This is a genomic window from Duganella hordei, assembly GCF_040369125.1.
Lineage (GTDB): Bacteria > Pseudomonadota > Gammaproteobacteria > Burkholderiales > Burkholderiaceae_D > Rugamonas > Rugamonas hordei.
This window is the reverse complement of record NZ_BPWI01000009.1, coordinates 171,650-227,369: the sequence shown is the minus strand read 5'-3', so window position 1 is coordinate 227,369 and position 55,720 is coordinate 171,650. Positions and strand designations below refer to the sequence as shown.

The 55,720-nt window shown below is 65.3% G+C and carries 55 protein-coding genes (2 of these 55 cut by a window edge); 33 read left to right on the top strand and 22 right to left on the bottom strand.

Annotation, left to right across the window (positions count from 1 at the left end; all coding sequences use genetic code 11):
• Positions 1–366 carry the beginning of a TatD family hydrolase gene (locus tag ABWW33_RS21195; protein WP_353403615.1) on the bottom strand. Its footprint begins 414 nt before the window's first position, so 366 of the gene's 780 nt are visible here — the first part of the coding sequence; its start codon is at positions 364–366; its stop codon lies beyond the left edge, outside the window.
• Positions 367–432: 66 nt separating this feature from the next.
• On the opposite strand from ABWW33_RS21195, the gene ABWW33_RS21190 reads away from it, so the two are divergent.
• A complete protein-coding gene (locus ABWW33_RS21190) occupies positions 433–1,449 on the top strand; it encodes an alpha/beta fold hydrolase (protein WP_353403613.1) in 1,017 nt (338 codons plus the stop codon).
• A gap of 64 nt (positions 1,450–1,513) precedes the next feature.
• Complete coding sequence (locus ABWW33_RS21185; RefSeq protein WP_176650656.1) at positions 1,514–2,104, top strand: DNA-binding protein; 591 nt, start codon at positions 1,514–1,516, stop codon at positions 2,102–2,104.
• On the opposite strand, the gene ABWW33_RS21180 is transcribed toward ABWW33_RS21185, so the two are convergent.
• Genes ABWW33_RS21180 through mltG form a run of 5 tightly spaced genes read right to left on the bottom strand, consistent with a single transcriptional unit; the run spans position 2,079 to position 5,693 of the window.
• Positions 2,079–2,594 carry a GNAT family N-acetyltransferase gene (locus ABWW33_RS21180; RefSeq protein WP_176650655.1) on the bottom strand — a complete coding sequence of 172 codons (516 nt, stop codon included), beginning with the start codon at positions 2,592–2,594 and terminating at the stop codon, positions 2,079–2,081. The genes ABWW33_RS21185 and ABWW33_RS21180 overlap by 26 nt on opposite strands.
• Positions 2,595–2,609: 15 nt before the next feature.
• Positions 2,610–2,990 (bottom strand): PilZ domain-containing protein, encoded by a 381-nt coding sequence (locus ABWW33_RS21175; protein ID WP_176650654.1) that lies wholly within the window; start codon positions 2,988–2,990, stop codon positions 2,610–2,612.
• Positions 2,991–2,993: 3 nt separating this feature from the next.
• Positions 2,994–4,034, bottom strand: coding sequence for a DNA polymerase III subunit delta' (locus tag ABWW33_RS21170; protein ID WP_176650653.1), 1,041 nt, complete (start codon positions 4,032–4,034; stop codon positions 2,994–2,996).
• A 47-nt stretch (positions 4,035–4,081) separates the two neighbouring features.
• On the bottom strand, positions 4,082–4,699 hold the full coding sequence (gene tmk / locus ABWW33_RS21165; RefSeq protein ID WP_176650652.1) for a dTMP kinase: 618 nt from the start codon (positions 4,697–4,699) through the stop codon (positions 4,082–4,084).
• Positions 4,700–4,703: 4 nt separating this feature from the next.
• Positions 4,704–5,693: an endolytic transglycosylase MltG gene (gene mltG, locus ABWW33_RS21160; RefSeq protein WP_176650651.1), complete on the bottom strand. Its 990-nt coding sequence runs from the start codon at positions 5,691–5,693 to the stop codon at positions 4,704–4,706.
• A gap of 168 nt (positions 5,694–5,861) precedes the next feature.
• On the opposite strand from mltG, the gene ygfZ reads away from it, so the two are divergent.
• The 7 genes from ygfZ (at position 5,862) to ABWW33_RS21125 (ending at position 11,296) form a co-directional block, all read left to right on the top strand.
• Positions 5,862–6,872: a CAF17-like 4Fe-4S cluster assembly/insertion protein YgfZ gene (ygfZ, locus tag ABWW33_RS21155; RefSeq protein ID WP_353403612.1), complete on the top strand. Its 1,011-nt coding sequence runs from the start codon at positions 5,862–5,864 to the stop codon at positions 6,870–6,872.
• A gap of 1 nt (position 6,873) precedes the next feature.
• Positions 6,874–7,161 (top strand): DUF4936 family protein, encoded by a 288-nt coding sequence (locus ABWW33_RS21150; protein WP_176650649.1) that lies wholly within the window; start codon positions 6,874–6,876, stop codon positions 7,159–7,161.
• Positions 7,152–7,895 (top strand): NRDE family protein, encoded by a 744-nt coding sequence (locus ABWW33_RS21145; protein ID WP_353403611.1) that lies wholly within the window; start codon positions 7,152–7,154, stop codon positions 7,893–7,895. The genes ABWW33_RS21150 and ABWW33_RS21145 overlap by 10 nt, the downstream gene beginning before the upstream one ends.
• A 73-nt stretch (positions 7,896–7,968) precedes the next feature.
• Complete coding sequence (locus ABWW33_RS21140; protein ID WP_353403610.1) at positions 7,969–9,567, top strand: inorganic phosphate transporter; 1,599 nt, start codon at positions 7,969–7,971, stop codon at positions 9,565–9,567.
• A 14-nt stretch (positions 9,568–9,581) separates the two neighbouring features.
• The gene (gene ppk2, locus ABWW33_RS21135) at positions 9,582–10,502 is read left to right on the top strand and encodes a polyphosphate kinase 2 (protein WP_176650962.1); all 921 of its coding nucleotides are present in this window, start codon (positions 9,582–9,584) and stop codon (positions 10,500–10,502) included.
• Positions 10,503–10,552: 50 nt separating this feature from the next.
• Positions 10,553–10,924 carry a VOC family protein gene (locus ABWW33_RS21130; RefSeq protein WP_353403609.1) on the top strand — a complete coding sequence of 124 codons (372 nt, stop codon included), beginning with the start codon at positions 10,553–10,555 and terminating at the stop codon, positions 10,922–10,924.
• 6 nt (positions 10,925–10,930) lie between these two features.
• Entirely contained in the window at positions 10,931–11,296 is a 366-nt protein-coding gene (locus ABWW33_RS21125; protein WP_353403608.1) for a glyoxalase superfamily protein, read from the top strand.
• A gap of 51 nt (positions 11,297–11,347) precedes the next feature.
• On the opposite strand, the gene ABWW33_RS21120 is transcribed toward ABWW33_RS21125, so the two are convergent.
• From ABWW33_RS21120 to ABWW33_RS21100, 5 genes are all read right to left on the bottom strand, one after another.
• Complete coding sequence (locus tag ABWW33_RS21120; protein ID WP_353403607.1) at positions 11,348–13,675, bottom strand: GH92 family glycosyl hydrolase; 2,328 nt, start codon at positions 13,673–13,675, stop codon at positions 11,348–11,350.
• A gap of 113 nt (positions 13,676–13,788) precedes the next feature.
• Positions 13,789–14,691, bottom strand: coding sequence for a type II secretion system minor pseudopilin GspK (gene gspK, locus ABWW33_RS21115; protein ID WP_353403606.1), 903 nt, complete (start codon positions 14,689–14,691; stop codon positions 13,789–13,791).
• Complete coding sequence (locus ABWW33_RS21110) at positions 14,691–15,818, bottom strand: polysaccharide lyase family 7 protein (RefSeq protein WP_353403605.1); 1,128 nt, start codon at positions 15,816–15,818, stop codon at positions 14,691–14,693. Before ABWW33_RS21110 ends, gspK begins: the two co-directional genes overlap by 1 nt.
• Positions 15,819–15,950: 132 nt before the next feature.
• Positions 15,951–17,114, bottom strand: coding sequence for a cyanophycinase (locus tag ABWW33_RS21105; protein ID WP_353403684.1), 1,164 nt, complete (start codon positions 17,112–17,114; stop codon positions 15,951–15,953).
• A gap of 44 nt (positions 17,115–17,158) precedes the next feature.
• Positions 17,159–18,112: a MurR/RpiR family transcriptional regulator gene (locus tag ABWW33_RS21100; protein WP_353403604.1), complete on the bottom strand. Its 954-nt coding sequence runs from the start codon at positions 18,110–18,112 to the stop codon at positions 17,159–17,161.
• 119 nt (positions 18,113–18,231) lie between these two features.
• Here ABWW33_RS21100 and ABWW33_RS21095 point away from each other — a divergent pair, with 119 nt between their 5' ends.
• Positions 18,232–18,549 carry a FlxA-like family protein gene (locus ABWW33_RS21095; RefSeq protein WP_353403603.1) on the top strand — a complete coding sequence of 106 codons (318 nt, stop codon included), beginning with the start codon at positions 18,232–18,234 and terminating at the stop codon, positions 18,547–18,549.
• Between the two features lie 87 nt (positions 18,550–18,636).
• On the opposite strand, the gene ABWW33_RS21090 is transcribed toward ABWW33_RS21095, so the two are convergent.
• Together ABWW33_RS21090 and ABWW33_RS21085 are read right to left on the bottom strand one after the other, a co-directional pair.
• Entirely contained in the window at positions 18,637–19,638 is a 1,002-nt protein-coding gene (locus tag ABWW33_RS21090) for an NADP-dependent oxidoreductase (RefSeq protein ID WP_353403602.1), read from the bottom strand.
• 134 nt (positions 19,639–19,772) lie between these two features.
• Positions 19,773–20,372, bottom strand: coding sequence for a TetR/AcrR family transcriptional regulator (locus ABWW33_RS21085; protein WP_353403601.1), 600 nt, complete (start codon positions 20,370–20,372; stop codon positions 19,773–19,775).
• A gap of 39 nt (positions 20,373–20,411) precedes the next feature.
• On the opposite strand from ABWW33_RS21085, the gene ABWW33_RS21080 reads away from it, so the two are divergent.
• The 6 genes from ABWW33_RS21080 (at position 20,412) to ABWW33_RS21055 (ending at position 29,863) form a co-directional block, all read left to right on the top strand.
• Entirely contained in the window at positions 20,412–21,347 is a 936-nt protein-coding gene (locus ABWW33_RS21080; RefSeq protein WP_353403600.1) for a hypothetical protein, read from the top strand.
• Positions 21,335–23,791 (top strand): hypothetical protein, encoded by a 2,457-nt coding sequence (locus ABWW33_RS21075; protein WP_353403599.1) that lies wholly within the window; start codon positions 21,335–21,337, stop codon positions 23,789–23,791. The genes ABWW33_RS21080 and ABWW33_RS21075 overlap by 13 nt, the downstream gene beginning before the upstream one ends.
• A gap of 194 nt (positions 23,792–23,985) precedes the next feature.
• A complete protein-coding gene (locus ABWW33_RS21070; RefSeq protein ID WP_353403598.1) occupies positions 23,986–24,603 on the top strand; it encodes a hypothetical protein in 618 nt (205 codons plus the stop codon).
• Positions 24,604–24,707: 104 nt separating this feature from the next.
• On the top strand, positions 24,708–25,352 hold the full coding sequence (locus ABWW33_RS21065) for a glutathione S-transferase family protein (protein ID WP_353403597.1): 645 nt from the start codon (positions 24,708–24,710) through the stop codon (positions 25,350–25,352).
• Positions 25,353–25,445: 93 nt separating this feature from the next.
• Positions 25,446–26,810 carry an amino acid permease gene (locus tag ABWW33_RS21060; RefSeq protein WP_353403596.1) on the top strand — a complete coding sequence of 455 codons (1,365 nt, stop codon included), beginning with the start codon at positions 25,446–25,448 and terminating at the stop codon, positions 26,808–26,810.
• Complete coding sequence (locus tag ABWW33_RS21055; RefSeq protein WP_353403594.1) at positions 26,807–29,863, top strand: sensor histidine kinase; 3,057 nt, start codon at positions 26,807–26,809, stop codon at positions 29,861–29,863. Before ABWW33_RS21060 ends, ABWW33_RS21055 begins: the two co-directional genes overlap by 4 nt.
• Here the strand turns inward: ABWW33_RS21055 and ABWW33_RS21050 are convergent.
• Positions 29,860–30,129 (bottom strand): GlsB/YeaQ/YmgE family stress response membrane protein, encoded by a 270-nt coding sequence (locus tag ABWW33_RS21050; RefSeq protein ID WP_176650975.1) that lies wholly within the window; start codon positions 30,127–30,129, stop codon positions 29,860–29,862. The two genes, ABWW33_RS21055 and ABWW33_RS21050, sit on opposite strands and share 4 nt — an antisense overlap.
• Before the next feature lie 166 nt (positions 30,130–30,295).
• Between ABWW33_RS21050 and ABWW33_RS21045 the strand changes: the two genes are divergently transcribed.
• Positions 30,296–31,618: an amino acid deaminase gene (locus tag ABWW33_RS21045; RefSeq protein WP_353403593.1), complete on the top strand. Its 1,323-nt coding sequence runs from the start codon at positions 30,296–30,298 to the stop codon at positions 31,616–31,618.
• On the opposite strand, the gene ABWW33_RS21040 is transcribed toward ABWW33_RS21045, so the two are convergent.
• Together ABWW33_RS21040 and ABWW33_RS21035 are read right to left on the bottom strand one after the other, a co-directional pair.
• Positions 31,615–34,689 carry a response regulator gene (locus ABWW33_RS21040; protein ID WP_353403591.1) on the bottom strand — a complete coding sequence of 1,025 codons (3,075 nt, stop codon included), beginning with the start codon at positions 34,687–34,689 and terminating at the stop codon, positions 31,615–31,617. The genes ABWW33_RS21045 and ABWW33_RS21040 overlap by 4 nt on opposite strands.
• On the bottom strand, positions 34,690–35,838 hold the full coding sequence (locus ABWW33_RS21035; protein WP_353403590.1) for a glycerate kinase: 1,149 nt from the start codon (positions 35,836–35,838) through the stop codon (positions 34,690–34,692).
• Between the two features lie 200 nt (positions 35,839–36,038).
• On the opposite strand from ABWW33_RS21035, the gene bcaP reads away from it, so the two are divergent.
• The gene (gene bcaP, locus ABWW33_RS21030; RefSeq protein WP_353403589.1) at positions 36,039–37,427 is read left to right on the top strand and encodes a branched-chain amino acid transporter BcaP; all 1,389 of its coding nucleotides are present in this window, start codon (positions 36,039–36,041) and stop codon (positions 37,425–37,427) included.
• A 47-nt stretch (positions 37,428–37,474) separates the two neighbouring features.
• Here the strand turns inward: bcaP and ABWW33_RS21025 are convergent, their stop codons facing one another.
• Positions 37,475–38,161, bottom strand: a complete 687-nt coding sequence (locus tag ABWW33_RS21025; protein WP_353403588.1) for a pentapeptide repeat-containing protein — start codon at positions 38,159–38,161, stop codon at positions 37,475–37,477.
• Positions 38,158–38,607, bottom strand: coding sequence for a nuclear transport factor 2 family protein (locus ABWW33_RS21020; RefSeq protein WP_353403587.1), 450 nt, complete (start codon positions 38,605–38,607; stop codon positions 38,158–38,160). The genes ABWW33_RS21025 and ABWW33_RS21020 overlap by 4 nt, the downstream gene beginning before the upstream one ends.
• 14 nt (positions 38,608–38,621) lie before the next feature.
• Between ABWW33_RS21020 and ABWW33_RS21015 the strand changes: the two genes are divergently transcribed.
• From ABWW33_RS21015 to ABWW33_RS20985, 7 genes are all read left to right on the top strand, one after another.
• Complete coding sequence (locus ABWW33_RS21015) at positions 38,622–39,542, top strand: ROK family protein (RefSeq protein WP_353403585.1); 921 nt, start codon at positions 38,622–38,624, stop codon at positions 39,540–39,542.
• Entirely contained in the window at positions 39,535–40,260 is a 726-nt protein-coding gene (locus ABWW33_RS21010) for a copper homeostasis protein CutC (protein ID WP_353403584.1), read from the top strand. The genes ABWW33_RS21015 and ABWW33_RS21010 overlap by 8 nt, the downstream gene beginning before the upstream one ends.
• Positions 40,261–40,359: 99 nt before the next feature.
• Positions 40,360–41,028, top strand: coding sequence for an amino acid ABC transporter permease (locus tag ABWW33_RS21005; RefSeq protein WP_176650983.1), 669 nt, complete (start codon positions 40,360–40,362; stop codon positions 41,026–41,028).
• Positions 41,028–41,699 (top strand): amino acid ABC transporter permease, encoded by a 672-nt coding sequence (locus tag ABWW33_RS21000; RefSeq protein WP_176650984.1) that lies wholly within the window; start codon positions 41,028–41,030, stop codon positions 41,697–41,699. Before ABWW33_RS21005 ends, ABWW33_RS21000 begins: the two co-directional genes overlap by 1 nt.
• Position 41,700: 1 nt before the next feature.
• Positions 41,701–42,435 carry an amino acid ABC transporter ATP-binding protein gene (locus ABWW33_RS20995; RefSeq protein WP_353403583.1) on the top strand — a complete coding sequence of 245 codons (735 nt, stop codon included), beginning with the start codon at positions 41,701–41,703 and terminating at the stop codon, positions 42,433–42,435.
• Positions 42,432–43,352, top strand: a complete 921-nt coding sequence (locus ABWW33_RS20990) for an isoaspartyl peptidase/L-asparaginase (RefSeq protein WP_353403582.1) — start codon at positions 42,432–42,434, stop codon at positions 43,350–43,352. Before ABWW33_RS20995 ends, ABWW33_RS20990 begins: the two co-directional genes overlap by 4 nt.
• Positions 43,353–43,364: 12 nt before the next feature.
• Positions 43,365–44,150 (top strand): transporter substrate-binding domain-containing protein, encoded by a 786-nt coding sequence (locus ABWW33_RS20985; protein ID WP_353403581.1) that lies wholly within the window; start codon positions 43,365–43,367, stop codon positions 44,148–44,150.
• Here the strand turns inward: ABWW33_RS20985 and ABWW33_RS20980 are convergent.
• On the bottom strand, positions 44,140–45,138 hold the full coding sequence (locus tag ABWW33_RS20980; protein ID WP_353403580.1) for a LacI family DNA-binding transcriptional regulator: 999 nt from the start codon (positions 45,136–45,138) through the stop codon (positions 44,140–44,142). The genes ABWW33_RS20985 and ABWW33_RS20980 overlap by 11 nt on opposite strands.
• A 110-nt stretch (positions 45,139–45,248) precedes the next feature.
• On the opposite strand from ABWW33_RS20980, the gene ABWW33_RS20975 reads away from it, so the two are divergent.
• From ABWW33_RS20975 to ABWW33_RS20945, 7 genes are all read left to right on the top strand, one after another.
• On the top strand, positions 45,249–46,547 hold the full coding sequence (locus tag ABWW33_RS20975) for a cation:proton antiporter (RefSeq protein WP_353403579.1): 1,299 nt from the start codon (positions 45,249–45,251) through the stop codon (positions 46,545–46,547).
• Positions 46,548–46,601: 54 nt separating this feature from the next.
• On the top strand, positions 46,602–47,714 hold the full coding sequence (locus ABWW33_RS20970; RefSeq protein ID WP_353403578.1) for a GNAT family N-acetyltransferase: 1,113 nt from the start codon (positions 46,602–46,604) through the stop codon (positions 47,712–47,714).
• A 98-nt stretch (positions 47,715–47,812) separates the two neighbouring features.
• Positions 47,813–48,187 carry a nuclear transport factor 2 family protein gene (locus ABWW33_RS20965; RefSeq protein ID WP_353403577.1) on the top strand — a complete coding sequence of 125 codons (375 nt, stop codon included), beginning with the start codon at positions 47,813–47,815 and terminating at the stop codon, positions 48,185–48,187.
• A 128-nt stretch (positions 48,188–48,315) separates the two neighbouring features.
• A complete protein-coding gene (locus ABWW33_RS20960) occupies positions 48,316–48,555 on the top strand; it encodes a hypothetical protein (RefSeq protein ID WP_353403576.1) in 240 nt (79 codons plus the stop codon).
• 155 nt (positions 48,556–48,710) lie between these two features.
• On the top strand, positions 48,711–51,200 hold the full coding sequence (locus tag ABWW33_RS20955; protein ID WP_353403575.1) for a GGDEF/EAL domain-containing response regulator: 2,490 nt from the start codon (positions 48,711–48,713) through the stop codon (positions 51,198–51,200).
• A gap of 38 nt (positions 51,201–51,238) precedes the next feature.
• Positions 51,239–51,766: a flavodoxin family protein gene (locus ABWW33_RS20950; protein WP_353403574.1), complete on the top strand. Its 528-nt coding sequence runs from the start codon at positions 51,239–51,241 to the stop codon at positions 51,764–51,766.
• A 14-nt stretch (positions 51,767–51,780) separates the two neighbouring features.
• On the top strand, positions 51,781–52,257 hold the full coding sequence (locus tag ABWW33_RS20945) for a pyridoxamine 5'-phosphate oxidase family protein (protein WP_353403573.1): 477 nt from the start codon (positions 51,781–51,783) through the stop codon (positions 52,255–52,257).
• Here ABWW33_RS20945 and lhpI read toward each other — a convergent pair.
• Genes lhpI through ABWW33_RS20930 form a run of 3 tightly spaced genes read right to left on the bottom strand, consistent with a single transcriptional unit; the run spans position 52,254 to position 55,162 of the window.
• Entirely contained in the window at positions 52,254–53,204 is a 951-nt protein-coding gene (gene lhpI, locus ABWW33_RS20940) for a bifunctional Delta(1)-pyrroline-2-carboxylate/Delta(1)-piperideine-2-carboxylate reductase (RefSeq protein WP_353403571.1), read from the bottom strand. The genes ABWW33_RS20945 and lhpI overlap by 4 nt on opposite strands.
• Entirely contained in the window at positions 53,191–54,597 is a 1,407-nt protein-coding gene (locus ABWW33_RS20935; protein WP_353403570.1) for a nitrilase-related carbon-nitrogen hydrolase, read from the bottom strand. The genes lhpI and ABWW33_RS20935 overlap by 14 nt, the downstream gene beginning before the upstream one ends.
• Positions 54,581–55,162 (bottom strand): TetR/AcrR family transcriptional regulator, encoded by a 582-nt coding sequence (locus tag ABWW33_RS20930; RefSeq protein WP_353403569.1) that lies wholly within the window; start codon positions 55,160–55,162, stop codon positions 54,581–54,583. Before ABWW33_RS20930 ends, ABWW33_RS20935 begins: the two co-directional genes overlap by 17 nt.
• Before the next feature lie 94 nt (positions 55,163–55,256).
• Between ABWW33_RS20930 and ABWW33_RS20925 the strand changes: the two genes are divergently transcribed.
• Positions 55,257–55,720, top strand: partial view of an acyl-CoA dehydrogenase family protein gene (locus ABWW33_RS20925; protein WP_353403568.1) — the start only. The gene runs 637 nt beyond the window's last position; only the first 464 of its 1,101 coding nucleotides appear in the window; its start codon is at positions 55,257–55,259; its stop codon lies off the right edge, out of view.

The window sequence follows — 55,720 nt, the reverse complement described above, 5'->3', positions numbered from 1 at the left end:
CTTACGCGTGATTCTTGATGCTTTGATGTGAGTGCGGAAGCGCTCGCGCTGCCATTCCAGGTCGCCTTGCAGGCGGAAATAATCCAGCCCGGTCTCGCCGATGGCGATGATCTTCGGATCGTTGGACAGCTCCACCAGCTGTTCGACGCTCGGTTCGGGCGTGTCTTCATAATCCGGATGCACGCCGACCGAGGCGTAGATATGCGGATACTCGTGGGCCAGCGCCAGCACCTGGGGGAAATCCGGCAAGTCCACCGACACGCACAGCGCGTGGGTGACCTTGTTGTCGGCCATCTTGGCCAGGATTTCGGGCATGCGAGCAGCCAGCTCGGGGAAATTGATGTGGCAATGGGAATCGATAAACATGCCGTGATTGTAACCTATGCGTAGCTGGCCTAGAATCGGCGATCCCAATCCAAGAGGAGTCCCCGCATGCCCCGCCGCATCCTTCCCGCCCTCGCACTCGCTCTCCCCCTGTCAACAGGCCTGGCCGCCGAAGCGCCGCCCCAACAGTTTGCCGACCTCGGCGACGTGCGCCTGGAAAGCGGCGCCGTCATCAAGGATTGCAAGCTGGGTTACCGGACCCTGGGCACCTTGAACGCGGCGGGCTCCAACGCCGTGGTGTTCCTGCCCTGGCATACCGGCAAGAGCGCCGAGGCGCTGGGTTTGCTCGGAGCCAAGGGCTTGTTCAACACAGCCGGGCATTACGTAATAGTCATCGATGCGATCGGCAACGGCGTGGGCTGTTCGCCGTCCAACAGCGCCAGCCAGCATCGCACGGCGTTCCCGGTTTTCAACATCCGCGACATGGTGGAATCCGAATACCGGCTGCTGACCGAGAAGCTGGGCCTGAAGCAAGTCCATGCCATCGTCGGCTACTCGATGGGGGCGACGCAGACCTTCCAGTGGATGGTCAGCCATCCCGATTTCATGAAGGTGGCCGTACCCATCGCCGGCACGCCGCGCCAGACCAGCTACGACCTGCTGTTCTGGCGTACCGAGGAAGCGGCCATGCTGGCCGACCCGGAATACGCCAACGGCGGCTACAAGCAAAACCCCAGGCTGCCGCTCTACCACCAGATTTTTTCGCTGAATTTCGATACGCCGGCCTACCGCGTGGCCAAGACCAGGCCTGCCGAGGTTGAAAAGTTCATCGCGGAGACGGTGGAATACGATCCGGACGCGGCCGACGCCAACGACACGCGCTGGCAGATGCGCGCCTTCCTGGCCCAGGATATCGGCGACGACGCGGCGAAAAAAATCAAGGCCAAGGTCCACATCATCAACCCGCGCACCGACCTGATCGTCAATCCGGCCCCTGCCCTGGCCCTGGCCCGGCAGATCCGCGCCACCACCACCGTGCTCGAGGGCGATTGCGGCCATTCGGCCGTATTCTGCGCGGCGGACCAGATCCGCCCCGCCGTCGACCGCGCGCTCAAGCAGCCTTAGACTGTCGTGAGACATCTATCGACGCCAGGCTGTTACAATCCTCAACTACGAACTTGAACCACGGATGACGAGACCAATGGCGCGTACAGGATTAAGCAAGTCCCAAGTCAGGGCAAGCCGCGATCAGCTGCTGGCGGAAGGACGCTACCCGTCCGTCGACGCGGTGCGCCTCATGCTGGGCACCGGCTCCAAGTCGACTATCCACAAGTATTTGAAGGAACTCGGCAGCGAGGACGCCGGCGCCGGCATGACGCGGGAGGACACCGCCCGCACCCTGCTCGGCGTGGTCGAACAGCTGGCGGACAAGCTGCACGGCGACGCCGAACGCCGCCTGGATGCGCTGCGCGCCGAGCACGAGCAGGCGCTGCGGCAGAAGGAAGAGGAACTGGCCGAGCTGCGCCGCACGGTAGCCAGGCTGGCCGCCCGGGTGGAAGAGCTGGGCGGCGACCCCGTCCCCGGCGGCTACACCAACCCGCCGCCGCTGGCCGACGGCTTCGGCAATTTCAGCAATCTGCAATCGTCCTCGCGCGACGGCCGCAGCGAAATCTCGCCGTTCGGCATGAGCCTTGCCGGCGGCCGCTCCGCGGTATTCGATTTCGACGGCCTGCGCCCGGCAGGCCAGATCCAGCTTACGCCACGCGTTTTCCCAGGATAATCAGGTCGCGCTCGACGCCGTCGAGGTTGGCCACCTTGGGCAGGTTGGCCCAGGTTTCAAAGCCGTACTTGGCGAACAGGCCCAGGCTGGGCTTGTTGTGGCCGAAGATGAAACCCAGCAAGGTGTGCACCTTGATAGCCGGCGCATACGCGATGGCCTGCTCGATGCAGTAGCCGCCTATGCCCTTGCCGCGCCATGCCTCGGCGATATAAATCGAGATTTCCGACGTGCCCGAATAGGCCGGACGGCCGTAGAAGTTGGAATACGACATCCAGCCCAGCGTTTCCGGCCGCTCCGACGCGTCGTCGGCCTTTTCAATGATCCACAGCGGACGCTTCTCCGGCGTATGGTCGTGGAACCACGGCAGGCGCGATTCGACCGACACCGGTTCGGTATCGGCGGTCACTTCGCGCGAGGCGATGGTGGTGTTGTAGATGGCTACGACGGTTGGCAAGTCTTCAAGCGTGGCGAGGCGATGGCGGAAAGTCATGGCATAAAAGCAAGGTTACAGGGTATGGGTGGCGCGCGATGAACGCAACGCTGCGCCGAGGATCTCTTCGATGCGCAGGCGGGCGCGCTGGCCGCTTTCGTCTTCGGGGAAATGCACGCCTATGCCCTGCGCCTTGTTGTTGTGCGCGCCGGCCGGCGTGATCCAGGCGACTTTGCCGGCGATCGGGTATTTGTTCGGGTCGTCCATCAGCGCCAGGATCAGGTAGATCTCGTCGCCGATCTTGTACGGTTTCTGGGTCGGCACGAAGACGCCGCCGTTCTTCAGGAAAGGCATGTAGGCGGCGTACAGGGCCGCTTTTTCCTTGATGGCCAGCGACAGCACCGTCGGCCGTGCCAGCGGCACGGTGTTCGGGTCGATAGGGCTGGCAGCAGACATGGGTTACCTTTCAGCGCAGCAGGCGGCGTAGTCCAGCAACATATCCTCCAGGAACAGCTTGGGCGACAGGGGATGGTCGGCCGTCGCGCGGCGTTCGTTGGCTCCCTTGATCGCGGCCAGCAGGCGGCTGACGTGAATCTTGTCGGCCAGACTCGCCAGTTCCTTCTGGTAACGAGGATAGTACCGGATGTTACCTGCCAGTTTGTAGGAAAACACATCATAAAGCCAGCGCTGCAACCAGGAAACTTGTGCACTCAGCGGCACTTTTTGCAGTTTGTCGGCAACTTTCAACGCGCCTTCGACGCTGGGACGGGCCAGCAGCTGCAGCAGTACCTCCAGATCGTCGCGGTTGCCCACTTCGGCCTGCGCCATCGCGGCCAGCGGCGCGCCGCCCTGCTCGCGCAGCCAGCTGTCGGCGTCGGCCACGCCTTGCGCCTTGAGCCAGGCCAGCGCTTCGGCATGGCTGGGCATGGGCAGCGCGAACTTGCGGCAGCGCGACAGGATGGTCGGCAACAGGCGGTCCAGGCTGTTCGACGCCAGCAGGAACACGGTGCCCGGCGGCGGCTCTTCCAGCGTCTTCAGCAAGGCGTTGGAGGCGGGCATGTTCAGCGCCTCGGCCGGGTACAGCACCACCACCCGCAGCCCCTGGCGGTGGGTGGAAATGTTCATGAAATCCGCCAATGCGCGGATCTGCTCGATCTTGATTTCCTTGGACGGCGCCTTGGTCGACTTGGCGGTCTTCTTGCTCTCGCCCTCGCCTTCTTCGCCTTCGGCGGCAGGCTCGTCTTCCAGCGCCTCCGGCCGCACGCGGCGGTAGTCAGGATGGTTTTGCTGGGAGAACCAGCCGCAGGAGGAACACTGGCCGCAGGCATGACCGTCGGGCAATACCGCCTCGCACAGCAAGCCTTGGGCGAAGCGTTCGATGAAATCGGACTTGCCTATGCCGGCCGCTCCATGGAACAGGATCGCGTGCGGCATGCGCTGGCGCAGCAGTTGCAGCTGCTGCCAGGACGCTTCCTGCCACGGGTAGATGGAATTGCTCATTATTAGTATTCTGTTTTAAAACAAGCGCTTATGCAATGCTTTTAAAGTTAAAGTAACTCGTCGAGGATGGCGCCGATCTGGGTTTGAATCTCGGCGATGGTCTGGGTCGAGTCGATGACGCGGAAACGCTCGGGGAATTGCGCGGCGCGGCGCAGGTATTCATTGCGGGTGGCGGCGAAGAAATCGGCTTTTTCCTGCTCGAACTTGTCCAGCGAGCGGGTGGCGTCCAGCCGCGCGCGCGCCACTTCCAGCGGCACGTCGAACAGCAAGGTCAGGTCCGGCTGCAGGTGCGGGTGCACCCACTGCTCCAGCGCTTCCAGCTTGGCCAGGTCCATGCCGCGGCCGCCGCCCTGGTAGGCGAAGCTGGCGTCGGTGAAGCGGTCGGAAATGACCCAGGCGCCGCTGTGCAGCGCCGGCGCGATCACCTGCGCGATGTGCTCGCGGCGGCTGGCGAACATCAGCAGGGCTTCGGTTTCCAGGTGCATCTTTTCGTGCAGCACCAGGTCGCGCAGCTTTTCGCCCAGCGGCGTGCCGCCCGGCTCGCGCGAGCTGACCAGTGCTATGCCGCGCGCCTTGATGTAGTCGCCGACGAAGGCGATGTGGGTGGATTTTCCGGCGCCGTCTATGCCTTCGAAGGTGATGAATTTACCGCTGTGTTGAGTCATGTGCTTATCGTTGATACTTGTTTACTGCCCGATTGTGGTCGGTCAAATTGTCCGAGAACTGGCTGGTGCCGTTGCCCTTGGAGACGAAATACAGGGCCGGCGTCTTGGCCGGGGCCAGCGCGGCCGACAACGATTGCACGCCCGGCAGGGCGATCGGCGTCGGCGGCAGGCCGGTGCGGGTATAGGTATTGTAAGGGGTGTCGGCCTCCAGATCCGATTTGTGGATCTTGCCGTCGTATTTGTTGCCCATGCCGTAGATCACGGTCGGGTCGGTCTGCAGCAGCATGCCGATCTTCAGGCGGTTGACGAACACGCCGGCGATCATGCCGCGCTCGGACTTTTGCCCGGTTTCCTTTTCGACGATGGAGGCCATGGTCAGCGCCTCGTACGGCGTCTTGTACGGCAGCGAAGGATCGCGCTTGTCCCAGGCCTCGGCCAGGTGGCTGAGCATCATCGCGTGCGACTGCTTGTAGATCTGCAGGTCGCTGGCGCCCTTGGCGAACAAATAAGTATCCGGGAAGAACAGGCCTTCCGGCAACTTGTACTCCGAGGCGATCGCGCTCATCACTTCCTTGTCGGACAGCGCCACGGTGTCGTGCTTCAAGCCCTTGTGGGCGGCGATGGCGGCCCGCATCTGGCGGAAGGTCCAGCCTTCGATGATGGTCAGCTGCTCTTGCGCGAACTCGCCGCGCACCAGCTGGTCGATCAGGCGCAGCGGCGTGGTGCCCGGCTTCAGCTCGTAGGCGCCGGCCTTCAGCTTGCCGCTCTTATTGGTCACGCGCGCCAGCAGGTTGAACAGCAGCGGCTCGATCGGCACGCCGGCCTCGGCGATCTGCTGGCCGGCCGCATGGGCGCCGCTGCCCGGGGTGATATTGAATTCGATAGGCTCGATCTCGTCGCCGATGATCGGGTGCTGCGACCAGTACATGAAATAGCCGCCGCCGGCGATCGCCAGCATGATGCAAAGAGTGATGATTTTTTTTATAAAAGCCATTGTTAAAGCCGTTGGGTTGGATCAAGTGTTGGATCAAGTCGCACAGCTTGCCACTTCTTGGCACAGTCCGCCAGTGCCGCGTTTTGCGCAGCATCCGACGCGATCCGTCCGACATCACTATAATGAGCCCGTAATGATAATGCTTTAATCGTCAAATTATTGGAAATTATGTCTTCTTGGAATGAACTTTCAGCATCGCAGGTGCTGACGACCACCCAGCTGGCCGTGGGTTTCGCCGCGCCGATCGCCGACCAGGGCCTGATCGCGCTGGACGGCGAGGAATCGGCCGCCTTCCTGCACAACCAGCTGACCAACGATGTCGAGCACCTGGGCACGGGCGAAGCGCGCCTGGCCGGGTATTGCTCGCCTAAAGGCCGCCTGCTGGCCTCGTTCCTGATGTGGCGTAGCGAAACCACCATCTTCCTGCAGCTGCCGCGCGAGATTCAGGCCCCGGTGCAGAAGCGGCTGGGCATGTTCGTGCTGCGCGCCAAGACCAAGCTCAGCGACGCCACCGAGGCGCCGGCCAACCAGGTCGTCATCGGCCTCGGCGGCGGCCTGGCCGAAGCGGCGCTGCAAACCTGGTTCGACACCCTGCCCGCGCAACCGTTCGCCAAGCTGGACCATCCGCTGGGCACGCTGATCCGCGTCGCCGACGCGTTTGGCGCGCCGCGCTACCAGTGGCTGATGTCGGCCGAGACCGCCCACACGGTGGCGCCGGTGCTGGCCGACAAGCTGGCCGTGGGCCGCACGGACGCCTGGCACCTGTCCGAAATCCACGCCGGTGTGCCGCAGATCACCAAGGCCACGCAGGAACAGTTCGTCCCGCAGATGATCAATTTCGAGCTGCTGGGCGGCGTCAATTTCAAGAAAGGCTGCTACCCGGGACAGGAAATCGTCGCCCGTAGCCAGTATCTGGGCAAGCTCAAGCGGCGCACCACCCTGGTGACCATCGCCGACGCGGCCGCCGCGGCCGGTGTTGAAGTGTTCGCCACGGCCGACCCCGAGCAGCCTTGCGGCATGATCGTCAACGCCGCGCCGAACGGCCACGGCGGCATCGACGCACTGGTCGAAATGAAGCTGGCCGCCATCGAAGCGGCCTCGGTCCGCCTCGGCTCGGCCGACGGCGCGCCGCTGATCTTCCTCGACATGCCATATCTGCTGGACCCGCTCGATCTCTAGCATGGATCTCTATATTTACTACCAGGTCAAGGACGCCGACGCGGCGCCCTTGCAGGCGGCGGTCGTCTCGATGCAGGCGGAGCTTGCCGCGCAGCATGGCGTGACCGGCCAGCTCAAGCGCCGTCCGGAAGCGAAGGACGGCATGCAGACGTGGATGGAAGTGTATGCCGCCACGCCTGACGGATTTGCGGCGGCGCTCGGCGCCGCGGCAGAACAAGCCGGCTTGTCCGCATGGATAGCCGGCGCGCGCCACACCGAAGTTTTTACGGATTTAGCCCCATGTGCCTGATCGTTTTTGCCTGGCGGGTCATACCGGGAGTACCGCTGGTGGCCGCGGCCAACCGTGACGAGTTTTACCAGCGCGCCACCGCGCCGGCCGGCGTGTGGCCGGAGCATCCGCACATCTACGCCGGCCGCGACCTCAAGGCCGGCGGCAGCTGGATGGGCATCACCCAGCCGTCCGGCGACAACGGCCCGTCGCGCTTTGCCGCCATAACCAACATCCGCGCGCCGGCCGAGCACCGGGACGACGCGCCCTCGCGCGGGCACCTGGTGTCCGACTTCCTGGCCGGCAGCATGACGCCGCAGGAATACGTCGACGCGATCCGCCCCGGCGCCGGCGCCTACAATGGTTTCAACCTGGTGCTGGGCGACCGCGACACGCTGATCTGGTTCTCCAACCGGGGCGACAACGACCCGCGCAACGGCAAGCCGCTGGAACCGGGCGTGTACGGCCTGTCGAACGCGCTGCTGGACGCGCCATGGCCGAAGGTGCTGAAGACCAAGGCCCAGTTCGCCAGCCTGCTGTGCCTGGGCGCGCCGGACGACGCCTTCTTCGAAATGCTGGCCGACACCACGCCGGCCCCCGACCAGCGCCTGCCGGAAACCGGCGTGCCACTGGACCTGGAGCGGACGCTGTCGGCGGTGCGCATCGAAAGCCCGAGCTACGGCACCCGTACCTCCACCGTGGTCAAGCTGTACGCCAACGCCCCCGCGACCTTGCAGGAGATGCTGATCCACTAACGGAAAGTCGTCATACCTCTGTCACATTCGGCAAGTACATTCAGTTACCAAATTTATACCGGAGCTGAATGGCATGAATACGATAGTCCAAGCTGCGCGCGTCAGCCCCGCTGACAGCAAAAACACTCCCCTCACCGCCGCCATCTTCGTGGTGCTGCTGGTCGCCGGCCTGCTGTTCAGCGCCTACAGCCTGAGCGCCGACGTCACCGAGGCCGGCCCGGTCGCCACCAGCTGGCTGCCGTACATCCTGCTCGGCGTCGCGCTGCTGATCGCGCTCGGTTTCGAATTCGTCAACGGCTTTCACGACACCGCCAACGCCGTCGCCACCGTCATCTACACCAACTCGATGCCGGCCAACGTCGCCGTCGTGTGGTCCGGCTGCTTCAACTTTCTCGGCGTGCTGATGTCCAGCGGCGCGGTCGCCTTCGGCATCATTTCGCTGCTGCCGGTCGAGCTGATACTGCAGGTAGGCACCAGCTCCGGCTTCGCCATGGTGTTCGCGCTGCTGATCGCCGCCATCATCTGGAACCTCGGCACCTGGGCGCTCGGCCTGCCTGCATCGTCGTCGCACACGATGATCGGTTCCATTCTCGGCGTCGGCATCGCCAACGCGCTGATGCACGGCCACGACGGCACCGCCGGCGTCGACTGGGCGCAGGCGGCCAAGGTCGGCTACTCGCTGCTGCTGTCGCCGATGGTCGGTTTCGGCTGCGCCGCCTTGCTGCTGCTGACCTTGCGCGCACTGGTCAAGAGCCGCGAGCTGTACGAGGCCCCGGTGGGCAACGCCCCGCCGCCCTGGTACATCCGCGGCCTGCTGATCCTCACCTGCACCGGCGTCTCCTTCGCGCACGGTTCCAACGACGGCCAGAAGGGCATGGGCCTGATCATGCTGATCCTGGTCGGCACCGTGCCGATGGCCTATGCGCTGAACCGCGCCATGCCGGCCGACCAGGTGACGCAGTTCGTCGCCGTCACGCAGGCCACCCAGCAGTCGCTGCGAAAATACGCGGTGCCGGACGCGCTGGCGGCGGCCGAGCCGCGCACCGTGCTGTCGAGCTACCTCCGCGGCAAGGAAATGACCCCGGCCGTGGTGCCCGCGCTGGCGGCGCTGACCGGCGAGATCGGCCAGGCCGTCAAGCTGCATGGCTCGCTGGCCAAGGTGCCGGCCGAAACCGTCGGCAACGTCCGCAACGACATGTATCTCGCCGCCGAGGCCATGCGCCTGCTGGACAAGTCCAAGGCACTGCCCTTCGACCACGATACCGCAGCCAACCTGAAGGCCTTCCGCAAGCAGCTGGATGACGCCACCAAGTTCATTCCACTGTGGGTCAAGGTGGCCGTCGCCATCGCGCTGGGCCTGGGCACGATGGTAGGCTGGAAGCGCATCGTCGTCACCGTCGGCGAGAAGATCGGCAAGTCGCACCTGACTTATGCGCAGGGAGCGTCGGCCGAGCTGGTGGCCATGCTGACCATCGGCGCCGCCGACGTCTACGGCCTGCCGGTATCGACCACGCACGTGCTGTCGTCCGGCGTGGCCGGCACGATGGCGGCCAACCGCTCCGGCCTGCAATGGTCCACCGTCCGCAACCTGGCCATGGCCTGGGTGCTGACGCTGCCGGTGGCGATCCTGTTATCGGGATCGCTGTTCTGGCTGTTCTCCCATATTTTCTGAACCAAGGAATGACCATGCAATTGAATGAGCAGGATTTGATGGAACGCGTACAGCGCGAACTGACCGACAGCTACGACGAAGAGCTGGAAATGGAACTGGAAGACCGCGAGATCGATCCGGTCACGCGCGAAGTGGTGGTCACCGAACGCAGCGCCGAGGCCAAGGAAGCACGGCGCCAGTACTTCCGCGAGCTGTTCCGCCTGCAGGCGGAACTGGTCAAGCTGCAGGACTGGGTGGTCCACACCGGCCACAAGGTGGTGATCCTGTTCGAGGGCCGCGACGCCGCCGGCAAAGGCGGCGTGATCAAGCGCATCGTGCAGCGGCTGAACCCGCGCGTCTGCCGCGTCGCCGCGCTGCCGGCGCCGAACAACCGCGAACGCACGCAGTGGTACTTCCAGCGCTACGTGTCGCACCTGCCGGCGGCCGGCGAGATCGTGCTGTTCGACCGCAGCTGGTACAACCGCGCCGGCGTCGAGCGCGTGATGGGTTTCTGCACCGACGACCAGTATGAGGAATTCTTCCAGACCGTGCCGGAGTTCGAGCGCATGCTGGCCCGCTCGGGCATCCAGCTGATCAAGTACTGGTTCTCGATTTCCGACGAGGAACAGAACGCGCGCTTCCTGGGACGCATCCACGATCCGCTGAAGCAGTGGAAACTGAGCCCGATGGACCTGGAATCGCGCCGCCGTTGGGAGGAATACACCCGCGCCAAGGAGATCATGCTGGAGCGTACCCATATTCCGGAGGCGCCGTGGTGGGTGGTGCAGGGCGTCGACAAGAAGAAGGCGCGGCTGAACTGCATCCACCATTTGCTGCAGCAGATGCCGTACGAGGAAGTCGAGCATCCGGTGATCCAGTTGCCCGAGCGCGAGTACCACGACGACTATGTGCGCCGTCCGGTGCCGACCGAGATCATCGTGCCCGAGGTGTACTGAGCGAGGCAAGTGTGCTAGAGTTGTTAGATCAGCCACGTTAGGAGATCGACATGCAACTCGGCGCATTTTCCATCAGCCTGGCGGTCAAGGACCTTGCCGCCTCGCGGGCTTTCTACGAAAAGCTGGGGTTCAAGGAGTTTGGCGGCAATGCGTCGCAGAACTGGCTGATCATGAAGAACGGCGACCACGTCGTCGGCCTGTTCCAGGGCATGTTCGAGAAGAATATGCTGACCTTCAATCCCGGCTGGGACCAGGACGCCAAGCCGCTCGATGGCTTTACCGACGTGCGCGAGATCCAGCGCCAGCTCAAGGAGCAAGGCGTCACCCTCGCCTCGGAGGCCGACGGGACCACCATCGGCCCGGCCAGCATCATCGTCATCGATCCCGACGGCAATCCAGTGCTGATCGACCAACACCTATAGGCCGCCATGATCCTCGGACAAGTCACCCCCATCCTGCGCAGCTTCGACGAAGCGAAGACGCGCGAATTCTACGTGGACTTCCTCGGCTTCAAGGTCGATTGGGAGCACCGTTTCGAAGACAATCTCCCGCTTTACATGCAGGTCTCCAAAGGCGACTGCGTGCTGCACCTCACCGAGCATTTCGGCGATTGCAGTCCCGGCGGCGCGCTGCGCATCCAGACCGACCGCCTGGTGGAGTACCATGCCGAGCTCAATTCCAAGCAGTTCAGACACGCCCGTCCAGGCATCGAGAATCCGCCCTGGGGCGGCAGCGAGATGTCGATCAAAGACCCATCCGGCAACCGCCTCACCTTCGTGCAGAACGGCGAGTAGCACTCGGCCTGCCGCCTGTAATGCGGAGCGGGGCGCACCTACCCCGCTGAATCAATACGCCGTTTGCGTGTAGGGACGCGCGGCGGTGCCTTTGCCCCAATCCATATTCGGCTTGCCGGACATCGTGAATACCAGCTCTCCGCCCGCCGTGATCTGCTCATGGCGCAGGAAGGTCTGCGCCAGCGGCTTGCCGTTCAGGGTCACACCGGCCACGTACACGTTCTCCGCGCTCAAGCCGACGGCGCGGATGGTGAAGGTCTTCCCGTTCGGCAGATTCATGACCGCCTTGTCCAGGAACGGCCGGCCGATCACGTACTCGTTGCTGCCCGGCGCCACCGGATAGAAGCCCAGCGCCGTAAAGGCCAGCCATGCCGACATCTGCCCCAGGTCGTCGTTGCCCGACAGGCCGTCCGGCTTGGCGCTGTACTGCGACGCCACCACCTGGGTCAAGCGCTTCTGCGTCTTCCACGGCGCGCCGGCATAGTTGTACAGGTAGGCCACGTGATGCGATGGCTCGTTGCCATGCGCGTAGTGGCCGATCAGGCCGGAGATATCCTCCATGTGCGCATACACCTTCTCGTCCACCTTGGCGTCGAACATCATGTCGATCTTGTTCTGCAGGCCCGCGTCGCCGCCCAGCATCTTGATCAGGCCCGCGTTATCGTGCGGCATATACCAGGAATACTGCCACGCGCTGCCCTCGGTGTAATCGCTGCCGAAATTGGACAGCACCGGATCGAACGGTTCGCGGAACGTGCCGTCCGATTTCTTCGCCCGCAGGAAGCCGGTCTTCACGTCGAACGAGTTGCGATAGTTTTGCGCCCGCTTGTAGTAGCGCGCCGCGATATCCTTCTTGCCCATCTTCTCGGCCATGCGCGCGATGGTCCAGTCGTCGAACGCGTACTCCACTGTCTTCGACGCCGCTTCCGGCTCCAGGTCGATCGGCACGTAGCCCAGCTTCATGTAGTACTGCAAGCCACCGTACGGACCATATTCGGCGCTGCTGGTCATGGCCTTCAGCGCCTCCTCGGCGTCAAAGCCCTTCAGTCCCTTCATGTAGGCATCGGCGATGACCGGCACCGCGTGATAGCCGATCATGCACCACGTCTCCAGGCCGTGGAACTGCCATACCGGCAGGATGCCGTACGGGCTGGCCTTCTGCGATTCGATCAGCGAGCGCACGAAATCGACGTTGCGCTGTTCGGGCTGGATCAGCGTCAGCAGCGGATGCAGCGCGCGATAGGTGTCCCACAGCGAGAAGGTCGAATGGAAGCGGAAGCCCTGCGCCTGATGCACCTCGTTGTCCGGGCCGCGATAGCGTCCGTCGCGGTCCATGAACAGGCTCGGTGCCAGCATGCTGTGATACAGCGCCGTGTAGACCATCTTGCGCATGTCCGGCGCGGCTTCGATCGCCACCGCGCCCAGCGCCTCGTTCCACGCCGCCGACGCTTTCGCACGCTCGGCATTAAAGTCCCAGCCCGGCATCTCGCTCAGGTTGGCGATGGCGCCCTCCTCGCTGACGGCGGAAATCGCCACCTTCACTTCGAGCTGGCCATCCGGCGGCACGCCGAACTCCAGCGCGCCGACCAGCGCCTTGCCCTCCACCACGGCCTTGTCGCCCGGACCGCTGCCCGGACCGGCGAAGCCCTTGTACTCGACATCGAGCTCCATGTTGCGCAATGCGCGCGAGGTCAGCGGATGCGAGAACGATATCGCGAAATACAGCTGGCGGCCGGCCGCCCAGCCGCGCGTTTCGCGCATGCCGGTGATCAGCGTGTTGTCGCGCACGCGCAGCCGCGACCACAGGTTCTTGGCCTTGTAGTCGTAGATGCTGCTGCGCAGGTCCAGTATCACCTTGGCCTCCGCGCCCTTGGCATACCGGTAGCGGTGCAGGCCGACACGCTCGCTGGCGGTCAGTTCGACATCGACGTCGTTGTCCATCAGCTTGACGGCGTAGTAGCCCGGCTCCGCATGCTCGTCCTGGTGCTTGAAGCGCGAGCGGTAGCCGCTGAACGGACGCTCCGGATAACCCGGCTCCAGCTTGGTCTCGCCGCTGTACGGCATCAGCAGCACGTCGCCCAGGTCGGAATGGCCGGTGCCGGAGAAGTGCGTGTGCGAGAAGCCGAGTATGCTGTCGTCCTCGTAGCGGTAGCCCGACGCCCATGGATAACTCTGGCGGAACGGCCGCACCTGCGTATCGGGACTCAGCTGGATCATGCCAAATGGCCGCGCCGCGCCGGGGAATGTATGGCCGTCGCCGCCGGTGCCGATGAAAACATCGACCGCAGCAGCTGGCGTGGTCTGGCCGGTCGCGATCGACGGCAGTGCAAGGACCAGCGACAGCGCGGCGGCGGTTGAAAAGAGTTTAGTCGCGTTCATTCGGATTCCTGTACAGGGACGATCCGACTTTATAGCCCCGGACAGGGCACCGGTCAATCACTTCCCCGCCGCGATGGGCATTGTTTAGTAAATCCGCTAAACAATGCCCCCGTCTAGTCCTCGCGCGACCATAGCAGTGCGGCGCCGGCCTTCCCTGCTCCGCGCTGTATCAGCCCCTGCATGCGCAGCGTGGCGCGCGCCAGCGTCAGCGTGCTGTCGACCAGGAAGTAGCTGCTCGAGACCTCGTAGCTGACGCCCTCCAGCGTCTCTTTGTCGTTCAGCCGGAACGCGAAGTCGCTGGGTCCAGTGAAATAAGCCTGCCGGCGGCGGCCGATCAGCTCCCGCGCATCCTGCAGCGAAAAGTTGACCACCGTCGTCAGCACCTCCGGCGAAGCCGTGTTCACGTTGACCGGCGTCGCCTCCGGCAGCACGACGGCGAACTCCCGCAAGCGTCCCAGTGCCGCCGGACTGAAACCGGCGATGGTGCGCAGGTCGTCGAGCCGCTGGATATCCATGCCCTTCTGCGCGCCGGCGACGGCTTCCGCCACCCGGTAAGCCAGCCCGGTATCGAGCCGCAGCACCGCCAGCAGCCGCGAAAACGCCGTCACCTGGAACAGGTCGATCTTGCCGCCGGGCGCCAGGTTGCGCAGATTGAAGCGCGACTGCGCGTCGACGATGCGCTGCGCCAACCGGCCGCCGGAGCCCATCCCGCCCGGCCCGGCATCCTGCCCGAGGTAGCGGTCCAGCCTATCCTCCAGCAGCGGCGCGGTCCAGGCGCCGTCCAGCGTGGTGACGTTGGCCTGCGCCGCCGCGTCGAGCAGCGCCAGGCGCGCGGCATCCTGCGCCGCCCGCACTATCAGTTTGCCCTGCAGTTGCAAACGCTGCCCCTCCATGCCGCGCACCAGTACCTGCTGCTGCCAGAAGATACCGGTGACCAGCGTGACGGACAGCGCCGTCAGCAGCAAGGCCGTCACCACGGCCACGCCGCGTTGACGTCCCCTCCGCCGCGCGGGCATTACTGCAGCGCCGTTACCGCGACCTTGGCATGCGTGCCGTCGGCCGACGAATCCTGCGAGTACGCGCCGATCTTGAAGTACAGGTCGATCGCGCTCCACGACGCCGTGTCGTAGGTATAGGACTTGGAAGTGCCGTTCACCGTTACCGTCACCGTCGATCCAACCAGCTTGATGGTGTAGTCGATGTTGTCACCCAGCGCCAGGCCGCTCTTGATGAGGATCTGCTGCTCCGGATCGGCGAAGTGCTGCTTCACGCCCATCAGCACATCGCCATTGGTCCAGCGGATTTTCAGCAGCTCGGAACCGCCGGTCTGCTCGCCATGGATCTGGCCGATGATGATCTTGCCGGTGGCCGGCTGCTGCAGCACCTTCATCGATGCCGACAGCGTATGCGTGCCGCCCATGTTCCAGGTGGCGTTGCCGCGCATTTCGGAGCGGGGATACTCCGAATTGGCGGTCGAGCCGGCGCCGGAAGGCACGTAGAACGTCATCGCGCCGGTGGAGCCGTCGGTGTAGAAATACGGATCGGTGTAGCTGCCGATCGGGCTGACCTGCTTGAGCTGCAGCGAACCGTCCAGCGTCTGCAGCTTATAGCCGGACAGGTCGAAGTTCTGGCCTGGCGCCTTGCCGGTATCGAGGCCGGTGCAACTGCCCGCGCCGTTGGTCCATATCTCCATCTCCGACAGGCTGACCCACTTGTTCACATCGCTGCCCGTGCTCTGCACCCGCACGTACTTGGCCGACTTGTCGCCGAAGGTGTAGGGTTTGAGCTGCGCCGTGGTGCCGCTGTTGGTGCCGTTGAATACGTCGCTCCAGCTGTTGCCGTCGTTCGACGTCTTCAGCGACAGGCTGTATTTGCGCGTATCGCCGTTGTACCACGCCAGGTTGGCGTAAGCGACCTTGTAGCAGCCGCCGAGGTTATATTGCAGCCACTGCGCGCCGGCGGTGGCGTCGGCCGACCAGCGCGTGGCCAGCGAACCGTCGTTGGCGTTGACCGGCAGGTTGGTGTCGCTGCCGCTGGCAGTGATGTTGGAATTGGCGATCGTCAGTTTGGTCTGTGCCGAGGCCGGGGCGAGCGCCGCCAGCAGCACAGCAGCGATCGCCGCCTGAGCTGAAATTTTTTGCATGTCGAGTGTCCCCTGTAGTTTATTTTCGGGTGAATTGCCAATTCATCATACTCAACACACAATTCAAGGTAAACGTTTTTCTAATAATGCGTTGTTTTAACGGAACCAGCGAGTATTTTCAAAGTAAAACGTTTACTTATACCAAGGCCGCGTGATCTGCAGCGGACGCACATCGAGCCGTACATTGAGGATCGTATAGGCGTCGGTGGTGGCGGACGCATAACCGATGCTGTCGGCCGTGCGGGTGAATTTGAACTCGAACCCCAGCTCCTGGAACGGCTCGCCCGGGCCCGCGGTGGCGATACCGATCGCCTCGGTCTGCACGTTGTCGATCAGCTTTTCCAGCATCACCAGCACCGTGTTGTGGCCGAGGACGTCGGTCGAGTAGACCGGATCCTTCTCCTCCGGTTTGAGCGGATCCAGCAGCCCATCGGCCTTGTCCGCCGATGGCGTGTAGCGGCGCGTGGCCAGGTTATAGCGGTCGCCGTGATCGAGATAGCTGATGCGCGCATTCGACAGGTTGAATTCCTTGGCGCCGCTGGTCTTGGCTTGCGACAGGTCGAGCAACAGCGCGCCCTGGTAGCCGATCACCTCCACTTCGTGCTGCGGGCCGATGATCAGCGCCGAATTCTCGTCGATGCCCAGCCCGAGCTTGTAGCCCCTCTTCAGCATCGCGGGCAGCATGCGCGCAAAGCGTCCGCGCGCCAGCAGGTGCTGGTCGACGAAGACGTCGTTGCCGATGAAGCCCAGTCCCGGCGCCAGTTCCACGCCATCGTTGACGCCCTGGCTCAGGGTGCCGAATACGGTCTTGGCGTTGTAGTACATGGTGGCGCTCATGATGGCGGCGCCGGCGCTGCTGCCGGCGATCACGCCGCCGCGCCGGTACACATCCCATATCGCTTCCAGCGCCGCAGTGCGGCTGCCGTCCGCGCGCACCAGCGCCTGCGTGATCAGCGCCTGGTCGCCGCCGGCGAAGTAGACGCCGCCGGCCTGGCGGATCGATGCGGCCAGCGCCGCGTCTTCGGCGTCGCGGCGATAGTCATGATCCTTCAGGCGCACCGCCAACGGCACCACGAACGCCGAGGCGCCGTAGTGGTTCAGGTATCCGGCCAGGTTGGCGCCCGAGCGCACCGGATTGGCCGCGGCAGCCGGAATGACGGCGATACGCGCACCGGCGCCGCCGGCCAGCTTCACGACCCGCTGCCAGATTTCGGCGTTATCGGCACGCAGCGCGCCGCCGACGATGACCAGTGCCCCCTGAGACGCCTGCTCCGCCGCCTGCACGGCCGGCAGCATCACGCAAAGCAAAGCGCAGACCCGGATCACACGAAGAAGATAGCTCACGCCTTGCCCTTTCCCTTGCCGTTCTTGCCGGCCGTCGGGCCGTACAGGTAGGCGGATATCGCCTCCGTCAGTCGCGCGGCCTTCTCCACATTATCCTTGTTCGACACCATCAACGACACCGCCAGCGCTTCAATGATCGCCACGGCGGCCGTCGAGCTGCTCGGCAGGACCGGATGGGTGCTGTTCGCATACAGCACGTGCTGCGACATTTCCACCAGCGGCGAGGCCGGAGCGTCGGTCAGCGCGATGACGCAGGCCTGGTGGTCGCGCGCATACTGCGCCAGGCGGACCACGTCGAGCGCATAGCGTGGGAACGAGATCACCACCAGCACGTCCTCCGCGCCGATAGTGGCCAGATGGCCGGCCGCGACCTCGGTGCCGCCCGCGGCCGCCACCTCCACCACACGATGGCAGAACGGCTGCAGGTGCAGCGACAGCAGGCCGGCCAGATAGTAGGACAATCCAAAACCCAGCACGTACACGGTACGCGCCGCGCCCAGCTTTTGCACCACCTGGTCCATGTCCGCCTGCGATAAGGCGTTGCGGGCGGCGCCGATATTGGCCAGTGCGTACTCCACGCTCTCGCCGCCGGGCCACATCGAACCCTCGCGGTTCTCTATCGAGTGGCGCAGCTTGTCGACCGGCTGCATTTCCGAATGCAGCGTCTCGGCCACGGCGCTGCGCATCGCGGCGTAATTGGCGAAACCGATATCGCGTGCGAAGCGGCTGATGGTCGCGGTGGACACCTGGCAGCCTTCGGCCATTTCATCGATCTTCAGCGCGGTCACCCGCATCGGGTTGCGCAACAGGTAATTCGCGATACTGCGATTCGATGCCGAGCCCTGGGCCAGGACCCCGGACAGCACGTGGCCCAGCGACGACTGCGCAAACGCGACACCCGCCGACGACGATCGAACCGCAGGCGCCGAAACTGGTTTGCTGGTTTTCATGCAGTCCTCGATTTTCGAAAGAACGTAAGGATACTGATATTTCTGGAAATTTCGAGTCGTATTTACACTTATACACAGTTAGTTGACTTACAATGTCAAAAAACCAACCAGGAGTCACAATGGTATCCAGCATTACTTCAGGCGGCGCGCGCAGCGCGGGCGTCGGCTCCGACGCCCAGGCTCAGATTAATGGGCTGCTCGGGAATATCAAGAAGCTGCGCAAACAGATCGCCGCGCTGCAGAAGCAGCTGATGGAAACCAGCGATCCCCAAGCGCGCCTGCAGCTGATCAAGGAGATCGAGGATCTGAACCGCACCGTGCAACTGTTGGAGCGGCAGATCGCGCAAATCGAGGAAAACGAACGGCGCAAGGCGGAGACGCACCGCCAGGCGCAAGCGGACATGAAAAAGGAAGAGGAAGCGCGGCGGCAGCGATAAGATGTAATAGCTCAGTAGCCCGACTCTTGCCCTCCCCGCCATAGGTCCCGGCGTGTGAAACCAGGTCACCGGGGGCTTTGATCGCCTCTATCTCATCTTGACGACGACCTTGCCCCTGGAACGCCCCTGGGCAAGGTATTCAAGGGCTTCCTTTGCCTGTTCGAACGGGAACACCTTGTCGATCACCGGCCGGATGTGCTCTCCCTCCAGGAGTTCGCCGATTTGGGCGAGTTGATCGCCATCGGGACGCACGAACAAAAATGAGTAGGCGACATCCCGCCTTTTCGCAAGGCGGATGATCTTGCGGCTCATCAAGCCGAACACGAACGTCAGCAAGAAGTTCAGCCGTCGAGCGCGGGCGAATGCCGCGTCCAGTGGTCCGACCAGGGATACCATCGTGGCTCCCGGCTTGAGGATATCGACGGTTTTCTCCAACGCGTCCCCCCTGACCGTGCCAAGCACCGCGTCGTAGCCGCGCAGCACTTTCTCGAACTCCTGCTTCTTGTAGTCAACCACCTCGTCCGCGCCAAGGCTGCTCACCAGTTCGACGTTGCCCGTGCTGGTGCTCGTTCCCACCTTGGCGCCCAGGTGCTTTGCCAGTTGGATCGCAAACGTGCCAATACCGCCGGAGCCTGCGGGAATGAACACCTTTTGACCGGCCCGAAGAATGGCGCGTTCATTCAGCGCTTGCCACGAGGTGAGCCCAACCATCGGGATCGATGCCGCCTGCACGAAGTCCAGGTTGGCCGGCTTCATCGCGGCCGCGCTCTCCGGCACCACCGCGAACTCGGCGATCGAGCCTGTGCCCATGTCGAAGATGCTGGCGAAGACCGCATCGCCAGGTCTGAAGCGAGTCACGCTGCTGCCGACCTCCGTCACCACACCGGCCAGATCGCTGCCCAGCGTAGCCGGAAGCCGGAACCGAAGGACGGGTTTGAAGATGCCGGTGGGGATTATGTTGTCGATCGGGTTCACGCCCGCGGCGTGGACCTGAACCAGCAGCTCGTTGGGCTTGAGCGTGGGGCGGGGAACGTCCGAGATGCCGATGTCGGGCGACTTGCCATAGCGTTTGAAGGTGAGCGCTTTCATGATTTTCCTTGTTCCTGACGTAGCGAGGGTTGTGAATGGCGTCGTATGACTCCATGCTGGGGACGTAATTTTTATTTTCGCATGATGATCATCATATTTTTAGGCAAGCGAAGAATTGATGGATTTCAGTGGCGTCAGGCGATGGGCAGGTGCTTCAAGGCAGCCGTAAGCAGGCTGTCGGATAGCGCAGGCTCGTCGACGACGCGGGCCAACAGCAACGTGCCGACCATGGCAGAGATGGTCACGAGGGAGCGCTCGTGGACACCCGGCTGCCCCCAATCCGGCGACTGGCGGGCAACAAGATCGACCATTTCCTTGATGTACCGGGTGGTCACGCGCCGGACTTCGGGCGCTTGACGCACGGTCTCCGAGCCCAGCGCGGCCAGCGGACATCCCTGCTCCACCTGCTCCAGGTTTTCTCGCGAGAGATAGGCGTGGAGCATGTAGGTCAAAGCCTGTTCCGGCGGCACGCTGGCCACGACGTCTGCCGCCACGGCGGCCGACTCCGCGCAGGCCCGCCCCACTGCTTCCGCCAGCATGGCCTCGCGCGAGGCGAAGTGGGCGTAGAAAGCCCCATGGGTCAGCCCGGCCTCCTTCATGATGTCGGCGACTCCGGTTCCGTCATAGCCGCTGCGACGGATCGCCCGCGCAGCGGCGGACACGATGCGCTCATGCGAGGCTTCCTTGGCTGTCGTTCTGGTGGTGGGTTTTGAATTTCGCATGATGATCATCATACACGATTTCAAAAAAATGTGTTGTGAGGCGTTAACCCGTTGTCGCAACGCTTTCCTCGCGATCCGTCCCCACGTCTCCACTGTCGAAAATTTTTACAGCCAAGTTCGACTTCACCTATTTTTATTCACAATTTTATTAATAATCAATGGCTTATCCAGACTGGATCCGAATTTGCTTGGTGGCTGCTGGCGCCACAGCTACAAACTGTATCAATTTTAAATCGTCGTCTGCAAATCGTGGAATTGTTATTTAAACAATGCATTGATGTGACTACCTATCATTGGGAGGCCCGGATGAAAAAATTACAGAAATGGTTGCTGGCCGCATGCTGGTACAGCTTGGCGATGCCGGTCATCGCAGGTCCCATGGTCTCGCTTCATGCGAATCCGGAAAAACTGCATCCACCTGAGAACTTGCTCATCGATATCGTGATCTCGGGTCTGCAGTCCGGCGGCGTAAATACGTTGCTGGGTGCCTTCGATCTCAGCTTAACTTACAACCCATTACTGGTGAATCTATCCACCGGCGCCCCCTCGTCGCTGGGATCCGGCCTAGGTGATCCCACCGATCCACTTCAGGTGATCAAAGGCGCCAACGCGAGCGTACCCGGCGTGTTCGAATTCTTCGAGGTGTCGCTACTGGAAGAATCCGCCAGTACGTGCGTCATCTGTACCGGCCCCTACCTGGCCGACTTGCAGAGCGACAGTTTTACACTGGCGACGCTCAGCTTCTATGCGCCCAGCCTCGTCGGTGCGCCATTCGCGGCGTTCGGTCTGGATGCGGGATCTGCCATTTTTGGCGATGCGGCAGGCAATCCGATTGCGGGGATCCAAGTCCAGCGCGAACTGATCGTCGATATTCCTGAACCGAACCCGTGCCTGCTGTTCGCCTTGGGTGCGTTTGCGGCGGCCGTGGCGAGCAGGCGCCGCTTGCAAGAGCAAATTAAAACAGGGAGGCCAACATGCGCTATCTGAACGTTGTGGCAAGGGCGGTGGCTGCGTGTCATGCCCGCCTCGTCGGGGGGCTGCTGTCTCGCCGGGATGCGCGGGGCCGGTTGCGCTCCGGCGCGGTCATCGCTCTCATTTTGACCTTGTTGTGTGCGACAGACGCCGCTCTGGCAGCTGCGACGTCCAACACGCGCGTATTCGTAACGCCGACGGCCAATCTGCCCATTCTCCGGGCTTCCATCCAGTCCTTGGGCGGTACCGTGTTGGACTTCACCGCGGAGCGAGCTTTCCTGGTGAGGATCGATCCCGTTATGACCGGCGCTCTCGGCGCACTAACGGGCGTGCGGCAAGTGGTAGTGGTGCCGCCACCCAAGGATCAACTCACTCCGGCCACGCCGCGGCTGGGTGATCGGCCTGCAACGCCTGTCGAAGAAGCGGCGATCACACGGTCCTACGCGCGCACGGATACCGTAGCACCGAATGCCTTGTCACTAGATCGTGCTTCGCTTGCAACGTCGGGCGTTCGAGTTCAGGCGGTTCGGCCATCCCAGGTGGACAATAGCTTGTCGATCTTCATGCCCCCCATCGACAGTCAGCAATTCAGCGATTGCACGGCTTGGGCGACTTGCTATTACTACAGCACTTACACCCAGGCCCGTGACGAAGGGGTGGACGTTTCCAAGGGGCTAGGCGATGCGCCTGCCCGTGCCTACATCGGCAGCCCGAGTTTCCTCTATGCGCTAGTCAACAATGGGGCCGACTCCGGTGCCAGCACACAATACGTGGTCAGCCGACTGATCGAACAGGGTTGCACCAGCCAAGCCGCGTGGCCGTACTCGCGCACCGACTACACCACCTGGCCTTCCGAAGCGGCTTGGCTGGATGCGCTAAAATTCAGGGGCACACTGGCACACTGGATCGATGTGCGGGATCTGGATGGCACGGGCAGCGGCATGGAAGCGTTGAAGCAGCACCTCTCCAACGGCCACATCGCAGTGACGCGCGGCGATGTGTACGCCAACTGGTACAGCGGCTTTCGGAACAACGAACCTCCGGGCATCAGCAACGGGGTGCTGTACTCCACCAATGGTCAGTCCTACGTGGGTAGTCATGCGCTTACTATCGTGGGTTTCGACGACAACCGGCCATACACCGTCGGCGGCGTCGTCAAGTACGGCGCGATTCTGGTGGCCAACTCTTGGGGCCCCAACTGGGGAGTCGGCAACAGCTCCGGCCAGGGCGGCGGCTACTTCTGGGTTTCTTATGACTACGCGATGAACCAGTCCAATGGGTTCAACATAGCCTTGTATATCGACGACCGGCCTAACTACAGGCCGCAACTCTATGTCGCCGCAGGCTTGGCGAATTCCCAGCGCGGCCAGTTGAACCTTAAGGGGGGTCTTGGCAATCCGTTCAGCCCGCTGTTCATGTCCTATCAGGCGCTGGACAACTACGGCGGTACGGGCTTGAGCATTAATAGCAATAGCCGCGTGGTCGTCGATTTGAGCGATGGCATCGCAGCGATGGACGCCAACACTCCGGCTTTTGTCAGCCTAACGCTTTCCGCCAGCGCTGCCGAGAGCGCCCGGATCGGCACGGCCGACTTCTTCACCAGTTTTGAGGGTACGGCCATTCCTTCTTCCAATACTCCGGTAATCGTCGGACAAGGCCAAACCGGCACGGCTTCCGTGTTGGTGAAGAACCCTATCGTCAGCTTGGTGGGCGATAAGGATGGTTACGTCGCGGGCGGGTTGCGTGATGTGCCGCCGCGCTCTCAGGCCGTGCAGGACGTGCTGGATGATATTGCGGCTACGCCGGGGCAGTCGCCTGGTGTCAATCTGGATGTCGGCGGTTTCGACCGCCCGGTCGGATTCACCCATGTCTTTGCGCTTCCTGGAAAGGCACGGGTCACCGGCGCCACGTTGAAGCTGCGGCTCAAGGGAACGAACCCGCTCGTGTCCAACGACAGCATTCTTTATCGCGACTCGGTGCCCGTGCGTCAGGGCGTTCGGCTGCCGTTCATCGCCTTGCGCGATCTCAAGCCTTTGTCGGGTCGTGTACCGCATATGGGCGAAGACCTGGAGCTGGAGATTAACCTGGCGAAGGTGCCGCTTCGGACCATCGACCGTGGCTTCGAACCCGGCGGTAGCCTGCCTCCACAGCCGGACGAGTACCGAAACCTGCTCCCCTTGCTGCGCGGCGGCCAGTTCGACATGGTGGTAGGCGACGATGCCATGGTCGACTTCTCGGAGTTGACGGTAACGTTCGTGCCCGCCTCGGCGCGAGTGGGTGATCTCAACGGAGACAACACCGTCGACAACGGCGATGTGGCGATGATCATGGACGCGCTCAACACCTTGGCATCCGGAGTCGACGATCCCAGGGATCTGGACCATGACGGACGGATCACTGTGCTCGATGCCCGCAAGCTGGTCCTGCTGTGTAGCAGGCCGGGCTGCGCGCGCCAGTGATGCGAGCACGTTGCAGGCGCTCGACTTCTTGCGTAAGCACGCCGTCGAACAGGAACATTGACAGAGCACGGAGGCGGCGCGCTCCACGCCGCCCCAAGAGGATTGAAGCAAGTGTTGTCTGATAATTTATATTTACATTTAGAAAATTTAGACTAACATAGCAAAAAATCAACCCAACCAGGAGATTCATTGCTATGGACGTGAAACTGAACTTCATCAACAACTCCAACGACGCCAACAACTCGCAAGTCGTTATCTGCCAGAAGAACGTGGCGACCAACTTCGACGAGCTGGCCGTCGCCTGGACAGTGATTCAGAATTGCGGCCAGGGCGACAACCATCCGTTCAACTACCCAATGACGATGACGGTCGGCGCCAGCGACAGCTGGGGCAACTACATGCCACAACTCGATGCCGAAAACGGCCAACTGTTCCAGGTCACACTGGACACCTCGGGCGACAGGCTGTCGTATGCCGGCCAGGGTACCAGCAGCACCGAAGTCCAGGTGCTCAACAACCTGGCAAAAGGAGCGATCAACGCCGGCATCTACAAGGACCGCAGGCTGCTGGCCATCAAGACCAGCATCGCACCGGGACAGAAAGCCGTGTTCGAGTTCAGGCCGACCATCTGGATCGGCGTGGCCTCGCAAGTGGTACAAGGCGAGTTGATGAACTCGGCCATCATCTCCAATATCAACACCGAACTGTCGCTGCTGGGCATCGTCAGCGCCGACATCGTCATGACCGGCGGCGGTTCCGGCGCCAACTCGGCGCCGTTCATGTTCAACCTGGAAAACATCGTGATGGCCTGAGGCCCTCCAGCCATCCATACCCGAAGCCGGCGGCGCGATTTCGTTTTCGCCCCCCCGGCTTTTACATTAGAATCAACGTCTTTGCATACCGCTCAGGGAACCAGATGGCAGATGTGCCCCCTCTCACGGTTTACGGCGCACAGGCGTCGGGGTCGATCGCCGTCGAGGCGGCACTGACACTGCTTGGTGTTCCGTATTCCCTCATCGAGGGCGCCACTTGGGTGGATGAGGAAGCCAGAGACCGCGTCGCAACGGAAAATCCGATGCGGCAGATCCCAACCTTGGTCATGCCAGACGGAGAGGTCATGACGGAGAGCGCCGCGATACTGATCTACCTCGCGGATCTGTACCCTGGCGCGGGCCTGGCGCCGGCGCCGGAAGACCCTCGGCGGGGTCAGTTTCTGCGATGGATGGTCTACGTATCCTCAGCCATCTACTCGCTCCATTGGATCAAGCCCGATGTCCAGCGCATCGGTGCGCCCGTCGGCGCACGAACGTCCGTGGTCAACGCAGTGCATGAGCGCATCGCATTTTGTTGGAACAACATGGATCGCCAGCTAAAGCCGGGCCGCTATCTTCTTGGTGATGATCTGTCCGTGCTTGACCTCTACGTCACTGTGGTCTCCCGCTTCGGCCCTTGGCGCGATCGTTTCTACGAGGTCGCGCCACGCATGACGCCGGTGGTACGCCGCGTGGACGAAGACCCCCGTCTCACGGCCTTCTGGCGCGAGCGTTTCCCGCAAGACTAGACGCAACCCGCCCAGGCCGGCGGCGCGATTTCTTTTTCACCGCCCGGCTTTTGCATTAGAATCATCGTTTTTGCATACCGCCCAGGGAAACAGATGGCAGATGGTAAGAACGAACTCAAACGGGGCCTGAAGAGCCGGCACATCCAGCTGATCGCGCTTGGCGGCGCCATCGGCACCGGCCTGTTCCTCGGCATCGCCCAAACCATACAGATGGCCGGGCCGTCGGTGCTGCTGGGCTACGGCATGGCCGGCCTGATCGCCTTCTTCATCATGCGCCAGCTGGGCGAGATGGTGGTCGACGAGCCGGTCGCCGGTTCGTTCAGCTACTTCGCCGACAAATACTGCGGCCACCTGGCCGGCTTCACGGCTGGCTGGAACTACTGGGTGCTGTATGTGCTGGTCAGCATGGCCGAACTGTCGGCGGTCGGCATCTACGTCCAGTACTGGTGGCCCGCGATCCCGACCTGGGTTTCGGCGCTGGCCTTCTTCGTCATCATCAACACCATCAGCCTGTCCAACGTCAAGGCCTTCGGCGAGATGGAGTTCTGGTTCGCCATCATCAAGGTGGTCGCCATCGTCGGCATGATCGTGTTCGGCGCCTACCTGCTGTTCTCCGGCAGCGCCGGTCCAGAAGCCACGGTCGCCAACCTGTGGCAACACGGCGGCTTCTTCCCCAACGGGGTCGGCGGCCTGGTCATGGCGATGGCCGTCATCATGTTCTCGTTCGGCGGCCTGGAGCTGATCGGCATCACCGCGGCCGAGGCGGACAATCCATCGCATACCATACCCAAGGCCACCAACCAGGCCATCTACCGCATCCTGATCTTCTACATCGGCGCGCTGGGCATCCTGCTGTCGCTGTACCCCTGGCAGAAGGTGGTCACCGGCGGCAGCCCGTTCGTGCTGATCTTCCATGCGCTAAACAGCAACCTGGTGGCGCACGCGCTGAACGCGGTGGTGCTGACGGCCGCGCTGTCGGTGTATAACAGCTGCGTGTATTCCAACACCCGCATGCTGTACGGCCTGGCCAAGCAAGGCAACGCGCCGCAGGCGCTGCTGAAGTTGAACAAGCGCGGCGCGCCGCTGGCGGCGCTGGGCGTGTCCGCGCTGGCGACCGGCATCTGCGTGGCCGTCAACTACTTCATGCCGGGCAAGGCCTTCGGCTTCCTGATGGGACTCGTCGTCTCGGCGCTGATCATCAACTGGGGCATGATCAGCTGGATCCACCTGCGCTTCCGCGCGCAGAAAAAGGCCGAGGGCCAAACCACCGCGTTCCGCAGCCTGGGCTACCCGCTGACCAACTACCTGTGCCTGGCCTTCCTGGCCGGCATCCTGGTGGTGATGTACATGACGCCGGACCTGCAGCTGTCGGTGTACCTGATCCCGGTATGGCTGGCGGTGCTGGGCGTCGGCTACCAGCTGCGCACCAAAAAGCCAAGCGCCGCAGCGGTGCAATGAACGTGCGGCGCGGCCGGAGCTGGCGTGCCCTCGTCGGCGCCGCCATGCTGTGGCTGGCGTGCGCGCCGGCCGCGGCGCTCAATCCGGACATCCGGCTCGACGACTACAATCACGCCTCATGGACCGCGCGCGACGGCGCGCCGGGCGAGGTAAAAAGCCTGGCGCAGACGCCGGACGGCTGGCTGTGGCTGGGTACCACCACCGGCCTGTTCCGCTTCGACGGCGTGCGCTTCGAACGCTACATCCTGCCGATCAACGGCGAATTCGCCCGCCGCCGCATCACCGAACTGCGCGCGCAGGACAACGGCGACCTGTGGATCAGCTACATGGTCGGCAGCCTGTCGGTGCTGCACAAGGACGGCAGGCTGGAAGACCTGCCCGCATTCGACAGCAAGAACGGCCGCGTCATGACGCTGGCGCCGGACAGCGACGGCGGCGTGTGGATCGCGAGCGACAACGGCCTGTTCCTGCATGCGCACGGCCAGCCGCGCAAGATCGGCCCGGATCAAGGCCTGCCGGAGTTGATGGCAAAGAGCGTACTGCTCGACCAGTACGGCCAGGTCTGGACCATCAATGCCCAGGGCCTGTACCGCCTGGACCGCGCCACCGGAAAATTCCAGCAAGTGCTGGCGCAGGCCAACGACGCCGCGCTGATTCAATCGCCCGACGGCCGCCTGTGGCTGGCCGATGGGCAGCGCCTGCAGCCGGTGCCGTTGGCGCTGAGCCTTCCGCCCGGCTACGCCCCGGCCCGCGCGCTGCCGCGTTCAGCCGGCTTCAATCCGGCCGAATCACGCTGGGCCGGCCAGTTCGACCGTGACGGCAATCTGTGGACCCAGCACTGTCCGCAGGGCTTGTGTGTGGTGGCGCGCGGCGGCCAACGGCAGGACGCATTCACGCCGGTGCGCGACGCCACAGACACGCTGAATCCGCTCACACAGATGTCCGCGCGCGCCGCCAACGTCATCATGGAAGACCGCGAAGGCAATATCTGGATCGCCACCCAGGGTGGCCTCGACCGCTTCCGTGAAAACCGTTTGATACCGGCGCGGGTGCCGCTGTCGGCCGGCATTTTCAGCATGGCCGGCGACACCGAGGGCGGCGTCTGGGCCACCACGCAGAACACCGCCACCGCCTGGCGACTGGCGCCGGGCAAGGCGCCGCAGGAAGAACGCAGCCAGCCGTTCTCGGTGGTGGCCAACGCCCGCGACGGCGCGCTGCTGCTGGCGGGCCGGCGCGAGATCGAGCGCCGCCTGCACGGCCAGGTCAGCAAGATACCGCTGCCGCCGGGTCCCGACGGCCAGCCCACGGACCTCGACGTGCTCGGTCTGCAGGACGACGGCAAGGTGCTGTGGATGGCGGCCTCCAAGGTCGGCCTGATGGGCTACGTGGACGGCCGCTGGCTGCCGCGCAGCGCCTTCACGCTGTCGCCGCGCATCTTCCTCGGCGCGCCAGGGCGCGGCGCCGGCCAGCGCTGGCACGCCACGGCAGACGGCATGCTGGTCTTCAACGACAACGGCAAGATGACCACATACGACGGCCGTGCCCTGGGGCTGATCACCAGCATCACCGCCGGCGAGGACGTCGTGGCCGGCGGCGACCAGGGCCTGGCGGTATTGCAGGGCCAGGGCTTCCGCATGCTCAAGACCGACCGGCCCGACGCGCTGGTCAACATCTCCGGCATGGCCATCACCGCCGACGGCGACCGCTGGCTCAACGGCGCCAAGGGCGTGGTCCACGTGCGCCGCGACGACTGGCGCGACGCCGTCGACCATCCGGACGCGCCGCTGCGCTACGAATTGACCGGCGCCCTGGATGGCTATCCGGGCCAGGCGATGGTGGAGAACCGCCTGCCCAGCGTGTTTGCCGACCGCGCGGGCCAGCTGTGGTTCATGGCCAGCGGCGGCATCGTGCGGCTGGCCCCGGGCCAGATCCGCCGCAACGGCTTCAAGCCGGAAGTGCGGGTGCTGCGCATCGACGCCGGCGCCACCAGCTACGCCGCCAAGGCCGGCCTGCGCCTGCCGCCAGGATCGCAGGACCTGGACATCCAGTTCACCGCGCCCGGCCTCGGCAAGCCCGAGGCGATGCGTTTCCAGTACCGGCTGTCCGGCGTCAACGGCGACTGGCAGGAGGCAGGCGGCCGCCGCACCGCCTACTACACCAACCTCGGCCCGGGCAGCTACAGCTTCCGCGTGCGCGCCTGGAACGACGACGGCGTGCCGGTCGAGCAGGAGGCGCTGCTGGAATTCGAGATCGCGCCGACCTTCGTGCAGAGCATCTGGTTCAAGCTGTTGTGCGTGCTGGCGGCGGCCGGCCTGCTGTACCTGCTTTACCTGCACCGCATGCGCGTCGCCGTCGAACGCGTGGCCGAGCGCATGCACGTGCGCATGGCGGAACGCGAACGCATCGCCCGCACGCTGCACGACACCTTCCTGCAAAGCGTGCAGGCGATCATCCTGCGGCTGGACGTGGTCGTCACCACGCTGCCGCAAGACAGCGCGGCGCGCAAGGCGCTGGAGCCCATCCTCGACAATGCCAGCGACACCGTCGTCGAAGGCCGCGACCAGGTGCACGAGCTGCGCTCCGGCCGCATCGACGACGTCGAGCGCGCCGCGCGCGAGGCCGGCCTCCAGCTGGAAAGCGAGCATCCCGGCACCCGATTCGTGCTGATGGTCTGCGGCGCGCGCGTCAAGCTCGACGCCCTGGTGGCGGAGGAGGCCTGCGAGATCGGCCGCGAAGCGATGCGCAACGCCTTCCATCATGCCGGCGCGGCCCAGGTCGAGGTGCAGCTCATCTACGAACGCGAACACTTCATGCTGCAGGTGGTCGACAACGGCAAGGGCATGACCGCCGCCGAGGTACAGGGCGAGAACAGCCCCCGGCACTACGGCCTGGTCGGCATGCGCGAACGGGCGGCGCGCGCCGGGGGCAAGCTGGACATCGACAGCGCACCCGGCAAAGGCACCCGCGTGACGCTGACCGTTCCGGCCCGCCTGGCCTACGCCGGCGGCGTGCGGCGCTGGTGGCGCCGCCGGCAGCACCCCAAAGCCGCCTAGCGCAACCGGCCGCGCCGCAGCAGGTTGACAACGGCCAGCAGCACCAGCGCGCCGACGAAGGATACCGCCAGCGATTCGACGCTGAAGTCGTTCGCATTGATGGTGCCGGTGCCCAGCATGGGCGCCAGCAGCCAGCCGCTGAGCAGCGCGCCGACTATGCCGACCACGACGTTCAGCACCAGCCCCTGCTGCGCGTCGGTTCGCATGACCAGGCTGGCCAGCCAGCCCAGTATTCCTCCCACCACTATCCAGATGATGATATTCATCGTACTCCTCCGTGTGATCAACGCGGCCGGCGGCCGCTGTGTGACGATTATCCAAAGCCCGGTCGTTCGCGCCTATCGGAGTTGGCGCCGCCACGGCGTCGGACTGCTCCTGCCTCGCGACGGAGTAAAATGGCGGCAAGCACATGCACTCTGAACGGGACCACACTTGAACCGCACCGCCCCAGCCTCCATCACCAAGCTTGAACAGCAGCTGCTGCAGCCCGGCGTCAAGGGACTGCCGATCACCATGCCGCTGCGCCAGGCGGACATCGCAGCCCAGCACTGGAACGTGCTGCGGGCGGAGACCGGCTTTCCGGTGGCGCTGCTGAAGATCCCGGCGCTGGAGCACAACCTGCAATGGATGCGGCGCTTCTGCGCGCAGTACGGCGCGCAACTGGCGCCGCACGGCAAGACCACGATGAGCCCCCAGCTGTTCGACGCCCAGCTGTCCAACGGCGCCTGGGGCATGACGCTGGCCACCGCCGCGCAAGTGCAGGTTGCCTACCGCTTCGGCGTGCGGCGCGTGCTGATGGCCAACCAGCTGGTGGCGCCGGCCGACATCCACGCCATGCTGACGCTGATGCAGCGCGATCCATCGTTCGAGTTCTACGCGCTGGTCGATTCCAGCGCCGGCGTGGCGCGCCTGTCGCAGGCGGCGAAAAAGCTGGGCATGCAGCGGCCCTTGCCGCTGCTGGTGGAGCTTGGCCTGGCCGGCAAACGCGCCGGCTGCCGGAGCACGGACCAGGCCCTGGCGCTGGCGCGCGAGGTCGCCGCCGCGCCCTGCCTCGAACTGGCCGGCATGGAGGGCTACGAGGGCCTGCTGCACAGCCACGACGCGGAGCAGGACCGCGAGGCCGTCGGCGGCTTTGTCGGTCAATTGTCCGAGCTGCTGCGCCAGGCCGACGCCGAGCAGCTGTTCACGCGCGACCAGATCCTGCTATCGGCGGGCGGCTCCGCCTACTTCGACCTGGTCGCCGCAGGCTTCGCGCAGGTCAAGGGCTTGTCGCGCACGGTGCTGCCGGTGCTGCGCAGCGGCTGCTACCTGACCAGCGACCACGGCTTCTATAACGGCATGATCGCCCAGCTCAACGAGCGCGAAGGCACGGCGCAGGACCAGGGCCTGCGGCCGGCGCTGGAAGTGTGGAGCATGGTGCTGTCGCGTCCCGAGCCGACGCTGGCGATACTGGGCATGGGCAAGCGCGACGCCTCCTACGACATGGACCTGCCGCGCGCCCTGCTGTCGCACCGTCCGGGCACGGCGGCGGCCAGGCCCGCGGCATTGCCGGACGGCTGCCGCATCGAGAAAATGAACGACCAACACGCCTATCTGCGGCTGCCGGAGGGCCATGCCATCGGCGCGGAACTGGAGGTCGGCGACCTGATAGGCTGCGGCATTTCGCACCCCTGCACCACCTTCGACAAGTGGCCGCTGATCCTGGCGGTGGACGACGACTACGGCGTGCGCCACGCCGTCAATACCTTCTTTTAGGCCGCGCCTGCGGGCAGGTGCTTTTTCATGACGGCGAACATCTGCTCGACGTCGATCGGCTTGCCGATGAAATCGTCCATGCCGGCTGCGATGCACTGCTCGCGCTCGGACTCCATCACGCCGGCCGTCATCGCGATCACCGGCAAGGCCAGCGCCAGTTCGGTGCGAATCGCGCGCGTCGCCGCAAAGCCGTCCATGACCGGCATCTGCACGTCCATCAACACCATGTCGTAGCCGCTGCTCTCGCGCAGGCGCGCAAGCGCGGCCTCGCCGTTGTCCGCCACCGTCACCACGGCGCCGGCGTGTTCAAGGATGCCGCGCGCCACATGCTGGTTGATCAGGTTGTCCTCCACCAGCAGCACGCGCAGGCCCGCAAACGCCGGTGCCGCCACCGGATCGCCGTCCACCGCGCCAACCGGGCGATGCGCCAGCGCCGTCTGCATCGCGTCGAACAGTGTGGACGATGTCACCGGCTTGGTCAGGAATGCCGACGCGCTGTTCGACGCGGCTTCCTCTACCAGCTTGTTGCGCCCGAACGCGTTGACCATGCAGATCACCGGCACGCCCGGCATCTGCCGCTGGATCGCGCTCATGGCGGCCGGACCGTCCATGCCGGGCATCTGCCAGTCCACCAGCGCCGCATCGTAAGTCCGTCCGCCATCCAGCAGCTCCAGCGCTTCCTCGCCCGAGGCCACGACATCGCAGGTCCAGTTCCAGCCCATGATGGTCTTGCCGAGGAAGGAGCAGCTGGTCGGGTTGTCGTCCACCACCAGCAGGTGCAGACGGCCGGCCTGCTTGCCGGTCTCCGCCGCCGCCTCGCCGGAAGGGTTCATCGGCAGCGTAAACGCAAACGTGCTGCCCTCCCCGACCACGCTGTGCACGGCGATGGTCCCGCCCAGCAGCTCGATCAGGCCCTTGGAGATCGTCAGTCCCAGCCCGGTGCCGCCGAAGCGCCGTGTGGTCGACAGGTCGCCCTGCGTGAACGGCGAGAACAAACGCGCCAGCTGTTCCCCGCTCATGCCGATGCCGGTGTCGCGCACGGTAAAGCGCAGCATCAGCAGCGGGCCGTCGCCGTCCGCGCGCTCCACCAGCACCGACACCTCGCCCTGCGCGGTGAACTTGATGGCGTTGCCGGTCAGGTTGACCAGTATCTGCTGCAGGCGCAGCGCGTCGCCCACCAGCATGCGCGGCACGTCCAGCTCCACGCCGATGCACAGCTCCAGGTTCTTTTCGCCGACGCTGACGCTCATGATGCTGGCCAGCGAATGCAGCACCTCGTCCAGATGGAAGCTCGCCGGATGGATTTCGATCTTCCCGGCGGTCATCTTGGAGTAGTCCAGAATATCGTTCAGTATCCCCAGCAGCGACTGCCCGGAAGCCCGTATCATCTCCAGGTACCGTGCCTGCTCCTGCGACAGCCCGGTGGTGCTGAGCAAATGCGCCATGCCCAGCACGGCGTTCATCGGCGTGCGCAGTTCGTGGCTCATATTGGCCACGAAGATATCCTTGGCGGCGCTGGCGATCTGCACCTGCTCCATCGCCTGCCGCAGTTCCGTTTCGGCGCGCTTCTGCTCCGTGACGTCGCGCACGATGCCGACGAACAGCGGCTGGCCTTCGACATGCAGCGCCCGTATCGACAGCTGCAGCGCGAAGGTGGTGCCGTTCTTGCGCAGTCCCTCCAGCTCGACATTGTTCTTGCCTACCACCGTCGGCGCGCCGCCGCCAAGGTAGCGCTTCATGCCCGCGTCATGCGCGCCCCGCATCCGCTCCGGCATCAGCCGCACGATGTTGGAGCCGACCGCCTCCTCCGTCGTATAGCCGAAAATGCCCGAGGCGGCGCGGTTGAACGATTCGATCACGCCACTGGCGTTGATGGTGATGATGCCGTCGCCGACGTTTTCCATCACGGTGCGCGTGCGCAGCTCCTTGTCGATCGCCTCGCGCCGGGCCGATTGCAGTTGCAGCGTGCGTTCCTCGATCACGCTTTCCAGGCGGTCGCGGTACTGCTGCAGTTCCGTCTCCACCGCGTGCAGCGTCTGCAGGGCATCGTCGGCCTCGAGGAAGGTCGGCCGCGCGCGCCCGCGCCCGGAGACGGCGCCGCCGCGCCCCAGCGCGGTCGCCGCCAGCGACAGCATGCTGACCGAATCGCCGATGCGGCGCGCAAAGTACCAGGCCATCGCGACGCCCATCGCCAGCAGCCCCGCCACCAACAGGCTGATCCACCTGATCGATTTCAGCATCTCCGCCAGCACCGTGCTGCGCGGGACGGCGATCACCACCGCCCATCCGGTGGCCGTCGAATGGCTGATCATCGAATACACCGGCGTCCCCTCGTGGGTGGTCGATTCGATCACCGCGTCGCCGCTGCGCCCCATCTGCGCCAGCAGCGAGGGCGAGCCAGGTTTGCCGATGTATTTTTCAGGTTCGAGTGTGCGCGCCACAGTCACGCCCTGCGTATCGAAAATGCCGGCCACCCGTCCCTTCGACAATCCCTGTTCCATCAACACCTTGCCCAGGCGCTCCGGCACGAAGCCCACCGAGATACAGTAGATCACCTTGCCGTCGCGGATCACCGGCACGTGCACCGCCACCAGCGGTCGTTTCAGCGCGCCGCCGATAAACACATCCGACACCACCGTCCGCCCGGTATCGAACACCTTGCGGATGCGTTCGAGGCTGCCCGGATCGGCCATCGATCCGCCGAACGGCCGCACGGTGTTGAGCAGCTGGACCGAGTCGCGGTCGCTCAGCACGAAATTAAAGCCGGGGAATTCGGGACCCAGTGCCCGCGTGGCCTGGCGGTGGAACGCGGCCAGGTCGCCCCGGTCCAGGCTGGGCGAGTGGCTCAAGGCCAACGCCAGGGAGATGCCGGTGTTCAGGTCGCGGTCGACCACCCGCATCAGGGCGCGCGCGGTGATCAGCGCCTCATGCTGGATCTGCGCGCGTTCGCGCTCGAAGAAGTTATTTGCCAACAGCGCAAAGCCGACAACGGCCGGCAGCGCGCAGGCCCACACCAAAGTGTAGATCTGCGTCCGGATCGACGGCAGCGGGCGTCGGGCGGCTGGCTTCATCTACAACCTGGCGCCCAGGCTGAGCACCGCCGCCACGTTGCGCGCGGCGCTGCGCACGTTCTGCGCCGCCTCGGCCAGCGCCTGCTCGACGCTGCACGGGCGAGCGACCGCCGCGAACACGGCGTCAATGCCGTGCTGGTGCACCACGCCGGCGCCCGGCGCCAGACAGCCGGCGATGCCGATCACCGGCTTGCCGTGCCGCTGCGCCACGCGCGCCACGCCGATCGGCGTCTTGCCGTGGATGGACTGGCTGTCGATGCGGCCTTCGCCGGTGATCACCAGGTCGGCGTCTGCCACGGCCGCATCCAGCCCGACCGCCGCCGTCACGATCTCGCTGCCGGGACGCAGCCGGCCGCCGAGGAACACCAGCATCGCCGCCGCGATGCCGCCGCCGGCGCCGGAGCCCGGCACATCGGCCACCTCGGCCAGCTGCCGCCCCAGGTCGCGGGCGACGATGGCGGCGTAGTGGCGCAGGTTGTCGTCCAGTTGCAGGACCGTGGCGACATCGGCGCCTTTTTGCGGGCCGAAGATATGCGAGGCTCCCTGCGGGCCGACCAGCGGGTTGCTGACGTCGCAGGCGACGTCGAATTGCGCCTCGGCGATGCGCGCATCGAGACCGGCGGCATCGATCCGGGCCAGCGCGCGCAAGGCGCCGCCGCCGGCGCACAGCTCGGCGCCGCCGGCATCGAGCATGCGCACGCCCAGCGCCTGCAGCATGCCGGCGCCGCCGTCGTTGGTGGCGCTGCCGCCCACGCCCAGCACGAAGCGCCGCGCGCCGGCGTCGAGCGCATGGCGTATCAACTCGCCGGTGCCGTAGCTGGTGGTGCGTAGCGGATCGCGCTGCGCGGGCGCCAGCAGTTCCAGTCCGCTGGCGGCGGCCATTTCGATCACCGCTGTTTTCCCATCCCCCATCATGCCGTAGAACGCGGCGACCGGCGCGCCCAGCGGGCCGGCGACCTGCAGCTCGATGCGGCGCCCGCCGCTGGCGTCTATCATCGCCTGCACCGTGCCTTCGCCGCCGTCGGCCACCGGCAGCTTGCGATACTCGGCGTCCGGGAAGAACTCGCGGAAGCCGGCCTCGATTTCATTGGCCACCTCCATCGCGGTCAGGCTCTCCTTGAACGAGTCGGGCGCAATCACAATTTTCATCAGGGAAACCCAATCAACAGTCGATACAGCAAGTATCGCACCAAACAGCAACATGCTGGCCGCCGATTCGCGGATTTGGCTTGCCCATATAACAACAACCTCGGCACAAGCGCCAACTTCCTGTATTATTTGCCGTTGCCTGAAACGGCTCATGAGGCCGTCTTGGGAACAGAGATAAACACAATAAAATTGGAGCCATTTTGAGCATCTTTAGAACAAAGAACCTTGACGACATGATCGCCAACAGCCGCAAACCCGGCGGCCTGGCAAAAGTACTCGGTCCCTTCGACCTGATCCTGATGGGTATCGGCGCCATCGTCGGCACCGGCATCTTCGTCCTGACCGGCACCGGCGCCGTCACCGCCGGCCCCGCGCTGACGCTGTCGTTCATCGTCGCCGCCATCGCCTGCGGCTTTGCCGCGCTGTGCTACGCGGAATTCGCTTCCACCATCCCGGTGGCCGGCTCCATCTACACCTACACTTACGCCACCCTCGGCGAACTGGCCGCCTGGATGATAGGCTGGGACCTGCTGCTCGAATACGGCCTGGCCACGTCGGCGGTATCGGTCGGCTGGTCCGGCTACTTCCAGTCGCTGATCGCCGGCTTCGGCATCCATCTTCCGGTCGCCTTGACGGCCGCTCCCGGCGCGCTGCCCGGCGTGCACACGCTGATCAACCTGCCGGCGCTGTGCATCATGCTGGTGCTGACCGCGATGCTGAGCTGGGGCGTGCGTGAATCGGCCCGCCTGAACAACGTCATGGTGGCGATCAAGGTCGGCGTGGTGCTGCTGTTCATCGTGGTCGGCGCGCGTCACGTGCAGCCGGCCAACTGGCAGCCGTTCCTGCCGTTCGGCTACAACGGCATGCTGAGCGCCGCCGCGCTGGTGTTCTTCGCCTTCATCGGCTTCGACGCCGTGACCTCGGCCGCCGAGGAAGTGAAACGCCCCGAGCGCGATCTGCCGATCGGCATCATCGGTTCGCTGGCCGCCTGCACCATCCTGTACGTGGTGGTGTCGGCCATCATGACCGGCATCGTGCCGTACCAGCAATTCCTCGGCATCGACCATCCGGTGTCGCTGGCGCTGCAGCACGCGGGCGAGAACTGGTTCGCCGGCTTCGTCGACCTGGGCGCGATCCTGGGCATGACCACCGTGATCCTGGTGATGGCCTACGGCCAGACCCGCATCATCTTCGCCATGTCGCGCGACGGCCTGCTGCCGAAGCGCCTGTCGAAGGTGCATCCGCGCTTCCACACGCCGTTCTTCGCCACCTGGCTGGTCGGCATCGTGTTCGGCCTGATCGCCGCCGTGGTGCCGCTGAACGTGCTGACGGAGCTGATCAACATCGGCACGCTGGCCGCATTCAGCCTGGTGTCGATCGCCGTGATCATCCTGCGCAAAACCCGCCCAGACCTGAAGCGCGCCTTCCGCTGCCCGGGCGTGCCGGTGATCCCGGCGCTGGCCGTGATCTTCTGCGTCATGCTGATGACCTATCTGAGCTCGTTCACCTGGATCGCCTTCGTGATCTGGCTGGTGATCGGCCTGGCGATCTACTTCGGCTACGCCCGCAAGCGCTCGGAACTGAACTAAGTATCTGAATTATCTTCGCCGCCGGCTGTCCTGCCGGCGGCAGTCCACTAGACAACGATCAGGTCCAGCTCGCGCAGGAAGGTGGCCGCCTGCGCGTGCGAGATGATCGCGCCCTTGAACAGGCCGGCCTCGGTCAGCTTCACGCCTTCGATATCCGCGCCCCGCAAATCCGCTCCCTGGAATTTCGCCAGCTTCAACGTGGCATTGCGCAGGCTGCCGCCTTCAAACACCGCTTCGCGGAAATCGCATCCGGCCAGGTAGGCGTCGGAAAAATCCAGCTCCTTCAGCGTCGCCTTCTTGAACGAGATGGCGCGCAGGTCGGCGCCCACCAGCAGGCTTTCCTCGAAGCTGATGCCGAGGTGCGCGACCTCCTCGAACGACGCGCCGGTCAGCTTGCAGCCTCGGTAGGACACCGCCGCCAGCTTGGCGCGGCGCCATTTGGTGTTATTCAGGTCGCAGCCCTCGAAGCGCGCATCGACCGCATCCACCGACTCGAAATCCGCGCCGCCGGCGCGGCAGCGCAGCCAGCTGCTACGCGCCAGCTTGGCGGCGAACAGGTTGGCGTCGGCAAAGGTGCAGCGCTCGAAGGCGCAGCCTTGCAGGTCGAGACGCGACAGGTCGGCGTCGTCGAAGCTGCAGTTGTCGAAGCTGCGCACCGACAGCGCCAGCTGCTCTTCCATTCCGGCGCGGTCCAGCGTGACGCCGGAGATCCTGGTGTTCGTGGTTTCCGTCATTTTTCGCTGGACCATACTTTCATGGTTTGATTCGACAGCAGCTTGCACTTGCCACCGTCGTTCGCATAAGTGCGCATGAACTGGTAGCGGTTGCTGCGGAAGGTCTTGCCGTCTGCGTTCCATTGATCGACGGTGCTCAGCCCGCGCAGCACCACGGTGTCGCCCTGGATGTGGGCGTGGACGTCGCTGGTGGTGCGGGCCTTGTAGACGACAGCCGGTTTTTCGGAACGAGCCAGGATGACGGCCTTGGTTTCGACCTCCGATCCCAGCGTGTGGACCCAGACGTAATCGTCCGCCAGCAGGTCCCGCAGGAACGGCACGTCGCCGACCCGCAGCGCTTCTTCATACTGGGAATCGCGCGCGACCAGGGCATCGGTCGGCAGGCATGGCGCGGCCAGGACGGAGGTCGGGAGTGCCCAGCATAGGCACAACAGGAGCTTTTTCATCTATCATTCCAATCATGAAAATTACATGCTTCGATATCGGCGGCAGCGCCATCAAGTGCGCCAGCGCGGCTGCGGACGGCAGCATCGGCCCCTTGCGCCGCGTCCCCACGCCCACGAACGACTTTGCCGCGTTCACCGCGGCCATGGGTGCCTTGATCGCCGACGGCGGCCCCTCTGACGGCGTCGCCATCTCCATCGCGGGAGTGATCGATCCCGCCGACGGCCGCATCAAGTGCGCAAATATACCCTGCATCGACGGCCGCGCGCTAGCCGCGGATCTTGAGGACGCCTTCAAACTGCCGGTCTGGATCGCCAACGACGCCGACAGCTTCGCGCTGGCCGAGGCGCAGGCCGGCGCGGGACGTGGCCACGCCAACGTCTTCGGGCTGATATTGGGCACCGGCGTCGGCGGCGGACTGGTGATCGAGGGCCGGCTGATCGGCGGTCCAGGCGGCTTTGCCGGCGAATGGGGCCACGGCCCGGTCGCCGCCCACTTTGCCGGCACGCCGCCGGTGGCGATTCCGCGCTTCGCCTGCGGCTGCGGCCAGACCGGCTGCCTCGACACGGTGGGCGGCGCGCGCGGGCTGGAGCGCCTGCACCACACGCTGCACGGTGCGGCGCTCGACAGCCGTCAGATCATCGCCGCATGGGAGGCCGGCGCGGCCGACGCGGAGCGCACGGTGGCTTGTTTCATCGACCTGCTGTGCGGGCCGCTGGCGATGCTGGTCAATACCATCGGCGCCTCGGTGCTGCCGGTCGGCGGTGGCCTGGCCAACAGCGCGCCGCTGATCGCGCGGCTCGACAGCGCGGTGCGCGGCGCCATCCTGCGCAAGACCGATGGCCCCATCATCGTGCCGGGACAGGCGGGCGCCGAGCCGGGACTGATCGGCGCCGCGTGGCTGGGACTGGGCAAACTTGGAGGTGCACATGGCTGAAATCATGTTGGAAGTCTGCGTCGACAATGTGGATGGCCTGGCGGCCGCCATCGCCGGCGGCGCCGACCGGATCGAACTGTGCTCGGCGCTGGAGATCGGCGGCCTGACCCCTTCGGCGGGGCTGATGCGGGTGGCGGCGGCCAGCACGGTGCCGGTCTACGCGATGATACGTCCGCGCGGCGGCGAATTCATCTTCGACGACGTCGAGGTGCAGCTGATGCTCAATGAGATCGACGCCGTCGCTTCGGCCGGCCTGCAGGGAGTGGTGCTGGGCGTGTCGCTGCGCGACGGCCGCCTGGACCAGCAAACGCTGGACCGGCTGATACGGCGGGCCCGCGACCATGCCCTGCCGGCAACGCTGCATCGGGCGATCGACCTGTGTCCCGACATTGCGCAGGCGACCAGGCTGGCGATAGACCTCGGCTTCGAGCGCATCCTGACCTCGGGCGGCGCCAAGAGCGCCCTGCAGGGCATCGACGGCTTGCGGCGCTGCTTCGACGCGGCCGCCGGGAGCATCGCCGTCATGCCCGGCGCCGGCATCAACGCCGAGAATATCGGGCAGCTGCGGGCGCGCCTGCCGCTGCAGGAGGTGCATGCCTCGTGTTCGGCGCCGTCGCCAGTGTCCGGCGCGCCGGCGCTGGCCTTCGGCTTCGACAGCGGCAACCGCCGCCAGACCAGCCGCGAACGCGTCAGCGCGCTGAAGGAAGCCCTGCTCTAGACCTCCATCGTCGCCGCCCACTTGAAACTCGGGGCGGTTTGTGTGACACTCGTCCATATTGCAGTGAAACCGGTTTCACTTTTAGCTGGAGCACCCTGTTTGGCGTTCGATCCGACTATTCTGGCACCCTACCTCGGCGACCTGGCGGCAGGCGCGCGCCTGACCGCGCTCGCCTGCGCGCTGGCCCTGGCCGGCGGCCTCGCACTGGGCATCGTGGCCGCGCTGATGCGCACCGCCGCCTCGCCGCTGGCCCGCCGCGCGGCAAATGCCTATGTCGACATCTTCCGCAACGTCCCCTTCATCGTGCAGCTGTTCTTCCTGTTCTACGGCCTGCCCGAAATCGGCATCGAACTGGATGCCTTCGGCACCGGCGTCCTGGCGCTGTCGCTGGCCGGCGGCGCCTTCACCTCGGACGCGATCCGCTCCGGCATCCTCGCCATCGAACCCGGCGTGCTGGAAGCGGCCCAGGTGAGCGGCTTGTCGCGGTTGACGATCTACCGCCGGATCGTGCTGCCGATCGCGCTGCGCACCTCGGTCCGGCCGCTGGGCTCCGTGTTCGTCAACCTGATACTGACGTCGTCCATCCTGTCCGCGATCACGGTCAATGAACTGACCGGCAGCGCCAAGATCGTCGCCGCCGACACCTTCCAGCCGTTCGAGGTGTACGCCCTGCTGCTGCTGGCCTACGTGACGCTGACGTATCTGGTCTCGCTGTCGGCCGGCGCCCTGCACCGCCGCCTGAACCGCGACCGCGCACTGGGCAGCTGATGCGCTATTCCGACTTCACGCCCAACGACATCCTGCTGCTGCTGCAAGGGCTGGGCGTATCCGTCGCGCTGTTCGCCGCCACCACCGCCATCGGACTGCTGATCGGCCTGGCCTGGGCCGTGCTGCGCTACTATCGCACGCCGCTCTTGGCGCCATTGGCCGGCGCCGTCGCCGAGTTGCTGAAAAATTCGCCGGTGCTGGTGCAGCTGTTCCTGGTCTTCTTCGGCCTGCCGGTGCTGCTGGAGACCGACCTGACGCCGGTGCAGGCGGCCGTCATCACCCTGTCCGGCAATACCGCCGCCTTCATCTACGTGATCGCCGTGTCGGCCATCGAATCGGTCGGCCGCGAACAGCTGGAAACGGCGCGGGTATTCGGCATGAGCCGCTGGCAGGTGCTGCGCCACGTCGTCGCGCCGCAGGCCGCCGCGTTTGGACTCGGGCCGCTAACCGGATTGCTGGTCAACCAGCTCCAGGTCACATCGCTGATCTCGGTGGTCGGCGTGCTGGACCTGACCAAGATCGGCCACATCCTGAACCTGCGCACCTTGAAGCCCTTCATCGTCTGGACGGTGGTCGGGCTGCTGTACTACCTGATGGCCAAGCTGATCGCCAGGGCCTGCGCGGGCCTCGAGACGCGCTTGCGCGCTCATAGTCAATGGAAGGGTTTGTAGCATGATCGAGATCGAGGGCGTGGGGAAGAAATTCGGCGCCACCACCGTGTTGGACGGCATAGACCTGCGCGTCGCGCCGGGCGAAGTGGTGTCCATCCTCGGCGCCAGCGGCTCCGGCAAATCCACGCTGATACGCTGCATCAACGGACTGGAAAAACTGGACCGGGGCAGCATCGCCGTCGATGGCCATCGCGTCGACGACCCGAAACAACTGCAACTGGCGCGCCGCTGCTCGGGCACAGTATTCCAGCTGTTTAACCTGTACCCGCACATGACGGCGCTGCAGAACATCGCGCTGGCGCCGGTGGAAGTGCTGAAAATCCCGCGCCGCCAGGCCGAGGAGGAAGCGCGCGCCTTGCTCGCCTCCGTCGGACTGGCCGACCGGGCCAACGCCTTCCCCGCGCAGCTGTCCGGCGGCCAGCGCCAGCGCGTCGGCATCTGCCGCGCGCTGGCGATGAAGCCGCGCTACCTGCTGCTGGACGAGGTGACCAGCGCGCTGGATCCGGAGATGACGGCCGAAGTGCTGGACATCCTCGCCAAGCTTGCCGCAGCGGGCACCACGATGCTATTCGTCACCCACGAAATCGAATTCGCGCGCAGCATCTCCAACCGCGTCGTCTTCCTCGACCAGGGGCGCCTGCTGGCCGACCTGCCGACCGCACAATTCTTTGCCGCCGATGGCGGCCTGGCGCATCCACGCATCGCCCAATTCCTTTCACGTATGAGCAAATCATGAGAATGCTGCTTGCAAACGCCGAGGCCTGGCCCGGCTTCGATACCACCGTCGAGCTGCTGAAAAGCGGCGGCGCCGGCATAGACGCCATGGTGGCCGGTATCGCCAAGGTCGAACGCGAAGCCAAGGTGCGCAGCGTCGGCTATGGCGGCTGGCCGAACATGATAGGCGACATGGAGTTCGACGCCGGCGTGATGGACGGCACCACGCGCGACGTCGGCGCGGTCGGCGCCGTGCCGGCCACGCTGCCGGTCGCCGCGCTGGCGCATGAGGTGATGAAGCACCTGCCGCACGTGATGCTGACCGGTGCCGGCGCCCGCCGCTTCGCCACCGAACGCGGTTTCGCCGTCGACGACACGCTGCACCCGGACAGCAAGCGCGTATGGTGGGAGCGGCTGCAGAAGGAGATGTCGCCCGAGCAGCTGGCTGCCTTCCCCGATATTCCGCTGGCCCCGCTCAGCAACACGATCACCGATCCGGAGCGGGTGCGCGACACCACCGTCTTCCTCGCGCGCGACGCCGCCGAGGGCCTGGGCGTGGTCACGTCGACCTCCGGCTGGGCGTGGAAATATCCGGGCCGGCTCGGCGATTCGCCCATCGTTGGCGCGGGCTTCTACGCCGACAGCCGCTACGGCGCGGCCGCCTGCACCCACACCGGCGAGATGACGATGCGCTGCGGGACTTCGCGCAGCATCGTGCTGGCGATGCGGCTGGGTTATTCTCTGGAGGACGCCGTCAAGCTGGCGGTGGAGGAACTGTCCGAACTGAAGACGGGCTTCCTGGCCGGCGTGGTGATCCACGCGATCGACGCCAAGGGGAATCACAAGGTCGTCAACTATCGCAACGAGGAAGAGATACGCTACTGGTACTGGGACGAACGGATGGCCGCGCCGGAACTGCGCGTCGCCGGCACTATCTAGAAAGGACTGCATATGCTGAATAAACTGTTCGCCGTCGCGGCGCTGGCCATGCTCACGGCCAGCGCCCAGGCCGGCCGCATCGAGGAAATCAAGGCGCGCGGCTATGTGCGCATCGGCGTCTCGCTGGGCGGTGAGCCGGTCGGCTTCCGCAATGCCAAGAACGAGCCTGTGGGCTACGACGTCGATGTCGCCACGCAGCTGGCGGCCAGGCTGGGTGTGCCGGTACGGTTCTCCGACGTCTCCAGCGACGCCCGCATCTCGATGCTGATGTCGAAGCAGCTCGACCTGGTGGTGGCCAATGTGTCGATCACGCCGCAGCGCGCCCGCGTGGTGGACTTCTCGATACCCTACAACCAGGCCGGCCTGCGCGTCATCGTGCAGAAGAGCGCGGGCATCAAGACGCTGGCGGACCTGAACGGCAAGCGCGTGGTGATCGGCCGCGGCACGCCGGGCGACGCCTTCCTCAAGCAATCCGCGCCGCGCGCCATTCCCGTCTACACCGACAACTTCGCGCCGGACGGCGTGCTGCTGCTGCAGCAAAAACGCGCCGATGCCGGCATCGAGGATTCGTCGCTGCTGGACTACCTGGCCAGCAAGGGCGACCAGCTGGATACCCTGCCCGGCCTGTACTCGAACAGTCCGATCGGCATCGCGATGGCCAAAGGCGATCCCGAGCTGCTGAAGTTTGTGAACGCCTTCGTGGCCGACTACGTCAGGAGCGGCGCCTACGCGGCCAACTACAAGAAATGGTGGGGCGCCAAGACCGCCCCGCCGGTTCTGGAAGGCGCTAGCCGGTAAGGCGCGGCACGAAGCGCGTGGCGACCAGCACATGGGCGCTGTTTTGCGCCAGCTCCGCCGGCTGGTTCAGTATCCGCACGATCTGCGCGACGTATTCCGTTTTGTCGGCGCCTATCGACGAAATCGGATAGGCGTCGAACTGCGTCAGCGAGACATTGTCGAAACCGTACAGGCGGAAGCGCGCCGGCCGGTGCTCGGGGAAGTGCCGGCGATGCGCATCGAGCACGCCCATCGCCATCGCATCGGACGTGCAGAACACGGCGCCGGTGCCTTCCACATCGATCTGCTGCGCCAGCGCGCGGCCGCTGGCATATGAATAGTCCCCCGCCAGCTCGTCCAGCAGCTTGATGCCGTGCCGCTGCAAGGCTTGCCGGTACGACGCCACGCGCGCCTGCTCGACCAGCGACATCATGCGTCCCGTCAGCAGCGTCGCCGTGCGCACGCCCTTGCCCGCCGCATCGGCCACTGCTTCGGCGATGCCCTGCGCCTCGTCCATCGTCACCGACGACGCGCCCTCGTCGTGATGCCCGTTCAGCATCAGCACCGCGTTATTGCGGAACATGCTGCGCACCGTGGCGGCGTCGGCAAAGTCGGAAAACACCAGCGCGGCGTCGACATGATAGGCCACGCCGTCGCGCAGGAAGCGCTTCGCGTCCTCGCCGGCGCCGACGCGGATGAAGATGACCTGCTTGCCGATCGCCTGTATCTGCGCCAGCAGCAGGTCGAACAAATCCAGGTCCGACAGGTCGTGGATGTGGTTGACGAGGATGGCGACCAGGTTGACGGTCTTGCTGGCCAGCCCGCGCGCCAGCAGGTTGGGACGGAAGCCCAGCGTTTCCGCCGCCCGCACCACGCGCTCGCGCTTGTCGGCCGATACCGGCCGTGGCTGCGCCGACAGCGCCCGCGACGCGATCGCCCGCGATACGCCGGCCAGCGTCGCGACATCGGACAAGGTGGGTTCTGGAGCGGGTTTCCGGGCATCGGTCATGGATCGATTATAACCGGCCAGGGTGCCCTATCCCACAGACAAGGCCGTCGAAACCTCATACGCTAAGGGATAAGACAAAGAATAAGGCACGTCATTGCGAAGGAGACCGCATGAGTACCAATCAATGGTTCCTGCTGGTCGGCTGCCTGATGCTGGCGCGCGGGCTGGCGGCGACGACGATCTCGCGTTCGCCCTTTACTTCAGCCATCGTCTACCTTGGCGTCGGCATCCTGCTGGGTCCGACCTTGCTGAATATTTTCGGCTTCGATCCGAAACACGAATCCGCCCTGCTTGAAATCATGGCGCAGATCGCGCTGTTGATTTCGCTGTTCTCGGCCGGTATCAAGATGCCGGTGCCGTTCAAGCTGAAACGCTGGGACGCTCCGCTGCGGCTGGCGTGGATTTCCATGACCCTGACCGTGGCGCTGGTCGCCCTGTTCGGCTACTACGTGCTGCAGCTTCCCGCCGGCGCGGCGGTGCTGCTGGGCGGGATCCTGGCGCCCACCGATCCGGTGCTGGCCACCGACGTCCAGGTGCGCCACGCGGGCGACAAGGACCAGCTACGCTTCACGCTGACCTGCGAGGCCGGCATGAACGACGGCAGCGCCTTCCCCTTCGTCCTGCTGGGTCTCGGCATGCTGGGCGTGCTGGACACCGGCGGGCATCACCTGCACTGGCTGCTGGTGGACGTCCTGTGGGGCACCGTCGGGGCGATCCTGGTCGGCGTGGCGGCCGGCGCCGGCGTCGCCCGGCTGGGCTGGCAGCTGCGCATCGTCGAGCCCAAGCACGAGATCATGGACGATCTGGTGGGGCTCGGGATGATCGGCGTGGTCTACGGCGTCGCCAGCCTGTGCAAGACCTCGGGCTTCCTGGCCGTGTTCTTTGCCGCCGTCGCCTTGCGCCAGACCGAGTTGATACTGGCCGGCGCGCCAAAGGACCGCCACGGCCTGATGGAGCCGGACACCGCCAAATCCGAAGTCGCGCAGGCCAGCGAGACGCACGAGGCGCCGCAGGTGGTCAGCACCGAAGCGCTGGCGTTCAAGGAACACCTGGAGCGCCTGTCCGAGCTGACGCTGGTGCTGCTGTTGGGCGGCATGATCTCGCTGCGCCAAATGGACTGGCAGGCCGTGGGCACGGCCGCCTTCCTGTTCCTGGTCGCCCGTCCGCTCAGCGTGTTTGCCGGGCTGGCGGGCAGCGCGACCAGCATGCGCATGCGCGCCATGACCGGCTGGTTCGGCGTGCGCGGCATCGGCTCGATCTTCTACCTGATGTTCGCCGTCGAAGCCGGCCTGCCCGCAGCGCTGGCCGAGCAGCTGACGCGCATCGCGCTGTTTGTCGTCATGCTGTCGATACTGGTCCACGGTTTCAGCGTCAAGCCGCTGATGGACACCCTCTGGCGCCGAACTTGAGCCGATTGGACCTGCGTCAACAACAGACCGCCCGACCTGTGGGATCGTCTTGCGATGAGCGACGCAGACAACTATCACATCGAAAGGGCCAGCCACAGGGTCGGCGACCAAGGCCTGCTGCTGCGCTGGCGCGAACTGCTGGCGGAAAGCGAAAGCCCCGGGCGGCTGTACCAAAGCCCGGAATTTTTCGACTACCTGCTGGCCACCGCCGCCGATGACGGACCGCCGGAACTGCTGCTGCTGCGCGAACGCGCCGGCGGCGCCATCGTCGGCGTCATCCCCATCGCGCTGCGCCGGCACAGTTTCAACTTCGCGGCCGGCCGGCGCCAGCTGGCCCGCGTCGCCATACCCAGCATCGTACTGCTGGGCAGCGCGCCGCTGATGCCGGCGCGGACCGAGCTGTTCGCGCTGCTGCTGCGCTTCCTGCTGGCCGAATACCCGCGCCACCAGGCCGTGTCGCTGACCGCGTTGCCGCAGGACAGCACACTGTGGCGCTGCATCAGCGGCACCGGCGATTTCGCCCGCGGCTACCAGTTGCACCTGCTTAACGACTGGCGCGATTGCCATCAGATACCGCTGCCGGCCACCTTCGAACACTTCCTGTCGCAGTTCAGCTCCAAGCGGCGCTACAACCTCAAGCGCCAGCAGCGCCAGCTGCGCGATCACGGCCAGGGCCGGCTCGACTTCCACTGCATCGAGCATCCCGGGCAACTGGACATGCTGCGCACCGCGCTGGCCGCGCTGACCACGCCCGCGCACCGCAGCGAGCTGTGGACCGAGGCCGACCTGCTCGGCTTCGCCCGGCGCGGCATGCTGCTCTGCTATCAGCTCGATTGCGGCGGCCAGGCCTGCGCGCTGATGCTGGGCTTGCGTTGCGGCGGCACGCTCTACCTGTTCAACATCCTGCACGACAGCGCGCTCGACCATTTATCGGTCGGCACCACGATGCTGCACCTGGCGATCGAAGACCTGTGCGACCGGCGCCATTTTTCGATGATCGACCTGGGCTACGGCACGCCCGGCCACAGCTACCAGTCCACCAACGTCACCGTGCAGCGCGCACATCTGCTGTTGATGCGGCGCAACCTGAGGAACCGCCTGGCAAGTCAGCTGCACCATGGTTTTTCCAGCGCCATCGACTGGCTGAAGAAGCACCAAAATAGATAGCCTTTTCATCATGCGCCGCAGCCTATACCCACTATGCTCGCGGCGTGGGCACGCCAAGATCGCCGTCGCGTAGGATGCGCTCTCCAACTGGAGACTTCATGACTACTTTTAACGACGAACAACTGGCCGCGCTGGAACCCGTACACAACTACTTCCAGGGGCACGCCCAGGACAACGCCGCCTTCATGCGCCAGGCCTTCCTGCCGAGCGCGCATATCGAATCAGTGCGCGACGGCGTATTCACCTCCTGGCCGCTGGACGTGTACTGCGAGCGTTTCAAAGGCACGCCGGCTGCCGACGAGCCAACCCGCAAGCGCAGCGTCGACTGGATCGAGGTGCACGGCAGCGCCGCCAGCGCCCGCATCACGCTGGAGCACGGCGCGATGAAATTTGTCGACTATTTCGTGCTGCTGAAAACCGAACAGGGCTGGAAGATCGCCAACAAGGCCTTCCACGGCCAGGCGGCGACGTAGTTTCTATCCGGACTCTTGTATTCCGCGAGCCTCGGACCAGTCCTACACGCGCGCTGCAAGCACGCCGATGGCACGCAAACTCAGGAATAGCTAGCATAAGGCTCGATCCCTCCCACAAGGAAACAGCCATGAAACAGCTCCACGTCACCGCCAAATTTGCCTGCGCATTGATACTGACGGCAGCCGCCGTCACCGGATGCCAGAAAAAGGAAGTGGATACGCCGCCAGCTCCTGAAGTCGTTACACCGGCGCCGGCCCCTGCGCCAGCCGCCACGCCGCCTGCCACCGACAGCAATGTGACGCCGCCAGCGGCAGGTAGCACGCCGCCGGCCGACACCCCGCCACCGGCAACGCCGCCGGCACGCTGACCGGCAGCTGGGACGGCTGCCGGTCCGCCGCAGCCGTCTGACTCACCGCTCCGCCGCCGCGCTGGCCCCAAAATTGCGCACGCCTGACACAGATCAAGACACCGATCCGATGACGGCCGACGATGGCTGGGTAAGTAGCGAACAGCGAGACCCTCATGGCGGCAACCGGCGATCCGACAGTGGTGCACGCGGCCACACGGATACTGGTGGTCGAGCACGAGCACGCCGCTGCGGAAGAGCTATGCGGCCAATTGGGCTCGCTGGGCTACCATGTCTGCGGACGCGCCGACACCGGCGCCGCGGCCATCGACGCGACGGCGGCGCTGCGGCCCGACGTGGTCGTGATCAATGCCCTGCTGCCGGGCGAGATCAGCGGCATCCGCGCGGCGGCGGAAATCGGCGGCAGGCTGGAGACGCCCTTGCTCTTCCTCAGCGCCAACAACGATCCCGACACCGTCGAACTCGCCTTGCGCGCCCATCCCTACGCATATCTGAGCAAACCCTTCGACCTCCACGAGCTGTACGCGCAGATCGAGGTATCCCTCGCCAAAGGCCGCTCCGACAAGCAATTGCGCGACGCCATGCAATGGTACGCGGCGACCCTGCGCGGCGTTGCCGACAGCGTGGTCGTCACCGATGCCGCCTCGCGCGTGCGCTTCCTCAACCCCGCCGCGGAAACACTGGTGGGCTGGCGTCTGGCGGAGGCGCAGGGACAGGACATCGACCGCGTGCTGCAGCTACAGGACGCCGACCGCAATCCGCTGCCCTCGCCGCTGCGCCAGGTCTTGTCGGCCGCTCCGAGACCGGCGATGCCGCAGGGCCTCAGGGTGGTCCCGCGCGGCGGCGAATCGCACGTGGTGGAGGACTCCGTCGCGCCCATCTACAGCAACCAGGGAAAACTGCTGGGCGCGGTCATGGTCCTGCGCGACATACAGCAGCGCGCGGCAGCGGAACAGCGGCTGCGCCAGAGCGAGGAGCGCTTCCGCAACGCCTTCGACCTGGCGCCCGGCGGCATGGCGCTGGCGGCGGCGGACGGCCGCTTCGTCCAGGTCAACGCGGCCCTGTGCCGCCTGCTGCGCGTCACCCCCGATAACTTGACCGGCCACAAGCTGGACGACTTCGCCGCCGACGACGCCACCGCCGCGCCCCATCTCGAGTTGCTGCACGGCGGCCATGGCGCCACCGTCCAGTTTGAACAACATCTGCGCGCAGGCGGCCTCGATGTGTGGGCGCTGGTCAGCGTCTCGCTGCTGCGGCCCGACGATGGCGGCGGCATGCTGTTTCAGCTGCATGACATTACCGAGCGCAAGCTTGCCGAGGCCAGGCTGGCGCGGCTGGCCCATTTCGACGCCCTGACCGGCTTGCCCAACCGCGCAGCGATCAGCGAGGAGATCGAACGCCAGATCGCGCTGGCGCGCCGCCACGGCCATCGCCTGGCGGTGGTGTTCCTGGACCTCGACTATTTCAAGCACGTCAACGACAGCCTCGGCCACGAGGCCGGCGATGAACTGCTGCGCGTGATCGGCCGGCGGCTGCGCGCGGCGGTGCGGGTGTCGGACATGGTCGGCCGTCTCGGTGGCGACGAATTCGTGCTGCTGCTGCCGGAGATCGCCGACCTTGAGGATGTCATGAAGGTGACCGCCAAGATACAGGCCGAATGCCTGAAACCGATACACATGCTGGGCCACGAGCTGCGGGTCGGCATCAGCCTCGGCGCCAGCCTGTTTCCCGACGACGCGCAAGACTCCCGCAGCCTGCTGCGCTATGCCGACAGCGCCATGTACGCGGCCAAGGCCGAGGGCCGCCACAACCTGCAATTTTACCGGCGCGACATGACGCGCGGCATGGAACAGCGCCTGCGGCTGGGCGCCCACCTGCGCCATGCCCTGGAGCGTCAGGAGTTCGAACTGTATTTCCAGCCCATCGTCGCGCTGGACTCGTCGCGCCCGCGCGCGGCCGAAGCCCTGCTGCGCTGGAACCATCCGGACCTGGGGCTGCTGGGGCCGGACCAGTTCCTGCCGCTGGCCGAGGACATCGGCCTGGGCGCCGCGTTGAACGCCTGGGTGTTCCAGGCGGCCTGCCGCGCGGCGGCGGTCTGGCCGGCCGCCACGCCGGAGCCGCTGCGGCTGTCCATCAACGTCTCGCCATCGCAGTTCCGCGACCACAAGCTGATGCAGCTGATCCGTCAGTCGCTGAGCGCGTCGGGCTTGCCGCCGGAACGATTGTGCGTCGAAATCACCGAACACCTGATGCTCGGCGATAACCCGCACAACCGCGACATCTGCCGCCAGCTCAAGGCGCTGGGCGTGCAGATCTCCGTCGACGACTTCGGCACCGGCTATTCTTCGCTGAGCTATCTGAGCCACTTCAACCCCGACGAACTGAAGATCGACCGCTCCCTGATCCGGCTGCTGTGCGACGAGGCCGAGCACGCCGCCATCGTGCGCGCGGCCATCGCGATGGCGCACGGCCTGCAGTTGACCGTGGTCACCGAGGGCGTGGAGAACGCGCAGCAGCATGCGCTGTTGCGCGCCATGGGGTGCGACTACGGCCAGGGCTATTGGTATCTGCGTCCCTGCCCGGCGGCCCAATTCGACGCCTGGCTGGCGGGAACCATGGCGGCGCGCAGCGGTCCAACCCCATGACATTATCCGCCGGTCGATGCGGAAAAAAAGGAGGCGCCATGAAACTTTGCCTGATCGTATACTACTCGCGCACCGGCGTCACCGCCCGGGTCGCCACCGAGCTGGCCCAGGCCTGCGGCGCGGACCTGGAGCAGATCCTCGACGTGCGCCCGCGCAGCGGCGCCGGCGGCTATGTGCGTTCGGCATGGCAAGCCTTGCGCCAATTGCCGGCAGAGATCGTGCCGCCGCAACGCCGTCCCGCCGACTACCCGTTCATCGTGCTGGGCACTCCGGTCTGGGCCGGGCACATGAGCGCGCCGATGCGCAGCTACATCCTGCAGCAGCGCGAGCACTTCCGGCGTATCGGCCTGTTCTGCACCATGGGCGGCAGCGGCGGCCACAACGTGCTGAGCGCGATGGCGGACATGTGCAACAAGCTGCCCGTGGCCAGCCTGTGCCTGCGCCAGGCCGACGTGCTGGCCGGTCGCCATGCCGAGGCCCTGGCCGATTTCGCCAACGAACTGGTGGCCGTGCGCGACAGCGAACAAGCCGCCACGGCGGCGGAATCGCTGGCCCGTCCTGTTTGAACCCGCGAGGCCCCATGCAACCACTGGACCGCACCCATCGCCAATTCGTCCTCAGCCTGCTCGGGGGCACCCACGACATGACGCTGGCCACGCTGCGCCCGGACGGCTATCCCCAGGCCACCGTGGTCAGCTACGTCCACGACGGCCTGACGCTGTATGCCGGCATCGGCCTGGACAGCCAGAAGGCGCACAACATCCGCCAGCACGACAAGGTATCGGCTACCATCACCCCGCCTTACGACGACTGGCGGCACATCCGCGGCCTGTCGCTGGCCGGCCGCGCGGAGATGGTCAGCGGCGCCGACGAGAATGCGCATGCGGCCGACCTGATGCTGTTCCGCTTCCCGCAGCTGCGCCAGTTCGTCCAGGCCGGCGCCGTCACCTGGCCCGGCGCCGTCTTCGTGCGCATCACGCCGTCGGTGATCTCGGTGCTGGACTACGAACAGGGCTTCGGCCACACCGAGCTCTATGAAGTATTGCCCGGGATTTAATCTGCTTCGGTGTTTTTCAACACCAGCTGCGCCGCGATCAGATCGCTCAGCGCCGTGCCGACCGACTTGAAGAGCGTGATCTGATCCGGGCTGTCGCGCCCGGCCGGACCGGCGCGGCACAAGTCCTTGAGCTCGCCGCGTATGGCGTCGGCACTGAACACGCCCTCCGCGATCGGGATCAGCAATTCGCCGGCTTCGCGCAGCACGTTGTCGCGGTTGTCGACATAGACCGCGCTGCCGGCCACCAGCGCGCTGTCGCACTCGCGCCGGTCGGGGCTGTGGTTGCCCAGCAGGTCGACATGGCAGCCGGGCTTGACCCATGCGCCTAACAGCAGCGGCGTGGGCGCGCCGGTGGCGCTGACGATGATGTCCGCCACGCCCACGCACTGCGCCAGATCCTGCGCGCAGACAAATTCGACAGCCGGATGGGCGGCCTGCAGCCGGGCCCGCAGCGCCAGAACTTTTACCGCATCGCGGCCCCACAGGAAGACGCGTTGCAAATCGCGCACGGCAAGGTGGGCGGCCACCAGGAACGAGGCCAGCCGGCCGGTCCCCAGCAACAGCAGGCTGGCCGAGTCAGGCCGGGAAAGAAGGCGCGCAGCCAGCGCCGACACGGCGGCGGTGCGCCAGTAGGTCACGGCGGTGCCGTCGACCAGGGCCAGCGGCACGCCATGGCTGCGGTCGAACAACAGGATCTTCGAATACAGCGAAGCGAAGCCGGCCGCCTCGTTGTCCGGAAAATAAGTGAAGGCCTTCACGCCGATCAGCGTGTCGTTCCAGGCCGGCAGCAGCGCGAAGCCGTCGTGCGACGACGCATCCTTGCCCGCCAGCTGGAACACCTGCCGCGGCGGCATGCCGAAGTTGTCCCGGAATCCCGCTTCAATGGCGTCGATCAGGCTGGGGAGATCCAGCGCCCGGTCGACCTGTTCCGCTTCAAGTATTTTCACGCTTCCTCCTTCGTGGCAGCCAGATCATCGCCAGCAGGAACAGGTCCAGCCAGGCAAACCAGTCGCCCCAGCGCGCGTACAGCGTGCGGGACTGATGCAAGGGCAAATCGGCGACCAGTTGCGCGCTGCCCTGCGCGTCGCTGGTTTCCGCGACGATGCGTCCACGGTCGTCCGATAGCGTCAGGTTGCCGCGCTTGGCCGCGCGGGCAATCGCCAGACCGTTTTCGACGCCGCGCAGGACCGCCATGCGGCTGTGCATCGTGCCGTCGACATCGAAGTCCCAGGCCGGCACCAGCAGCAGATTGGCGCCGCGCGCGGCATAGGCGCGGCCGGTGTCGTGGAAGTCCATGTCCTTGCAAATCGCCAGCCCGGTCCGCGTGCCGGCCAGCATGGCGTAGTCCGTTCCCGGCTGGTATTGGCCCTCCAGCCCCGGTATCAAATGGTGCTTGGCATAGCCGGCGGCGGCGGCCGGCGACGGCCCATACGCCAGCGCCTGATTGCGACCCTTCAGCGCGACGCCGGTGTCTATCCAGATCCGGTGGCGCGCCGCGCTGGCCGCCAGTTCGGGAATCGCGGGCTGATCGGTGCTGAACGCCGTCTCCGGCAAGACCACCGCCTGCGCGCCCTGCGCGGCAAGCTTGTCGATCACGGCGAGATAGCGCTGCAGCTGCGCCTTGCCTTCCGCCGTGGCCAGCGATGCGCGAAACGGTCCGTCCAGCGACGCCAGGCCGATGCGCATGCTGCCGCTTGCCGGCTGCTGCAGGCGCACGGCGCCGAAACCGAAGGTCGCAACGACCAACAGCGCCGCAACGCCGCCGACCAGCGCGCGTTGGCGCGGCGGCACATCCGGCAGCAGCACAACGGCCAGCGCGGATGGCGCCAGCAGCACGATAAAGGAGACGCCCCACAACCCCGTCAGACTCGCCAGTTGAAGGACGTGCAAGGCATCCACCTGGCTGTGCGCCAACGTGCCGAACACGCCGTGTGGCGAGCCCAGCGACCCAAGATAATCAAGCGCCACCCACAGCGCGGGAAAGGCCAGCAGCGCCCGCCCCGGCCGGCCCGACAGCAAAAAATAACGGTGCAACAGCAGGCTCAGCGCAAACTTGAGCGCCGCGCCAACCGCGACCAGCACGCCGATCGTCACTGGCAGGCCGATCACGCCGCACAGGTAATGCCACAGGTTGAGCCCGGCGCATGCACCGGCGCACAAGGCGGCTAGTCCGGCATATTGCCATCGCAGGCGCGGCGCGATCAGCAGCAGCGGCAACGGCGCCAGCCAGGTCAGCCACGCCTGCGGCGCCAGTCCCGTGCCCAGCCACCAAGCCGCCCCGGACAGGATGGTGGCCGCGAGCGTCCATGCCAGCAATGCGCGTTTATCGTTTGATGCCATCGAACAGTACTCCGAAGGATTGCAGGTAGAAGGCGCGGAACCGCGCCTCGTCGTAGCTGAAGCGGCCAGCCCGGTACAGGGCGATCAGGCCATGGGCCTGGGCCCACAACGTCATGGCCAGGTCCCACGGATCGCCGTCGCGCAGCAGGCCGAGGCGGATGCCTTCGGCCAGCAGGTCGGCGATCACATTCAGCGTGGGCGACTGGCGGTCACGAAAATCGTCGGGGAAGCGGCGCGCATCGTCGCGCGCGACCGAAAAGTTGTAGTCGAACAGATGCGGCTGCCGCAGCGCGTAATCGAGGTAGTTCTCCATCGAATGCAGCAGGCTGTGCATCAGGTCCGGATGCCGTGCCTGGCCCAGCCACTGCTGCGCCACCGCGGCAAAGGCCTCGTCGGAAATATGCTTCAGCAGCGCCTCGCGGTTGGCGAAATGCCGATAGATCGCCATCGGCGTAATGCCCACGGCATCGGCCACGCGCCGCATGCTGACGGCGGCCGCGCCTTCGCGCTCCAGTATCCGGCGCGCCGCTTCGACGATTTTCTGCTGGGTGTTTGGATGAGTCATGTGTACAGCGTATACACGAATAATTCCGCCGTCAACCCGTTTGTCATCTCAAAGATGAGAAAATGCCGGACTTTGCCACCGCCACAAGCTCCGCATGACATTGCCAACCTCCTCTCCCCTGGGCGCGCGCGACACGCGCCGTATTGAGCGCTACGCAGGGCTGGCCGACGCCGCCCGCTTCCTCCATCCCGTCCAGCAGGCGCTGCTGCACCGGCGCGGCTGGCTCAAGATGCTGGCGCCGCGCGCCAGCGGCGGCGCCGAGCTGCCGTTGCCGGAAGTGGTGCGCCTGGAAGAGGCGGTCGCGGCCGTGGATGGCAGCATGGGATGGGTGCTGACGCTGTGCGCCGGCGCCGGCTGGTTTGCCGGCTTCCTGGCGCCGGAACTGGCGCGCGGCATCATCGGCACGCCGCGCGCCTGCCTGGGCGGCAGCGGCGCGCCCACCGGCCATGCGGAACAGGAAGGCGACGGCTACCGCATCACCGGCCGCTGGGACTACGCCAGCGGCGCCCCGATGGCCACCCATTTCACCTTGAACGCCGTGCTGCGCGCCGGCGGCCA

Excerpts from the sequence above, each read along its gene's own strand:
- ABWW33_RS21190 (WP_353403613.1), top strand. The coding sequence starts at position 433 with ATGCCCCGCCGCATCCTTCCCGCCCTCGCACTCGCTCTCCCCCTGTCA.
- ABWW33_RS21185 (WP_176650656.1), top strand. The coding sequence starts at position 1,514 with ATGACGAGACCAATGGCGCGTACAGGATTAAGCAAGTCCCAAGTCAGG.
- ABWW33_RS21180 (WP_176650655.1), bottom strand. The coding sequence starts at position 2,594 with ATGACTTTCCGCCATCGCCTCGCCACGCTTGAAGACTTGCCAACCGTC.
- ABWW33_RS21175 (WP_176650654.1), bottom strand. The coding sequence starts at position 2,990 with ATGTCTGCTGCCAGCCCTATCGACCCGAACACCGTGCCGCTGGCACGG.
- ABWW33_RS21170 (WP_176650653.1), bottom strand. The coding sequence starts at position 4,034 with ATGAGCAATTCCATCTACCCGTGGCAGGAAGCGTCCTGGCAGCAGCTG.
- tmk (WP_176650652.1), bottom strand. The coding sequence starts at position 4,699 with ATGACTCAACACAGCGGTAAATTCATCACCTTCGAAGGCATAGACGGC.
- mltG (WP_176650651.1), bottom strand. The coding sequence starts at position 5,693 with ATGGCTTTTATAAAAAAAATCATCACTCTTTGCATCATGCTGGCGATC.
- ygfZ (WP_353403612.1), top strand. The coding sequence starts at position 5,862 with ATGTCTTCTTGGAATGAACTTTCAGCATCGCAGGTGCTGACGACCACC.
- ABWW33_RS21150 (WP_176650649.1), top strand. The coding sequence starts at position 6,874 with ATGGATCTCTATATTTACTACCAGGTCAAGGACGCCGACGCGGCGCCC.
- ABWW33_RS21145 (WP_353403611.1), top strand. The coding sequence starts at position 7,152 with ATGTGCCTGATCGTTTTTGCCTGGCGGGTCATACCGGGAGTACCGCTG.
- ABWW33_RS21140 (WP_353403610.1), top strand. The coding sequence starts at position 7,969 with ATGAATACGATAGTCCAAGCTGCGCGCGTCAGCCCCGCTGACAGCAAA.
- ppk2 (WP_176650962.1), top strand. The coding sequence starts at position 9,582 with ATGCAATTGAATGAGCAGGATTTGATGGAACGCGTACAGCGCGAACTG.
- ABWW33_RS21130 (WP_353403609.1), top strand. The coding sequence starts at position 10,553 with ATGCAACTCGGCGCATTTTCCATCAGCCTGGCGGTCAAGGACCTTGCC.
- ABWW33_RS21125 (WP_353403608.1), top strand. The coding sequence starts at position 10,931 with ATGATCCTCGGACAAGTCACCCCCATCCTGCGCAGCTTCGACGAAGCG.
- ABWW33_RS21120 (WP_353403607.1), bottom strand. The coding sequence starts at position 13,675 with ATGAACGCGACTAAACTCTTTTCAACCGCCGCCGCGCTGTCGCTGGTC.
- gspK (WP_353403606.1), bottom strand. The coding sequence starts at position 14,691 with ATGCCCGCGCGGCGGAGGGGACGTCAACGCGGCGTGGCCGTGGTGACG.
- ABWW33_RS21110 (WP_353403605.1), bottom strand. The coding sequence starts at position 15,818 with ATGCAAAAAATTTCAGCTCAGGCGGCGATCGCTGCTGTGCTGCTGGCG.
- ABWW33_RS21105 (WP_353403684.1), bottom strand. The coding sequence starts at position 17,114 with ATGCTGCCGGCCGTGCAGGCGGCGGAGCAGGCGTCTCAGGGGGCACTG.
- ABWW33_RS21100 (WP_353403604.1), bottom strand. The coding sequence starts at position 18,112 with ATGAAAACCAGCAAACCAGTTTCGGCGCCTGCGGTTCGATCGTCGTCG.
- ABWW33_RS21095 (WP_353403603.1), top strand. The coding sequence starts at position 18,232 with ATGGTATCCAGCATTACTTCAGGCGGCGCGCGCAGCGCGGGCGTCGGC.
- ABWW33_RS21090 (WP_353403602.1), bottom strand. The coding sequence starts at position 19,638 with ATGAAAGCGCTCACCTTCAAACGCTATGGCAAGTCGCCCGACATCGGC.
- ABWW33_RS21085 (WP_353403601.1), bottom strand. The coding sequence starts at position 20,372 with ATGATGATCATCATGCGAAATTCAAAACCCACCACCAGAACGACAGCC.
- ABWW33_RS21075 (WP_353403599.1), top strand. The coding sequence starts at position 21,335 with ATGCGCTATCTGAACGTTGTGGCAAGGGCGGTGGCTGCGTGTCATGCC.
- ABWW33_RS21070 (WP_353403598.1), top strand. The coding sequence starts at position 23,986 with ATGGACGTGAAACTGAACTTCATCAACAACTCCAACGACGCCAACAAC.
- ABWW33_RS21065 (WP_353403597.1), top strand. The coding sequence starts at position 24,708 with ATGGCAGATGTGCCCCCTCTCACGGTTTACGGCGCACAGGCGTCGGGG.
- ABWW33_RS21060 (WP_353403596.1), top strand. The coding sequence starts at position 25,446 with ATGGCAGATGGTAAGAACGAACTCAAACGGGGCCTGAAGAGCCGGCAC.
- ABWW33_RS21055 (WP_353403594.1), top strand. The coding sequence starts at position 26,807 with ATGAACGTGCGGCGCGGCCGGAGCTGGCGTGCCCTCGTCGGCGCCGCC.
- ABWW33_RS21050 (WP_176650975.1), bottom strand. The coding sequence starts at position 30,129 with ATGAATATCATCATCTGGATAGTGGTGGGAGGAATACTGGGCTGGCTG.
- ABWW33_RS21040 (WP_353403591.1), bottom strand. The coding sequence starts at position 34,689 with ATGAAGCCAGCCGCCCGACGCCCGCTGCCGTCGATCCGGACGCAGATC.
- ABWW33_RS21035 (WP_353403590.1), bottom strand. The coding sequence starts at position 35,838 with ATGAAAATTGTGATTGCGCCCGACTCGTTCAAGGAGAGCCTGACCGCG.
- ABWW33_RS21025 (WP_353403588.1), bottom strand. The coding sequence starts at position 38,161 with ATGACGGAAACCACGAACACCAGGATCTCCGGCGTCACGCTGGACCGC.
- ABWW33_RS21020 (WP_353403587.1), bottom strand. The coding sequence starts at position 38,607 with ATGAAAAAGCTCCTGTTGTGCCTATGCTGGGCACTCCCGACCTCCGTC.
- ABWW33_RS21015 (WP_353403585.1), top strand. The coding sequence starts at position 38,622 with ATGAAAATTACATGCTTCGATATCGGCGGCAGCGCCATCAAGTGCGCC.
- ABWW33_RS21010 (WP_353403584.1), top strand. The coding sequence starts at position 39,535 with ATGGCTGAAATCATGTTGGAAGTCTGCGTCGACAATGTGGATGGCCTG.
- ABWW33_RS21000 (WP_176650984.1), top strand. The coding sequence starts at position 41,028 with ATGCGCTATTCCGACTTCACGCCCAACGACATCCTGCTGCTGCTGCAA.
- ABWW33_RS20995 (WP_353403583.1), top strand. The coding sequence starts at position 41,701 with ATGATCGAGATCGAGGGCGTGGGGAAGAAATTCGGCGCCACCACCGTG.
- ABWW33_RS20990 (WP_353403582.1), top strand. The coding sequence starts at position 42,432 with ATGAGAATGCTGCTTGCAAACGCCGAGGCCTGGCCCGGCTTCGATACC.
- ABWW33_RS20985 (WP_353403581.1), top strand. The coding sequence starts at position 43,365 with ATGCTGAATAAACTGTTCGCCGTCGCGGCGCTGGCCATGCTCACGGCC.
- ABWW33_RS20980 (WP_353403580.1), bottom strand. The coding sequence starts at position 45,138 with ATGACCGATGCCCGGAAACCCGCTCCAGAACCCACCTTGTCCGATGTC.
- ABWW33_RS20975 (WP_353403579.1), top strand. The coding sequence starts at position 45,249 with ATGAGTACCAATCAATGGTTCCTGCTGGTCGGCTGCCTGATGCTGGCG.
- ABWW33_RS20970 (WP_353403578.1), top strand. The coding sequence starts at position 46,602 with ATGAGCGACGCAGACAACTATCACATCGAAAGGGCCAGCCACAGGGTC.
- ABWW33_RS20965 (WP_353403577.1), top strand. The coding sequence starts at position 47,813 with ATGACTACTTTTAACGACGAACAACTGGCCGCGCTGGAACCCGTACAC.
- ABWW33_RS20960 (WP_353403576.1), top strand. The coding sequence starts at position 48,316 with ATGAAACAGCTCCACGTCACCGCCAAATTTGCCTGCGCATTGATACTG.
- ABWW33_RS20955 (WP_353403575.1), top strand. The coding sequence starts at position 48,711 with ATGGCGGCAACCGGCGATCCGACAGTGGTGCACGCGGCCACACGGATA.
- ABWW33_RS20950 (WP_353403574.1), top strand. The coding sequence starts at position 51,239 with ATGAAACTTTGCCTGATCGTATACTACTCGCGCACCGGCGTCACCGCC.
- ABWW33_RS20945 (WP_353403573.1), top strand. The coding sequence starts at position 51,781 with ATGCAACCACTGGACCGCACCCATCGCCAATTCGTCCTCAGCCTGCTC.
- ABWW33_RS20935 (WP_353403570.1), bottom strand. The coding sequence starts at position 54,597 with ATGGCATCAAACGATAAACGCGCATTGCTGGCATGGACGCTCGCGGCC.
- ABWW33_RS20930 (WP_353403569.1), bottom strand. The coding sequence starts at position 55,162 with ATGACTCATCCAAACACCCAGCAGAAAATCGTCGAAGCGGCGCGCCGG.